This is a genomic window from Peribacillus asahii (assembly GCF_003570725.1).
Classification (GTDB): domain Bacteria; phylum Bacillota; class Bacilli; order Bacillales; family DSM-1321; genus Peribacillus; species Peribacillus asahii.
In genome coordinates this window covers 173014-221218 of record NZ_QWVS01000016.1, presented here as the reverse complement: position 1 = coordinate 221218, position 48205 = coordinate 173014, and the positions used below count along the sequence as shown (strand labels likewise).

The window sequence follows — 48205 nt, the reverse complement described above, 5'->3', positions numbered from 1 at the left end:
AATCCCACTGCTTCAGCTGTGGGAGCAGTCAATAGAACCAGAGTATGATGCGTGTTCACTTTAGGATTGATGTCTGATTGTTGTGGCGGTACCATTCCAGCAATGGCTCGCAAAATAGCTATATCAGAACTCAAAAAATACACATCTTTCACTTTACTAATAAAGCGAGCGGTTGGATGGTCTTCAAAGATTGGTTTGAGATGCCAAAATATTTCTTCCTTACCAATAGATTGACTTCCATCAAACCCAATACTCTCGCCGTCATCCATAAATAAATCTGCCATTCCGCGAGCACTGCGACTGTTCCACGCATCTAAAAGCTGTTTATAAATAGCTTTTACTTCAAATGCTTTGTCCATAATCATCCCCCTTAAAGTCTCTGCTAAATACTTACGACTACTATCATCATAACCAATCTCATGGCGATATTGTAAACAAAAGTTGATATTAAATTTATGTTCATTCAGTATCATGGCAATTGAATACTTTAAGGAGGTTTCATTGTGAAAAAACTGCTATATCCAATTACAGACTGGGTTTCAACAAAGCGTGGAATGTGGATCACGATTATTGTCTGGCTTCTCCTGATGATTGGCTTAAGTGCCGGTCCACAGCTCGGCGACTATAAAGTAACCAATTTCCAGGCGCTTCCCGATGAGGCGAAATCCATAATAGCTGAACAAAAAACGGAAGAATTATTCCCTAATAATCAAGGCACGCCCGGAATCCTTGTATTCCATAATGAAAATGGCGATGTCAATATCGAAGAAGCTAAACAGATATTAGACGGAATTCTTGCTGAAGATATTAAAGGAATTAAATCAATCGTCGATATCAACAAACTGCCCCCGCAAGCGCTAGAGGGCTTTATCTCTAAAGACGGAACAACAATGATTGTGCCGATGGAGCTGGAAAATGGACTTGGCAACAGCCAATATTCCAAAATAAATGACCAGGCTTCTAAAATTGGTAACAAGATTGCCAAGACGCTCGATAGCACTAATTTTTATATAACTGGCCCGGCAGGAATTGCGGGAGATACTGTCAAGCTGTTTGAACAAGCGGACTTTGTTCTACTGTTTGCCACGGTTATCATTATTTTAGTATTACTTATCGCGATCTACCGCTCACCATTACTTGCCTTCATACCGCTGCTAGCTACGGTTATCGTTTACCAAGTTGTAAATCAAAGTGTGGCTTTAATGGGTGCCGGCGGACTTGAGATCAATAACTCAACAACCTCAATCATGAGCATCTTATTGTTCGCAGCCGTGATTGATTACTCATTGTTTGTTTTCTCCCGCTACCGCGAGGAACTCAACCGTTATGAAAGCAAATACGAAGCGATGAAACATGCAATGCGCTCCACTGGAGAACCTGTATTGTTTGCAGGAGGAACTGTGCTGGCTGCGATGCTTATCTTATTCTTCGCCGATTTTCGTGAGTATCAAAACTTTGCTCCAATCTTCGGAACAGCCATGTTCTTTATCATGCTAGCCTCCATCACGTTGGTGCCTGCATTATTTACGCTGTTCGGTCGAAAAGCATTCTGGCCTAAAGTGCCGAAGTACGGACAAGAAAAAGAAGTCAAACATGGTCTCTGGGGACGGATTGCCAAGCTCGTTGTTAACAAGCCCGGCCTATCAGGTGGAATCGTTGCAATCTTCATGGCGATAACCGCTTTTAATGTTCTGAACCTTGATTATGAATTCGATACAGTGAAAAAATTCCCTGAAGACCTGCCATCGCGTGTAGGCTATGAAATTGTCGAAGCTCGATATGACAAAGGGGAGCTTGCACCATCTACCCTGCTTATCGTCAGCGATAAAGCTATGACAGAAGACGATACAGCAACGGTAATCGAAAAACTGCAAGACTTTGATGAAATTGCCTCTGTCCGCACGACAGCAAAATCTGAGGATTCAAAGGCAGCGAAAATGAGCGTAGCCTTAACAATGAATCCATACTCTACAGAAGCAATTGACTTCATACAGGAATTGCGTGAAAAAACACCAGAGATACTAGAAGAGCTTTCAATAGATGGCGAAGCTTATTACAGCGGAGTCACTGTAAAATTAGTAGACGAGCGCGATGTAAATAACGGCGATATCGTTAAGATTGTAATATTGGAAACCCTTCTAATTCTGGTGCTGTTATTCGCTCTTACCCGCTCATTTAAGATGCCGATTTATATGATGGCGACGATTTTGTTCTCCTATGTATCTGCCTTAGGTCTTGGAATTTTTCTCGTCGATATCTTGTTTGGCTATGATGCAATCAGTACCCGTGTGCCAGTCTATGCCTTCATCTTCCTTGTGGCATTGGGCATCGATTATAACATTATCCTTGTTTCACGCTTTATTGAGGAAAGGAAAAAACATAAGGTCAAAGAAGCTCTTGAAATCGCAATTCGCAACACCGGCGGGGTCATTTCATCAGCTGGTGTCATTTTGGCCGCTACATTTGCAGCTTTGACAACGATGCCGATTGCCGACCTGTTTGTTTTCGGATTTATGGTAGCTGTAGGCATCCTGCTTGATACATTCCTTGTTCGCGGAATGCTTCTCCCTTCATTGATATTGTTATTTGAAAAAGATAAGGAAAAATCTCATAATAGTCTATAGAAATACAGAGGGGTCTCCCCTCTGTATTTCTACTTGTAAGGAGGTCCGTCGATGAAAATACTCGTTGTAGATGATGATATCTACATTCAGCAGCTTGTATTCATTCATTTAAGTCGTGAAGGCTATCAAGTATACCGAGCTAATAATGCTGAAGAGGCATTAGTCTTTTTAGAAGAACAAACCGTCGATTTAGCCATTGTCGATGTGATGATGCCGGGGATGGATGGCTTTGAATTGACCAAGCTATTGTCAGATGACTTCCAGATACCGGTCATCCTGCTTACTGCCAAAGGACAGCTGGACGATAAAGAACGAGGCTTTTTATCTGGTTCGGAAGACTATATTGTAAAACCTTTCGAAGTGAAAGAATTGCTATTCCGTGTAGCCGTCGTTTTAAGACGCGTTGAGCGAGCAATGGATACGGTAATCAAAGCTGGAAATCTTATAATGGACCGCAAAAGCTTTGAAGTGGTGATCAATGAGGAAACTATTCTTTTCCCTCTAAAAGAGTTTGAATTGCTAAGCCTTCTCGCTGCACGTGTTAATAAAATTACACCTCGTGCTGCCTTGATTGAACAAGCATGGGGAATCGATTATGAAGGCGGCGAACAAACGCTTAATACACATATCAACCGCGTCCGGGAACGCTTAAAAAAATATGAAGCAACGGTGGAAATTCAAACTATACGCGGAATCGGCTATAAGCTTGAGGAAATGAAATGAAGACTCTTTATCGGAAATTCATCGTTGCAACACTTGTCATTTTAGTTATAAGCAGTGCCATCGGTTTTACATTAGCTAACTTCGTCTACACGACCTTTACAAAAGAAAAAATTGATCAGCAACATGTGGCGATTGCCCAGGAAATCGCATCAGGTCTTGAGAAAATGCATTCATCTAGTTCTTCTTTTAATTCCTATTTAGAATCCATGGGCAATCTTGGCTATCAAATTTATGTGGTAAATGAATCGGGTGAAGAAGCTTATTTCGGCCAGCCTTTTACGAAAAAAGTGCTTCCAAAAGAAGCAATGAAGGTGCTTGAAGAAAAAGAAATCTATCATGGAATGAATAATTTTTCCGATGAGCTTCTATTGATGGGGCATTTCTCAAACGACTTAAAAAATACAGTCGGCGTTCCAATCACCATGAATGGACAGCAATACGGCCTATTCCTGCGCCCAAATAACAAACTGCTTTTTTCAGATATGCATATGATTCTCGCAGGATTCCTTGTCGCAATTACCGCTGTCAGCATCATCGGGGTAATCTTGTTTGCCAAGCACCTCATCCGGCCGATTACAAAGTTAACGGAAGCAACCAAAGAGATTACCCGTGAGAACTTTAATTACCCTTTAAAAATCGAGCGCAAGGATGAGATTGGCCAGCTGGTAGAAAGCTTCAACACGATGCAAAGGCAATTACAGCATAATGATGAAGCCCGCAAAGCCTTCATCAGCAATGTATCTCATGACTTTCAGTCGCCGCTGATGAATATTCAAGGATATGCCGAACTGCTAAAGATACAAGAATTAACAGAAAGTGAATGCAGCGAATATGTACAAATTATCGACGATGAATCAAAGCGGCTTTCAAATCTTACGAAACAGCTCTTGCTCTTAACCTCTCTTGATCAGAAAGCCTATCCAATGAAGCTTTCGGAAGTCAAATTGGATGAACAAATCAAACAAACGATACGCCGATATCAATGGCGGCTGGAGGAAAAGGAAATCGAGGTCTCCTATAAACTTGCCCCCGTCCGTTTCAAAGCTGATCCTGAGCTTATGGTTAACGTATGGGATAATTTGCTGACAAATGCGATAAAATATAACCCTCATAGGGGCAGTATCTGGATTAGTCTAGCCCAAACTGAATCTGGCATTAAGCTTATTTTTAAAGATACAGGAATAGGGATAACTGAGGAGGCACTCCCTCAAATTTTCGATCGATTTTACCGTGTCGACTCGGCCCGAAAAAAAGATGGAACAGGGCTTGGCTTGGCCATCGTTAAGCAAATTATCACCTTACATGGAGGAGAAATCATGGTCGACAGTAAGGTGGGTGAAGGAACAACGTTTACGATTTCTCTCCCTCATATAAAAGGCTATGTATAACAAAGCCACATAAAAAACAAGAAGCCCATTCATCTCCCACTTTCCTTTAGCTTGCTATCGCATTGCTACTGCTTGAAGATGGGAGTCTCCTTGTCTAAAAAGATAAAATCCTAATTCTCCTTAATCATCCCCTCCTTGTAATAGAATGTCCTCATTAATGGTTAAGTTTCAACTCTAAACATAACAACATTAGACATCGATAAGCTTTTTATTATCTGAAGAGCCTAGATATAGTTTATACTTAATATGGAAATTACTTTTTTAAATACGGGAGGCTATTCGAAATGTTGAAAACGCATACATTATTCGCTTGCTTCAGCGGCCAAGATGGACGTATGCACCATGGATAACAGCAAACGTCCTTATTACGGTTGGTATATTGTTTTATCTGCCTCCGTCATTGTTTTGCTTACGATGGGAATGCGGATGGGAATTGGACCTTTTATGGAGCCAGTTATGGTTGATTTAGAATTGTCTCGAACGGATCTTTCCATCATCGTTGCTATTGGGATGATTGTTTATGGAATCGGGATGCCCCTAGCAGGAATGCTTTTGAAAACCTTTAGTACCCGTTTCGTAATGTTAACAGGATTAACCGTCGTATGTTTATCCATTGTGTGGACGGTTAATTCAACAGGGAGCGTCTCTTTTCTGCTTTCTTTCGGTATTTTCCTCTCACTCGGGCTTGCTTTTTTAAGCAATATATCGTTATCGCCTATCGTTAGTAAGTGGTTTGTTCGCCAAAGAGGGAAAGCACTGTTTTATTTAACGACAGGCGGAATGGCTGGCATCGCTGTTATGACACCCCTTGAAACGTGGTTAATCCACCTTGTCGGCTGGCAGCAAACTCTCCTTATATTCGCCGGAGTGTTCATTTGTATCGTTCTCCCTTCAGCTATCTTTATTATACGAGAAGATGTTCCTAAAGAGGCAGATGGTGCAGGAGCTGCAGGTAATAAAGGAAGGCAGGAGGCCCCCTCTGATATTACATGGAAAGATGCCGTGAAGACACGGGCTTATTGGCAGATTGTACTCGGATTATTCGCCTGTGGATTTGGAATGAATCTTTTAGGTTCCCACGGAGTTCCTATGTTGATGGATCATCATTATGAACCAATGGTTGCTTCATTTGGTGTTGGGATGATCGGAATTGTCGCAATATTCAGTTCCCTGTTTTTAGCACAGCTTGCTGACCGTTTCCCTCGAAAAAACATTTTGTTTTTAGTCTATTTTGTGCGTGGACTAGGGTTCCTAGGTTTAGTTTTAGCAACTACGAACTGGCAGCTCTTTTTTGTCGCCATTACTGGCGGATTAGTATGGGCGGGATCCATTGCCATGTCGACAGCCATTTTAAGTGATTTATATGGAGTTCGTTTACTTGGAATCTTAAATGGTTGGGCTTTTTTTATCGGACATCAAATTGGAGCAGCATTAGGTTCATTCCTTGGCGGTTGGGGATATGAAATGTTCGGTACTCATTTATTTTCATTTGGCATTGCTGGACTGCTTGGGATTATTGCCAGCTTCGCGTCCATTACACTTCCTCAACATCTATCATTCTCTAAGCAACTGGAGCTGGATAAACAGCGTGCTTTAACCAAATAACCAGTAAGCTGACAATCATTTGTATAGCGATTGTCAGCTTTTTTAATTGGAGATTAACTGTCGAGCTATTGTTAAGATTTCGCAGATCCCTTTTCCGTATCGGAATCCGGATTGGATCTTTCTACTATTTGAGCTAATTCCCCTGTATCCCCTTTTGCATTAATAATTTCAAATAGTTGATTTAAGCCCTCGCTAATTTGTTCATCATTATCTTTCATCACGCAACCTCCCTCTTATCATTACTATTATCATTTTCCAATTCATCAGTAATATTCTAAGATTGATCTAGACCAATCTTAGAGGTGCAAGTCATATATAGCATCGAGAAAAACTTCACATAGAAAATTAAGCTTTTTTGCTGTTAATTTTTAGGTAAAGTTGTATAATCAATCATTAACTACGTTTGAAAGGTTGTTTGTAATGAGCTATTCGAAAATCTACATAATGCTTATTGGAATCATGGTTTCTTGGGGGATAAATGTATCTGTTCTGAAGGTTTTAGTAGCGCATACTGATGCTGTGACTATGACTTCCTTAAGAATCTTTACAGCTTCCCTGGTTGTCTTTATTGTCCTTTACTTCCTTGGTAAAATTCGTCTCCCTAAAAAATCCGAACTCTTCTATGTTTTCGGAGGAGCTCTTTTAAGTGTCGTTTTACACCATTACTTCTTAGCGGAAGGATTAACGAAAACCTCAGCTACGAATACCGGATTGATTTTAGGTATGGGACCGCTGTTGACAGTTATTTTATCTATGTTATTTTTTCGTAAAAAGCCGTCGTTCATTCGTTTAGTTGGTTTTATTTGTGGTGGTGTAGGCGTTAGTTTCACAGTTCTAGCTGGAGGCAATGGGGTTGATTCTATTAATCTAGGAGATGTGGAGATTTTACTCTGTATTCTTTCACAAGCGTTAAGTTTTATTTTAATTAATAAAGCGGCCCAAACGATGGATCCACGCCTTTTGACAGGCTATATGATGCTGATTGGATCTTTTCTTCTTTTCGCCATTAGTTTATGGAAGGAACCAGAAGGCTTAGCATCACTCGCTTCTGCTCCGCCTGTTTTCTGGGCAGGATTCTTCTTCTCAGCTGTGATTGCCACCGGAATGGGACATCTGATTTATAATTATTCCATCGGCCAAGTTGGAGCGGCAGAAGCGTCTATATTTTTGAATTTAAATACCTTTTTTTCCTTAGTTGGGGCAGCTATTCTTCTTAATGAAACAATTGTACCAGCCCATTTCATCGGTCTAGTCCTCATTGTTACAGGAGTATTGCTTGGCTCAGGGACATTAGAAATGTGGATGCTTCAGAGGAAAAATAAAAATGTATCGGCCTAATAGAAAAGTCTCAAATTGTTAGATCCACCTAACAATTTGGGGCAGCAACATCGCCGCTAAGAGTCCAATTCACTTCTTCCAACGCTTTATCCCCGTTCTATTTGTTTAATGATTTTTGCAGGATTTCCACCTGCCACCACATTATCTGGCACATCTTTTGTTACGACTGCACCAGAAGCGATAACGACATTATTCCCTATTTTAACTCCAGGATTGATAACAGCTCTCCCGCCAATCCAGACATTGTAACCAATATGTACGGGCAGTCCGTATTCTGCACCTAATATTCTTTCAGTTGGATCTAGCGGATGCGTCGCTGTATATATGTGTACACCTGGTGCAATCATACAGTTATCTCCTATCCGAATTTCACAAACATCCAAAAAGACACAATCAAAATTAGCATAGAAGTTCTCTCCAACATGGATGTTGTAACCATAATCACAACGAAATGTTGGTTCTATGTATAGATTTTCCCCAGTCGAACCAAACAGTTCTTTTAATAGTTTCGTTCTTTTATTGTCATCCGTTTCGATTGTCTGATTGTATAATCTAGTTAATCTTCTAGCATTCAGTCTTTCTTGTAGTAATTGTGGATCGGCTGCATGATAAAGTTCACCATTCAACATTTTCTCTTTTTCGGTTTTCATTACTTTAGAACCTCCTTATCAATTTGAATTAACCAATCATTTCTAAAAAGTTCTTTCCAAGTATATATTCCTTTTCGTTATCAGGAATTTGAAGTGAATCAATCCAATCTTTCTTTGCCGAATAGTCATATTCATTAAATGTTTTCATTCCATATGGCCCGTCGCAGCCATAAAGAACTTTACGATACCCTAAAGATTCCACAGCTTTCTTTACAAGAGATGAATTAAGATAATCACTAGATGTATCGACAAATACATTGGGTTGGTCCTTAACGTATTTCCATAGTTTTTTCCAAAAGGGAAGACCGGCGTGAGCATAAATTAATTTAAGTTTAGGATAATGTTCAGGTAAATATTTATAAGAGTCTCGTTCTGAAGATAAATGAATAATCATGGGGATGCCTTTTGATTCACACATAGCCGCAAGTGGATCGAGCGCTTTAATACTATATTGATGCATGAACGGATGAACTTTCACTCCAATAAAATTAGGTTTATGAAGATATAATTCTACTTCTTCCATGGATACGGGAATCATGGGGTTTACTGTTACCCAGCCTAGAAATCGATTGGGAAATCGATCAATGGCAGCCGCAACTATATCATTATTCGGCTTAGTGAAAATCTTGTATGAATTTCCGTAAAGTTTCAAATAGCCATCCTTTACTAAACCATCATAAATTTTGAGTCCAATTTGAGGGGCATGCAGTATGAGAGAGCGGAATAAACGTTGTACATTATGCTGAAAAGCACTATTCACTTCAAACATGGTTTCGTTCATGGGGGCAATTAGAGCTGTTTTAGTTACATTATTTTTATCCATACCCTCTATCATTTGTTCTAGAGTCAACATCGTTTCATCTACATGAAAATGGCAATCCACAATCATTTTAATCCGCTCCTTCGAATTCCTTTATCGGCGTGATTTCGTGAATGCACCGTCTTCAGTTCTTCTTTTTTCACTTGGCGAGATCCCAATCGATTAGTCAGATACATGAACTAAAGGCCATATACGAACGTCTATCTTTTTTGAAAAATGCAAGATAGGCTGGTCACTTTCAACCTGAATCCCCTGCTCGGATAGCATCGTATTCTGACTAAATTCTGCCTCTGCATGCTGCAGTAACCAAGGCTGATGTAGAATATCGCAGCGAAGCGGTACCCCCTTTTTGTTTAGGGTATAAAGACAATAGCGCTCAGACATCCACTCATCGAAAGAGCCTTTAGCTGCGTGATAGGGCTCTGAGATTGGCCTATAGCTGCATACAAATTGCGCATCATCACCACTTCGCCTCTTGCTTTCATAGCCTATGCTAGCCCCGTTACGCTTCACTGTCATATCAGCATACACATATGGCAAGTGGTAGAACGTTTTGGCCCCCCACACCGCAAGCTGGTTGGCAGCATCTAGACTAAAGAAGTACACCCCGGGCTTGCCATCAACGGTTACATACGTCCGAACGTTGAGCTCGGGAAATCGATCCGTTCCAGGAATAGGCGGCAAGCCTCGCATTCGAATACCTGTCATATGAAACGGAACAACACCAATCCAGCCCATACCGTTAAAGGAATCCAACGGCAGCACATTAGGTACCAGCGTTTGTAAAACTTCAAGTTTAATCGGATAATGAGCAAACAAAAGATCATTCCAGGTCTGCTTCATAATCCACGGCAAATTAGGCAGCGGCCATAGACGATGACCGTCATCCCTTGAAACTTTTTTCAAGTCCATATGTTCTTCCATGCCTATCCTACCTCCATTTCCAAAATTACATTTTTTACCTATCAGTATACCATAGATGTGAGTATAGTTTTCTTCTCTCTTTTGTGCAATAATCTTTATGGATTATGGATATAATTACCAATACCAATAAAACTCAGTATTTTAAACAAAATAAAGCATAATGGCGTTAATATTTAAACTTTTCATTACTTAATTTCGATAACAATGTTACAGTTAGAAAGAAACTTTAAAAATGAGCAGGTGAAATCCATGATTGAAGTAAAAACCTCTGCACTAAGTGATGGAGAATTGAATAGAGGGGTATTCGCTACACGCGATATAAAAAAAGGCGAGCTTATACATGAAGCACCGGTCCTCCCTTACCCTAACGACCAGCATGAACATATCGAACAAACATTGCTCGCTGATTACGTTTTTGAGTATGGGATTAATCATACTGCGATTCTTCTTGGCTATGGAATGCTTTTTAATCATTCGTATGAACCGAATGCAACGTATGAAATTAATTTTGACAATCACACGTTTGACTACTATGCGTTCACAGATATAAAAGCAGGGGATGAGATTCTCATTAACTATAATGGTGATGTCGATAACAAAGATCCTCTATGGTTTAATGAAGAACAAGATTGAACATCAGGCGCCTTCTCTCGTAAAAAAGAGAAGGCGCCTGATTTGTTATTAAAGGACGCCTCTAAATAAGTAAATTTAAGAAATAACTAGTATTTAAAGGAAAACTATCCTTTATGTCGAAATTAAATAAATAAAGGGGATGGACCCAAATGAATAAAGTTGATTTATTAAAAGCTTTACGTAATTCCAGTCGAGGTAATTTTTTTGCAACAGAGATTCCAAAGGCTACAAAAGAAGATGAAAAAAAGATTGAAGAATTGCTTGCAGAATTAGCAAGCGAAGGAAAAATCAAGTTAAGAGAATGTATACAACGAGAATATTCCGTTTATTTACATGGAATAATTAAGTATGCATCCGAATAATCGGTTGCTTTTTACGACATGTGAGTTCCTTCATCTTTAACAAATAAGAAAGGCTGTTACAACAGCCTTTCATCCTAATACGACCTTACAAACAGTAGATTTTTTATAGTTTCCTCATAACAAAATCATGTTGTAAACGTTCCTCTAGTTTTTCTAAATTCCCGCCATTTCCTATAAAAATATTGAATTTATCAGCCATTAACTTTCCAGAGTTTTTGTTAATATGCTTAACTTTAAGCAAGGTATTCACCTTCACAATATCAGGAGTTACATCCCTACGGTGTAATTTACCCGGAACTTTCGCCCACAATTTTTCCCAATCATCCAATAAACCCACTTCTTCAAAATAATGTTTTTGCAGGCCGCATAACCAAGCGATACAAGAAGTGTTCCGCTTCTGACAACCTTCCCCATCCTTTAAGAATTCACATCCCCGACAGCAGGAATTTCCACTTCTAATACAGACGCTGCAAATTTCATTAGCCCCAATTTCTTCAAACACTTTTAACCCATACTGGATGAGATGCTCTTTTTTCATTTCAATACTCATTGTTTTCTCCCACTTTACTTGGTTGATAAAGAGATTTAATATTTAGTATCCGTCAACTTCCTCTTTATATTAGTTTGACACTAAATTTAACAATCCACTCTCTACTAACCTAAGTTGCTTACACAGATTGTCATTAATTATGTTTGTTATGAATTTCTTTCTCATACTTGAGCATATTAAAAACGATATTATTTGAAAGCGAGATGAAATAAGCAATGTCTAAACAACAAGGTGTGCAAAATAGCAATCAAACGAGAGAGCAAATCGAAAAACATGATAAAAGAAATGATGTTGAACTAGGTAGTGAATATCAAATTGGAAACACAAGTTCACAAAGTCAGAAAAAAAGCGGACGTCAAGCAAATAAAAAATAACCTCGTCTTCGAGGTTATTTTTTTAATATATCGAATAATACCTTCAACTTCTCTTATTTAACGATCAGCTTCATTATTATGGCTGTAGGTGTCCTATTTATGACAACTTTCTTCCGCTATATAACAAAGACAGTAAATGTAAAGAGAGTATTAGAGTAATTGGCGAAATTCCGTCATACAAAAGAGGAATCATGCCGATTTGTTGAAGAATCGTGCGGATTTTATAAAAAGTCATGCGAATTCGTCGGAAAATCATGCCAAACTCATAAAAAATCGTGCCAATTCACTTACTAGTATCCATAAAAAGAAGCTGCTCCATTTTGAAGCAGCTTCTGCTTTATTTTATTTAGACATTAAATCAACAAGTACCGCTTTTTGTGCATGAAGTCGGTTTCCAGCTTGGTGGAAGATAACAGAGTTTGGTCCATCAATCACTTCTGTTGTTACTTCTTCTTCGCGGTGTGCTGGTAAGCAGTGCATGAATAAGTAATCTGGTTTTGCATGTTTCACTAATTCTGCATTAATTTGATAATCTTTAAATGCTTCTAAGCGAATGCTGTTTTCTTTTTCTTGCCCCATAGAAGTCCAAACATCAGAGTAGATAATATCTGCACCTTGGATTGCTTCTTGTGCTGAGCTTGTCACAACGATTTGGCAGCCATTTGCTGCTGCTTCTTTTTGAGCAAGAGCGACGATTTTCTCATCTGGTTTATAGCCGTCTGGACAGCCGATTGAGAAGTCCATGCCCATTTTCGCACAAGCGACCATTAAGGAATGGGCCATATTGTTTCCGTCCCCAATATAGCTCATTTTTAAGCCTTTTAACTCACCTTTAAGTTCTACAATCGTTAACAGGTCAGCAAGCACTTGGCATGGATGAGCCAAATCTGTAAGACCATTAATAACAGGAATGGTAGCTGCCCCAGCTAGCTCTTCGATTTTCTCATGTTCAAATGTACGAATCATGATGCCATCTACATATTGTGAAAGAACTTTTGCTGTATCAGAAATCGTTTCACCACGGCCAATTTGAATGTCATTGCTGCTTAAGAATAAAGCGTGACCGCCTAATTGCAGCATTCCTACTTCGAAAGAAACCCGTGTACGAGTGGAAGATTTCTCAAAAATCATTCCAAGTGTTTTCCCTTTTAATGGAGCGTATTCTTCACCAGCTTGTAATTTCGCCTTAATGTCTTGTGCTAATTGTAATAGCCCAGAAATGGTTGACGAAGATACATCAGCAATCGCTAAAAAATCTTTGCCGTTAATAATTTTTTCTTCTTTGTTGACTTGTAGCGTGTTCATACGTGTGATACCCCTTCCTTTTTCAGCCATTCTTGAAGTGGTGTAACATCAAAGTCTAAATTCGTTAATGATTGAAGATACGCTTTGTATGTTTCTTCTTGAGTAAAAGCAAGCAAGCGATATTTCGCTGCCATTAATCGCATCTTTTTATCTTCTTCTGTTGATCCGTATGCTAATACGACCCCAGCATCTTTCTCTTTAATCCATGCTTCAAAGTCTGTATCGGTAATTGTAAGACCAGCTTTCACCGTCACATCAATTAGCTCTTGGCTTAATTGTGCCGATGCTGCTTGGAATACACCTGTTTTATGCTTTGCTTTTTGAGCGTGGAATACTTTCGCTAAAGATTCTGGCATTGAGCTTGCAATCGCAATTCCTTCACCAGTGGACTTCATTTCTGGTCCTACTTTTGAATCTAATCCGCTTAAAGCAAACGTTGAAAATACCGGATATTTCACAACAGAATACGGAATGTCTTCCATTAATCCTGTTTTCTCAAATACGTCTGAAAGCTTATACGTACCAAGCAATACTTTCGTTGCTACTTGAACTAATGAAACACCTGTCACTTTGCTGATGATTGGAATGGTCCGGCTTGCACGTGGATTTACTTCCAGTACATATACTTTCTCTCCATCAATCACAAATTGAATGTTCATTAACCCATTATAACTAAGCTCATTCACGATACGCTTCGCATAATCGACCATTTTTTCTTTCGTAGCTTGTGATAAAGTTTGAGCTGGTAAGAACGCCATACTGTCTCCTGAATGGACACCGGCTTTTTCTACATGCTCCGCAACGATTGGGACATAAATATCAGAGCCGTCTGCAATTAAATCAATTTCTGCTTCTTTCGCAGGAATATAAGAATCAATTAATACAGGATAAACAAGAGCCACACCATTCTCAATGCGATTCAATAAGCTTTCTTTTGAACGAATGATTTCCATTCCTTGACCACCGATTACGTAAGATGGTCTTAATAAAACTGGGAAACCAATTTCTAAGGCACTTTCGATTAATTCATCAATGTTATTGGCCATCGTACCAGGAACGTGAGGAATATCGAGCTTTTGAAGCAATTGATAGAAACGATCGCGGTCTTCTAATTGATCCAACGTATCAAACGATGTACCAAGCAGATTCACACCGTATTCTTCAAGCCCTTGAGCTAAATTAATTGCAGTTTGACCGCCGAATTGAACAATAACATCTTCAATACCTTCCGCTTCAATGACATTCATGACATATTCCAGCGTTAAAGGCTCAAAGTATAAACGATCTGCTGTAGCAAAGTCCGTACTTACTGTTTCAGGGTTGTTATTAATCATAATTGTTTCAACATCTTCACTTTGAAGCGCGTAAACCCCATGAACCGAGCAATAATCGAATTCAATTCCTTGCCCAATTCGAATTGGACCGCTGCCGATCATTAATACTTTTTTCTTATCCGTTTTCACTTGTTCGTTTTCACCGAAATAAGTGGAATAATGATAATTGGTATGTGATTCAAATTCCGCTGCACATGTATCAACTGTTTTATAAACCGCTGTTACACCAAGCTCTTTACGATACGCTCTTACTTCTTGTTCGGACTTATTCCATACAGAAGCAAGATAACGGTCAGAGAACCCTTTTTCTTTATATACTTGCATTTCAGCCTTCGTCACATCTTGCAGTGACTGCGCGCTAATTTGTTTTTCCGTTGCAATTAACGATGCAAAGGAGTGTAAGAAGAAATAATCAATCTTCGTTGCTTCATGAATTTCTTCCATTGTGACACCTTTTCTAAGCATCTCAAAAATAACAAAAATTCGTTCGTCTGATTTCTCAGCAAGTTTTTCCCATAGCTCAGGTACTGATACATCAGCAAGGGATTTCAGTTGTAAACCTAATGTTTTTAACTCTAGAGAATCAACTGCCTTTTGAACGCCGCCCTCAAAGTTACGATGCAATGCCATAACTTCTCCAGTTGCTTTCATTTGAGTACCTAGTTTACGCTCTGCTGTTACAAATTTATCAAACGGCCAGCGCGGGAATTTCACAGCAACATAATCAAGAGCTGGCTCAAAGCTTGAGTACGTACTCTTTGTAACTGGGTTGATTAGCTCATTTAAGTTATAACCTACCGCAAGTTTTGCTGCGATTCTAGCAATTGGATAGCCTGTCGCTTTAGAAGCAAGTGCTGACGAACGGCTAACTCGTGGATTCACTTCGATTAAATAATATTGTTTGCTGTTTGGATCAAGCGCAAACTGAATGTTACAGCCTCCGATAATCCCAAGAGCTGAAATAATTTTAATAGAAGCCGATCGCAACATTTGGAACTCATCATCCGAAAGAGTTTGCGAAGGTGCCACAACAATCGAATCTCCTGTATGAATGCCGACAGGGTCGATGTTTTCCATATTACAAATTGTAATACATGTATTGTTTCCATCACGCATTACTTCATATTCCACTTCTTTATATCCAGCAATGCTTTTTTCAATTAAACATTGCGTAATTGGGCTTTCTTGTAAACCGCCGCGAACAAGCTCTTTAAATGCATCCATATTGTCAGCAATTCCGCCGCCTGATCCGCCAAGTGTATAAGCAGGACGAACGATAATTGGGAAACCAATTTCTTCAGCAAAAGCAATTGCTTCTTCCATCGTGTGAACAATCGTGCTATCTGGCACAGGCTCATTGATTTCAAACATCAATTGACGGAATAATTCACGGTCTTCCCCTTTTTTGATAGAATCAATCGGCGTTCCAAGTAATCTCACATTATATTTTTCTAAAATGCCCGCTTCATCTAATTGATAAGCTAAATTCAAACCTGTTTGACCGCCGAGTGTCGCAAGCAGACCGTCCGGCTTTTCCTTTGCGATAATCTTCTCTAATGTGTCAACTGTCAGCGGTTCGAAATAAACAGCATCTGCATTAATTTCATCTGTCATAATTGTTGCTGGATTATTATTAACAAGGATAACTTTGTATCCTTCTTCTTTCAGGGCTAGACAAGCTTGAGTACCTGCATAATCAAATTCTGCAGCTTGCCCAATGACAATTGGCCCTGAACCGATGACTAAAATCGTTTGTATCGTGTTGTCTTTAGGCATATACTTTCTCTCTCCCGCTATATTCATTGATTAGTTGCAAAAATTCATTAAAATGTACAGAGCTTTCAGCCGGTCCTGGGTTTGCTTCTGGATGGAATTGAGTCGTAAAGATTGGAAGTTCTTTATGCATAACACCTTCTACCGTTCCGTCGTTTACATTTTTAAAACGAACTTCTAGCGACGTTCCTTCAAGGCTCGCTTCATCTACTTCATAGCTATGATTTTGTGAACTCATATACACTCGGTTCGTTTGTAAATCTACAACTGGTTGATTCGCACCGCGATGTCCGAATAGCATTTTCTTCGTATCTCCGCCAAAAGCTAAAGATGTTAATTGATGACCGAGACAAATCCCCAATGTTGGATAGCTCGAAATCACTTTCTTAATATTCCCTAGTAAGTGAGTTAACTGTTTCGGATCTCCAGGTCCATTCGATAATAAAATACCGTCTGGATTTAACTCTTTTACTTGTTCATATGTTGTATCAAACGGAACAACCGTCACACGGCAGTCTTGATTAAGCAATGAATCTAAAATCGATTTTTTATAGCCAAAATCCATCATGACCACATGCTTTTCGCCATTTCCATAGCTAACGATTTCTTTTGTTGATACTTCCGCTACATATACATCAAGATTTGTTGTACATGACTCAAATGTATACTCTGCTTCAGAGGTGACGGCTGCTTCCATCGATCCTTCTTTACGAATATTTCTAACGACCGCTCTTGTATCCACATGGCTTAGAAGTGGAATATTCCATTTATCTAAGTACTCTTTCAATGAATACTCCGCTTGATAATGAGAGTGATGCATATTGCCTTCATATACAATAACTCCTGCTACGTGCGGCTTTTTGCTTTCAAAATCATATTCATTAATCCCATAGTTTCCGACTAATGGGTACGTAAATACAATAATTTGGTCCTTATAAGAAGGATCCGTTAATACTTCTTGATAACCTGTCATACCTGTAAAAAAGACAATCTCACCTGTGATTGCTTTTGTATTAGATTTTGTTAGTAGCTCACCTTCAAAGGTGGAGCCATTCGCTAAATGAAGATAGTTTTTCATCTTTTCACCTCTATAGATGATGCATATTTATATACAGAATAGCATTTTTATTCATTTTTATCTATAAAAATTCATATAATTTCAAACATTTATTATACTGACAATACTTTGCCAATTTTCTCTACAGCTAGATCGATTTCTTCTTTGCTTACTGTTAAAGCTGGCAATAAGCGAAGAACATTAGGTCCCGCAGTCAACACAAGCAATCCACCTTGCTGCAATGCTTCTAGCGTAGACTGTGCTTCATGTGTTAACTCAATACCGATCAGCATTCCAAGTCCGCGTACTTCCACTACTTGCTTGCTGCCTTGCAGTCTCTTTGTTAACTCACTCATTAAATAATGTGCTTTCTCATTCGTTTCTTGTAAAAATTCTAGTGTGAAAATTTCATTTACTACAGCTTCTGCAGCAGCGATACAAACTGGATTTCCACCAAATGTAGAACCGTGACTACCTGGTCCAAAGTATTCCGCCAACTCTTCTTTTCCGATTACCGCTCCAATTGGAAGACCATTCCCTAATCCTTTTGCTGCTGTGATAATATCAGGCTTCACATCGAAATGTTGAAATGCAAACGGTTTCCCTGTTCGACCGATTCCTGTTTGAATTTCATCAATAATAAGAAGGGCTCCATGCTTTTCACATTGCTCTTTAATAGCATCTAAAAATGCTTGCTCTACAACGTGGATACCGCCTTCACCTTGAACGACTTCAAGCATAACAGCCGCTGTTTCATTGTCCACAGCCTTCGCTAATGCTTCGCAATCATTGTAAGGAACATAGTCAAATGTTGATAACATTTCACCAAAACCTACTCGAACCTTTTCCTGTCCCGTCGCAGCCATTGTAGCAAAGGTGCGTCCATGGAAAGACTGCAAGCAAGTGACTACTTTTGATTTGCCTGTTGCTTTACGAGCTAGTTTAATCGCTCCTTCATTTGCTTCTGCCCCGCTGTTTGAAAAGAATACACGTCCAAGTCCCGTTACATCTGTTAACACTTTTGCTGTACGTTCTTGTGCAGAGCTTTTAAACATATTGGAAACATGCCAGTATTTCTCCAATTGATTCGCTACAGCACTTTTTACTTTTTCATGACCATGGCCAAGGTTTAGAACGGCAATGCCGGATGTAAAGTCTAAATATTGTTTTCCTTCTGTACTAATTAACCAAGAACCTTTCGCTTGTTCTGGTTCAATCCCCCATCTTGCATAAGTTGGAAATAATGAGCTCACTTTTATACCCTCTCTTTTTGACTAAATTTCGTTCCAATGAATTGATTGTGTTCATAAAAAGCTTCTTTTCCGCTCACAATCATCACTTCTTTAATTCCTTTATTTAAAACCGATAATGCTGTATTTACTTTCGGAATCATCCCGCCATAAATACTGCCATCCTCGATTAAAGCATTCGTTTCATCTTCTGTTAACTCTTCAATAACTTGCCCGTCTTTCAGAACGCCTTTTACGTCTGTTACGAATAAACACATCTCAGCATTTAATGCCTTAGCTACTGCACCAGCAGCCATATCTGCATTGACATTTAGCTTTTGTCCGCTTGTTGTTGTTGAAATTGGTGTTACGACTGGGCAAAATCCTTTTTCAAATAGCATTTCCAGCAATTCTGGATTTACTTGTTCAATTTCTCCTACAGCGCCTAGAGCGGCTTGATCAATAAAACTGCCAGTTAGCATTCCTGCATCAGAACCGTTTAAACCGACCGCTTTAATTCCATGCTGTTCGAGTTTATGAACTAATATTCTATTAGACTTACCAGCTAGCATAAGCTCAACGATTTCTAATACTTCATCCGTTGTTTTTCGCAAGCCTTTTTCGAAAACTGGTTCAATCTCGCACTTTTCAAGCATCGAATTAATATCTGGTCCACCACCATGAACAAAGACAACTTGATACCCTTCACTTTGTAGTTTTTTTACACTTGTAAAAAAAGATTCCGATAACTCATCAATAATGCTTCCGCCGCATTTTATGACCAACACGCTCATTCTTCAGACACTCCTTATGATCGATAACTTCCATTAATTTTTACATATTCATATGTTAAGTCACAGCCCCATGCCGTTCCTGATTCTGTTCCTTCTTTTAAATATACATTAATCGTAAAACTGTCTTGCTCTAGATACACTTTTGCATCTTCTTCTGAAAATGCAACTGGTTCCCCGTCTTTTAGAACGACAATGTCGCCAAAAGCAATCGTTGCTTCACGTGGATTAAATGTCACACCGCTGCGTCCCATAGCCGCAATAATTCGACCCCAGTTTGCATCAGCACCATAAGCGGCCGTCTTCACTAGATTCGAACCAACAATCGTTTTCCCCATCATTTGTGCTTCCGGTTTCGTTTTCATTCCATGAACGTTTACTTCGATTAACTTCGTCGCACCTTCGCCGTCTTTAGCAATCTTCTTCGCTAATGTTTCCGCCGTTTGTTTTAACATTTCAATAAATACAGGCCATTCAGGATGTGTGCTCGATAATGGCTCATTTCCAGCCTCTCCATTAGCTAAAACAAGAACCATATCATTTGTTGAACAATCGCCATCCACTGTAATTTGATTGAATGTGTCGTTCGTTACTTCTCGTAATGCTGCATGTAAATCTGTTGATTCAATCACCGCGTCTGTTGTAATGAATCCTAGCATTGTAGCCATATTCGGATGAATCATTCCTGATCCTTTAGCCGCGCCGCCCATCGATACTTTTTTGCCATCAATGATTGCCTCATATCCACAATGCTTTGATACTAAGTCCGTTGTTAAAATAGCTGTTTCAAAACTCTCTGCTGATACACGCTCCGTTGTTGGATTCAACGCTTGAATGCCGTTCGCTATTTTTTCCATATCTAATAATTCACCAATAACTCCAGTTGAAGCAACTGCAAATAAATGCTCAGATACACCAAATTTTTCAGCTGCAAGCTTTCTCATTTCATAAGCATCCTTTAACCCTTGCTCTCCAGTACAAGCATTGGCGCAAGCACTGTTTACGATAATTCCATGAAGCTTTCCTTCTTGAGAAATACTATCTTTCGTTACCGCAATTGGAGCTGCTTGAACAATATTTTTTGTATACACAGCTGCGCTTGAAGCTGGTGTTTCTGTATAAATTACACCGACATCTTTCTTCTCATAACGTAAACCCGCATGAGCACCGTCCGCTTTAAACCCTTTAGGCGTTAAAATATTTCCTTCATTTACTTGTTTTACTACTTCAACTGGTTGTAATGTTTTCATTGTTTTCCTCCGAAATTATTACGGATATAATGGAGCACTCCATAATCCCGCTGTTTCTTTTAATCCCATTAAAATATTTGCATTTTGAATAGCCTGACCTGCAGCACCTTTTACTAAATTATCGATTACAGACACAATCGTCACTCTGCCGGTTCTCTCATCATAATCGACACCAATATCACAGAAATTAGAGCCGTATACTTGTTTCGTTGAAGGGAATTGACCTAACGGTTGAATTCGTACGAATGGATGATTTGCATACACCGTTTCAAATAGATCTCTCAGTTCTGCTTTCGTTGTTTGTCGATTTACTTTCACATACATCGTTGCCATAATTCCTCGCGTCATCGGCACAAGATGCGTATTAAACGTAATCGGCTTTGTATCCGCAAACCAACGTCCAAGCTGCTGCTCGACTTCCGGGATATGCTGATGTTGATTTACTTTATAAATTTTAAAATTCTCATTCATTTCACTGTAATGTGTCACCGCTGTTGGCGATTTTCCAGCACCGGATACGCCGGACTTAGCATCAACAATTACATCTTCCCCCGTCGCCCAGCCTTCAGTGAATAAAGGAGCTAAGCCTAAAAGTGTCGCTGTTGGATAACAACCTGGATTCGCAATAATATCTGCCTGCTCGATTTGTTCTTTATTCCATTCAGCCAAGCCATATACTGCTTTTTCAATTATATGCTGTGGTGCCGGTTCTTTCTTGTACCACTGTGCATATTCTCCTGGTGTTTGTAACCTCAAATCACCGGATAAATCGATGACTTTTATATTCAAATCACAAAATTCGGAAATTAATTTAGACGATACACCAGAAGGAGTTGCTAAAAATACAATATCTGATTTTTTAGCAATCGCTTCGGCGTCAATCTCTTCTAATTTATAATCCATATGCATTAAATGTGCATTCTCTTCATATATATTTCGGCCAAATTGGGAAGAAGTATGCAATGAAGCAATTTCCAAATGAGGGTGGTTCCCTAAAAACCGGATTAATTCTAGACCACCGTATCCAGTGGCGCCTACTATTGATACGTTCAAAAAGACCAACTCCTATACTCATAAATCCCTGTCATTCTTTGATTCTATTATTATATGACTGAATAAAAATAAAATCAAATGTATTTTTATAAAATTGTATAAATGATTTCGAATACACAAATTTAATGAAGAAATCGTAACAGATAGTTGACTATGTATCTTTTTTCCGCTTAAATCAATGGTAGGAATAGTAAAGCAGGCAGTATAAAGGTGGTTTCATATGCAATATTCTTCCTTGACCCAACAGTTACATGAACTGATTCTTGAAAATTATCCTGTAAAGTATATAGAAAAAGGACGCTATCTTTTTCAAGAAAGTACGCCCTCAAATGAATTATTTTATGTTTTAAATGGGAAAGTTCAAATTAGCAAAATCGTCCCTGATGGACGTGAACTAACATTGCGACTATGCTCGGGTAATGAATTGATTGGTGAAACAATCCTTTTCTCTGAATTACCTAAACATATGATGAATGCTAAAATGATTGAAAGCGGAGAAGTAATCGCCATTAATAAAGAACAGTTTGAACAACAAATTCGCCAAAATAGCAAACTCGCTATTGATTGTCTCTCCTGGTTATCCGCTCAACACCGCAAAACTCAAACGATGTTTCGAGACCTACTCTTACATGGCAAAAAAGGAGCTTTATACTCCACCTTAATTCGAATCATGAATAGCTACGGCGTTGAAACGGAGAATGGCACGATTATTACAATGGCCTTTACCAATCAAGAGCTTGCAAACTTTTGCGGCACATCCCGTGAAGTCATTAATCGGATGTTAGCGGATTTACGCAAACAGAATGTAATTTCAATGGACAAAGGATTTATTACGATTCACAATGTAGACTTTTTACGTACTGAGATTGACTGTGAAAACTGTCCAATTGATATTTGTAGAATTGATTAAAGTCGGTTTAAATAACCGGCTTTTTTCATGGATAAAGTGTATACGCAGTTTCGAGAAGAACTACACAATTTCCTCAAGCAACCATTCAACCTGCCCGCCAGTAAGCGAAGCGATGTATAAACTATTCAACCCAAGCTTCTTTTGTAACAATCCCATCCCCTTGGAATCCCTTATAGCAGCAAAACAAACAAGTGAATAGATGGAGGCAGGTTCATTCATCTCGACCGCATTCATACATATAAAAACTTAACCCCTGTTTCCACATTATCAAATCTAGAAACATTCCGCGATGACTTTTATCACAGCTTTTTTGAAATTTTTCTTAATTAATAAGCCTTAAGCCGGATATGTTGTTCAAATTTTTTCATATATCCCTCAACATTCCTTCTTTACCAACATAATTATTAATAGAGAGGATATGCTTCATACGGCTTTTGGCATAACCAATTAAAAAAGGCCAAATCATCATGATCTGACCTTTTCACCATTATTTAATGCCAAGTGCAATTTTTGCATATCGAGACATTTTATCTTTCGTCCATGCTGGCGTCCAGACAATGTTCACTTCTGTTTCTTTTACTTCTGGCAGATCTTCAAGTGCATATTTTACTTGATCCACAATAACTCCAGCAAGCGGACAGCCCATAGCTGTTAATGTCATTGTAATCGTTGTATAGCCTTCTTCATCCATATCAACATCATATACAAGCCCTAGATTCACAATATCTACCCCTAATTCCGGGTCGATTACGCGCTCTAACGCTCCCATAATACTATCTTTTACATCTTGATCCACGTTGTTCACTCCTTTTTCATATGGAAAAATTATCTCCACATGAGCATCATAACAGATTTACACTAAATTCTTAAACTTTTTGTATCGTTGGCTGCAAGTGCTTATCGAACCATTCCACTGTTTGTAACACTCCTGATCGTGACACTTTATGTCCAGCCTTTTCATCTAAATTAAACATCAAATAATCTGGCTCGCTTTCATAATTCGATTTAATATGCTGATAAAAATCATAAGCAAACTTATGAGGCACGACTCCATCTTTTGCTCCATGCCAAAACATAAGCGGTCTGTTTTGCAGCCTATCTGGATTTAAGCTTAAATCATAGGGCTTTAACAATTCCAATTGTTCTTGAACATCCGTTTCCTTTAAATCCAATTCTGGTAGTATCTTTTTCATTTGCTCTACTTGATATTCAGCAAACCTAACATAGGCGGGGTTCCCCATCAAACTCACAGCTGCAGAAATCCAGTCATATGCAGCAAGTGCCCCATTCGTGACAATGCCGCCCATTGAGGTTCCGACAACTCCGATTTTATCCGTTTGAACTAAATGTCTAGACACAAGTTCTTCCTTTAGTATGTTCAATTCATGGATCGTCTGAACAATCATTTTCCAAAAGCGGGACGATAATTCTTTTTCACTGTATCCCGATTCTCTTTCACCATGATGAATCACATCGGGTAAAATAACACGAAACCCCTTTTCCGCTAGCAAGTATGCATAATGTAGATTATGTTCCTTTGCACTCATAAAACCATGAATAAAGAAAATAAGCGGCTGCTTTTTTTCAAACAACTCTTCCTTATTCATATGTAATACTGGAATATCAGCAATTTTTTCATTTTTGATATTAATCAATTCCTAAATGCCTCCTAATATGTATTAATTTAGTTTCATCATACATCAATGCAAATTCAATGAAAAAGATTTGAATTTGCATTACAATAAACTTTACAAATATTTGCATAAACTTCATAGTAATTCGGTTATCGTACAGTATACTGAAAGTACAAAAAATACAAAACAGAAACGAAGGTGCTCATTGATGGCTGATAAACATTTAATTGTGTTAGATCTTGACGGAACGTTACTGAATAATGAAAAACAAATTTCATCTCGTACAAAGCAAGTTTTAACAAAGCTTAAAGAAGATGGTCATCAAATCATGATTGCTACTGGAAGACCATATCGTGCCAGCGAATTGTATTATCGTCAACTTGGACTAACGACACCAATCGTCAATTTTAATGGCGCTTTCGTGCATCATCCATTACAAACAAGCTGGGGAATGTACCATTCACCATTAGATATCAACGTGGCAAAAGATATCGTCGAAGCATGTGACGAATTCGACTATCATAATATTATCGCTGAAGTTCGCGATGACGTATATTTTCATTACCATGATGAAAAGCTCATTGACCTTTTAAAAATGGGTAATCCAAAAGTAACAACAGGTGATTTACGTAACTTCTTAGAACAGTCTCCCACAAGTATGCTCATTCACGCTGAAGAACACCAAGTTACCGAAATTCGTGAACATTTAACATCAGTTCATGCCGAAGTGATTGATCATCGCAGTTGGGCTGCTCCCTTTCATGTTATTGAAATCGTAAAAAGCGGGTTAAATAAGGCAGTCGGTATTCAAAAAGTTTCAAATTATTTCGATATACCGAAAGAGCGAATTATCGCTTTTGGCGATGAAGATAATGACTTAGAAATGATTGATTATGCAGGAACTGGTGTCGCAATGGGCAATGCCATCTCTGAACTCAAGTCATTAGCAAACATAACTACCTTAACAAATGAAGAAGACGGTATTGCCGTATTCCTGGAAGATAAATTTAATATTAAACTTGCCTAAATGCCCTTTATTTCCTTTATAAAATCCATCGAAACGGTCAAAATATATTTGACACCGTAGCTTTTGTGTCAAATGCTCACAATCGGAGGAGATAAGCATGGGTAAACGCAGTAAATCGAAACGATTTGTTCAGCAGGGTAAAGATTCGGTTGCCTTGCATGCTCAAAAGATTCCTTATCATTCTACGTTTGAAGAAGCCGAACAACGTCAAAAGTCAAACCAATTTTATGGAGGCTTATAATGGCAAATAGACTATTCCAAGAAGCACGGGAATTTGTTGAGAATGTTCTGCAGTCTGAGCATCATGAAAGTAATGAAAATGCGGTGGAAGTAGCCAAGAACGCTCTTTCTTCAGCCTTTGCTAATTCAACAGAAGCTGAAAAAGAACAGCTTCGAGAGCTACAACAAAGATTAGAAACTCACCTGAAATAAGCCTCCATTTTGGAGGCTTTTTCAGGTGAAGCCTAAGCTTATTCATTGTTTTTTTTGTGTTCCATGCTAAACTAATCAATACATAGCTTAAAAATTAGAAAGAAAGCAGGTGTAAGCGTGGCTATCACAATTTTGGCAGACAGTGCATGTGATTTGCCATTGTCTTTCTACACAGAAAACAATGTCTCATTTATCCCTCTCCTAGTAAATCTTGAAGGGAAAAATTACGAAGACCTACAAACCATTACTCCAAAAGAAGTTTATAATGCGATGCGCGAAGGAAAAGCTCCTAAAACATCCCAACCTTCTCCGGAATATGTAATAGAGTTATTCACACAATTTGCGAAAGAGAAACGACAAGGCATTTATATTGCTTTTTCTTCTCAGTTGTCTGGAACTTATCAAACAGCTGTTATGTGCCGCGATCAAGTGAAAGAGCAATATCCAGAACTAGACCTTGAAATCATTGATACGAAGTGTGCCTCCCTTGGCGCGGGACTGGTCGTAAAAAGCGCCGTCCAATTAGCAGCAAAAGGCGCTTCTAAAGAGGAGATTCTTGAAGACATTCAGTTCCATATTCGTCATATGGAACACCTCTTCACCGTTGACAATCTTGAATATTTAGCTCGCGGCGGACGAATTTCTAAAGCTTCAGCCTTCGTCGGCGGTTTATTAAACATTAAGCCCCTACTGCATGTTGAAGATGGCAAGTTAGTCCCGCTTGAAAAAGTACGCGGCAAAAAGAAATTAATGAAACGGATTCTAGAATTAATGCATGAACGCGGACAAAACCTATCTGAGCAATCGATCGCCATCAGTCATGGCGATGATGAAGAAGCGGCTTTAGAATATAAAGCGGCCATTCAAGCAGAGTTCGGTACAGAAGATGTTTTTATTAATACGGTTGGAGCAACAATCGGGGCTCACGCTGGTCCAGGTACAATCGCGATTTTCTTTTTAAATAAAACAAAATAAAACGAATACATACTCCCCTTCATTTGCGTCAACACTAAGAACTGACGATCAAAGAAAGGGAGTTTTATTATGTCTACAACAAAAGATAACAATAAAAAACCAAGAGATAATCAAGCACATAACGCTGCAAAGAATATACAGTATCAAGAAAATCTTGAAGCTGGTAAGCACTCCTATTCAAAACAAACTGACCATAAATAGGATTCGATTAGTTGTCTTCCCTCCTATCATTCCCTATAATAAAGGAAATAAATCTTGATGGAGGTAAGACATGGCAAAAGAAAGTTCATTTGATATTGTATCGAAAGTAGAGTTTCCAGAAGTAACAAATGCTGTCACAATGGCGATGAAAGAAATTGCAACCCGTTATGATTTCAAAGGAAGCAAAAGCAACATTACGTTAGAAAAAGAAGAGCTTGTACTCGTTTCCGACGATGAATATAAGCTGGATCAATTAAAGGATGTACTTCTTAGTAAACTTGTAAAACGTAACGTGCCCATTAAAAACTTAGAGTACGGAAAAATCGAAGGTGCTTCAGGCGGAACGGTACGCCAACGTGCAAAGCTTATTCAAGGGATTGACAAAGAGCAAGCGAAAAAAATTAATACAATCATTAAAAATAGCGGCTTAAAAGTAAAAAGCCAAATCCAAGATGATCAAATCCGCGTAACAGGAAAAAGCCGTGATGATTTACAAGCGATTATCAATGCTATTCGTAATGCAGATTTATCAATCGATGTACAATTTTTAAATTACCGCTAACACAAAAACTCGCCAATTTTGGCGAGTTTTTTAACATTCTTTAACTAATTTTAGCCTTACGAAAACCATCAAATACAGCAATTGCGGCAGATATAATAAATATACTGATTACTCCGCCAACCGCCCACGTTTCTAATTGTTTAAAATCTGCTATATAAGCAAGGAATTTTGGATGAAGCAAGTCGGGATTGCTGAATATGACAATAAATACAACTGTGCCTACAACCTGAACAACCATATTAACAATAGCTATACTCTTCGTCCATTGCCCTTTCATTAATTTATAAAGAGATAGTGCAATTTCACCGCCAATAATCACAACCACAATGGGCCAATAACGAAGTAATACTTCATGGTTTAAAGCGGGAACCACGAATTCAAGACCTGTTTCGCTGCCTCTATATACCCCTACAAGATGCTCAGCATAAAAATAAAGGGTTGCCCAAATTGACGTCCACATTAACCCTCCAAATACTTCAAACTTCGTAATCGCTTTTTTCTTAGGAATATACGAAATGTCTTTTAAATCATCTGGTGTCCATTTGCTCAAACTTGTTGTTAGCGGATTCTGGTCTTTTCCTTTATCCGTTCGTTCGAGAATGGCGAAAACAAGCGTTAACCAAAAGAATACTTGCATGCTTACCTCGATGATTCTCCATATTCCTTCCCCCATAATATGGAGTGCAACATTAATAACCGCTTCTTCTCCACCGTAATTCATAAAATATGTGGCAATCATTGAAATTAACGAAATAACCACTGCAATTGGTAAAATCATTTTTAATAATGTAACATATACATCAAAATAGCGCGGACCAATTAAGTGCATCGGTTGATCTCGATAACCACTGGCCAATGTTGCTGGATTACCCAATTTTTCAAGAACGGCTTTTACCTCTTCCTCGCTGTAATCATCGGACAACATATCCTCAATTGTTGATCGTAATTCAAGGGCAATATCTTCACGGCTTTTCTCAGGCAGCCTACGCGTGACTTCTTGTATATAAATATCAATTAAGCTCATCGTCTTCCCCCTTTGTTAATAGCCCATGCAGTTGTTTCGAATTCTTCATCCATTCCTCTTTTAACTGCAAAAAGATTTCTACACCATATTCACTTAACACATAGTACTTACGTGGTCTACTCTCAGATGTATCCCAACTGCTCGTCACTAACTCCTGTTTTTCTAAACGGCGAAGCAACGGATATAAGGTACTTTGATCAATATTAACACCTGATTCCTCCAATAACTGAACAAGTGAATATCCGTACTGGGGTGTTCGCAATTGACTTAAAACCGCCAATGTCAATGTTCCTCTTCTAAGCTCTGTCGTTAATGAATTCAGTAAAGTACTCATTCACCCACCTCAATTTTTAATTAATATATGTTATACACTATATGATTTATACTATTTATCATACAGTATTATTGTTACAACATCAACCCACATTTTACCAATTTATTCAAGTTAGGAAAAACAAAGCAAAACAACGAAGTATGCCATTCATACGTCGTTTACTATATCTACCTCCCTAATATTCCCATGTTTTATTAGTTCTCCACTTGCAAATAAGAAGAAGTAGATATAAAAAGCAGGAGGGATCTTAGTGAGTTCATCAAATAATAATCAAACGAAGCAAACCTTTCCGCCGCAGCATCAAACACACCAGCCCGGTGTAGAAACAAAGATGATACCTAACCCAAAATCCGTAAATGAAAACTATAAAGGCAACGGTAAATTAGCTGGTAAAACAGCGATTATTACCGGTGGCGATAGCGGGATTGGCAGGTCTGTAAGCATTTATTTTGCTAAAGAAGGCGCCAATGTGGCCATTGTCTATTTAGATGAAGTTGAGGATGCAAAAACAACGAAGCAGTTAGTAGAGAAAGAAGGCCAAAAATGCCTGCTCCTACAGGGGGATATCGGCAATGAATCTTTTTGCCAAAGCGTCGTTAAACAAACAATGGAAGCATTTGGGGGACTTGATATTTTAGTCAACAATGCAGCTGAACAGCATGTGCAAACGAACTTTCTAGATATTACAGCCGATCAGCTAGAAAAAACGTTCCGCACCAATATTTTTTCGATGTTCTATTTAACAAAAGCTGCTCTTCCTCATTTAAAACAAGGAAGCAGCATTATTAACACCGCTTCTATTACAGCCTATAAAGGCCATCCTAAATTAATCGATTATTCAGCTACAAAAGGAGCCATCGTTTCCTTTACACGAGCGCTCTCCAATTCGATTATTAAAGATGGTATTCGTGTGAATGCTGTAGCACCTGGCCCTATTTGGACACCGCTCATTCCCGCTTCTTTTAATGAACAAGATGTCTCCAAGTTTGGCAGCGATACGCCAATGGGGCGTGCTGGACAGCCAGAGGAACTTGCTCCTGCTTATGTATATTTAGCGAGCGAAGATTCCTCCTATATGAGCGGACAAGTGCTCCATATCAATGGCGGTACGGTTGTAAATGGATAATAAATACGATAAGGCTTCCTGCTCCAATAGGAGCAGGAAGCCTTTCGTTTTGTACTAAACTAACATGGCTGTTTGCACTCGTTGACACGAGTCGCGTTCGACAAAATGGTGCGGGATAATAACACTTTGTATTCGTTCTTCTGGCGATGCTAGCTTTTGAACTAAGCATCTTGTTGCTTGATATCCAATATCATACATATTTGTATCAATAGAGGTGAAAGAAGAAAGTGAAATTTCTGAAAATAAAGTATTGTTCAAGCTTACAACAGACATATGCTCTGGAGTAAAGCATCCTAAAGACCTTAAACTATTCATAATACTCAGCGCCATTAAATCATCGTGGACGATTAAAGCGGTAGGTACTTCTGATAAAGCTAAAAGGCTTTGCACCGCTTCTTGCATCTCTCCTCGTAATGCCTCTTCATAAAAAATATAGTCGTTTCTAGGTACGATTCCATGTTCCTTCAAAGCACCTTCATACCCTAATAAACGCTCATGCGTCATAACAAGTTTCGAATGGCCCCCAATGAATCCAACCTTCTTATGTCCTAACTCTAATAAATAATTCGTTGCTTCCTTCGCTGCTAAATAATTATCGTTATCGACATATGTGATTTCTTCAGCAAATTCATACGGTTTTCCAATTAAAACAAAAGGAAAATTGCGCGATTGCAAATAGGTAATCGTGTGATCATTCATACGTGAATACATCAGAACAATCCCGTCTACCATACCCCCTTGCACCATTTCAACGACTCCCTCAAAAATTTCCTCATCGGAATTCCCCGTATTCATGAGCAATGAATATTTTCTTTCCCGAGCACATTCACTTAAACCACGTAATATCGTAGCGAATGTCGGACTATTAAAAAACGTTTCTGATGAACTGGGCAGTACTAAGCCCAAAATCTGTGTTGATTGATTGGCTAAACTGCGTGCAATAAAGTTTGGATGATACCCTAACTTTTCCATCGCTTCACGAACACGTACCTTTGTCTTTTCACTAATTCTAGGATTATTTGCAATAACTCGTGAAACCGTCGAAGGAGCAACGTTTGCCAATTGTGCCACGTCTTTTATCGTAACGGCCATTACTCTTTTCCTCTCCCCTCTGTAGACATTAAGCCCTTGATGTATTAAAAAAGATGCAAAGGATAATCCAAAGCCTCTTCATTTTTTTAGATATATCTTTTATCATACACTTATTATACAATCCCTTCCTCTATATTTGTGTCTAAATTCAAAATTTTTAAGCAATTAACGCGTTAAAACGTTAATTTTCCCCAAAATTCTGTTAAATAACGGAAAATTCACAACCTTCATATGACAGGTTTTTACAAAAACAATATATACAAAATTAATAACCCTTTTTTCGTACTAGAAACAGTTTGTTCGTATATATCAAATAAAGTGATAGACAGCAAGTATGAACTTTGGAATTATTTGTGATTTTGCCCCTAAAACACCTCACATATTATATACACACGCAAGAGGAGTAATACTTGAGGGGAGCTTTCAGCATAGCTAAAAAAGGTGTGTGAAACCGAAGTTTCACACACCTTAGCCAAAAATCGTATAATCAGCCATACTGTTGAATACATCCAAATGAAAACAGCTTTTCCTCCGACTTATTTATCTTCCCTTAATAAATACTCATTTCCATCTTGATCTTTAAATGAGAACATTGTTCCAAACGGCATTCTTAACATGTCTCCTACTTCTACTCCATTTTGTTTCATCTTCTCATAAGCGGATTCAATATCCGTTGTGCTAAAAAGAATTGATGGATGGGCAACTTTAGCAGGTTGCTGTTGTTCCATTGCAGATTTAGAATACAAAACTAACGTAGTAAATTCGTCTTCACTAGGTCCAACTTCTATCCAGGACATGTTTGGTCCCATCGGTTGTTCAAATTTCAATACAAAGCCTACTTTATTTAACCAAAAGTCCTTTGCCTGTTCTTGATCTTGTACATAAACAGTAATTTTACCAATTTTATTAATCATCATAAATCTCCTTAGATCGTTTAATCATCTCACATCATTCTATCAACAAAAAAAACAAAAACAATTTCGTTCATTGACCTATATTAACTTAGTTAATAAAAGATAGACAAGGACTTCATAAGGTCTTAGTTCTGTTTACTAAAGTTACAAACAACTAGAGCCGCTTGACCTGCACTTCTTCGAATATAAGCATAAATCTGTTGATCATCCTCTAACACTAATTCATAGGCACTATAAATCAGAATAATCGAGAGGTCTGCCATTAATCTATTGAATTTCTTTTCGAGCGTTTCATAACTAAAGCAATAAATAGCGCGAATAAAGCAAGTACCGCAAATAATACAGCAAAGTAAGGAATGTTAATAACCGACTTATGAACAAGCTTGTACACTTCTGCTTGCTCTCGGTCAATGACGATAGAATACGTGCCATCTTGACTGCGAACGAGGTCGCCGTTCAATAACCCTCTCAATTCCTTATTATCCTCCAGCTGTGATTGATTCAATACAATCTTTTGTGTCTTTGACGTATTATTAATAACCACAACATTCGTTTCTTCAGCCAGCGTCCGCTTGTACACAACAACACCGTCTTTTTCATATAAAACTTCTAATTTTCCTCGTGATAAAGCAGGATGTTCGGCACGAATTTTGGCAAGATCCGTTATATAGTCCACTAAATCTTGTTCGGTTTTAAAATTCATCAGTTGATGATTTTCAGGGGCTTCATTACCGTTTAACGCAATTTCCGATCCATAAAAAATAACAGGCACACTAGGTGTCGTGTACAAATAAGCTAGAGCCATTTTCCAACGCGTCCCTGGATGCTGGTTATGATTAGCCGCATCAAAGGTAAAGCGTGGTGATTGACTCGTATCCATAAAGTTCACAAGCTGTGTATCAGCCTGAAGTAAGTCCTCGTTTTTTCTCTTAACGGAAAAAAGGTTTGTTAAGCTTTCATCTGGAGCAGCAAAGGCCTGGCGTAATGCTTCATTTTCGGTGTAATCCATAAAAGCATCTATCCCAGTCTCTTCATAGCTGGAAATCGTTTTTGAAGTCCCCTCTAAAACATCACCAATCAGATAGAAATCAGCTTTTTCTGATTTAACAACCTGTACAAAGTCCTTCCAAAAATCTTGGTTTACATACTCAGCTTGATGAAGACGATAGCCATCAATATTCGTTTCTTCAATCCACCATTTAGCTGCATCTAATAAATAAGCCTTCGCCTCAGGATTTTCGTGATTTAAATCTGGCAGACTATCAATCCAGCTTTTTTCCAGTTGTTCATCAGCGCTGTCCTTTTCATGAAACCAATCCTCTTTCGTGGGATCCTGTAACCATGGATGATTCGGACCGACAGAATTAGCTACAAAGTCTACCATCACTTTTATATCTCGACTATGAGCCTCCTGTACTAATGTTTTCAATTCATCTAGTGTACCAAAGTGTGGATCTGTCTTGTAAAAATCCTCCACCCAATATCCATGATACCCCTCTTTATCATTCATAAAAACAGGGGAAAGTAAAATCGTTGTGAACCCCATCTCTTTTAAATAATCTAGTTTTTTTGTCACACCGGCAAAATCACCGCCATTAAACATATTCGGATTGGTAACATCCGCATCCCCATTATTTTCTGGATTTCCATCAAAAAATCTGTCAATCATGATAGAATAAATGATTTCATCTTCCAACGTTCGTTCTTCTTTTTCAGCTGCTCCTACTGGAATGGCGTAAAAAAGAAGAAACGGAAGTAAAACGAGTGATAACACTCTGCGCATATTCCGCTCCTCCTCCCTAAACATCCTTACGCCTTTAAGATTAGCTTCTTATTCTTCCAAGGTCAAACTTAAATACCAAAATATTCTAATTAATTAGTAAACCAGTCATTTGGCATGATTACACAGACTTCCCGCTCGATTATCTCCGAATTTGGCATGATTTTATACTGAATTCGCCCGATTATTCCCGAATTGCGCATGATTTTATAACGAACTCTTTCGATTCCCCTATTTAATCTACAATCTCAATCTTATAATCGTTAAACCATACATGCATTTGTGCTAAATGAGCGAGCAATTGCGGACCGGACATCAATTGCCCAAACCAAGGCACTCTAAACGCCTCTCCCTTTGATTCGACAAGCTCATTCAACCTCTGTTTATCAAAAAATTCATAGAGCATCGAATTCGAATCCTCTAAAATCTCTTTTAACCAGCTTTGTACACGCTCTGTGTAAACTGGATTATGCGTCTTCGGATAAGGACTTTTCTTGCGATAAAGCACTTCCGTTGGCAGCAATCCTTCAAGGGCTTTACGTAAAATCCCTTTTTCACGATTGCCCGTCATTTTCATTTCCCACGGAATATTCCATACATATTCGACAAGACGATGATCCGCAAAAGGAACCCGCACTTCAAGACTCGCGCCCATACTCATTCGGTCCTTTCGATCTAACAGCGTCGTCATAAACCAAAGAATATTTAAATAAAACAGTTCTCTTCGTTTCGCTGCTATACCTGTTTCACCAGGAAGCTTTGGCATTTCACGGATCGTCGTTAAATAGGCTTCCTCCGCATATTCCTCCAACTTCAACTTGTCACGCCATCCCTGTTTCAATAAAGACACTCGTTCTTCCGTTGAACGCATCCATGGAAAACCAGAACGATTCAAGTCATCTTCCCGATGGAACCATGGATATCCGCCAAAAATTTCATCCGCACATTCTCCAGACAAGCCGACGACAAAATCTTTCTTAATCTCTTTACAAAACCAGAGTAAAGAGGAATCTACATCCGCCATTCCCGGTAAATCGCGAACATGAACGGCTTCCGTTAAGTAGTTTGTCAACAGCTCTTGTGTAATGACGGACGAATGATGCCTCGTCTGGAATGCAGTCGACATTTTTTCAATCCATGGACCGTCCGCATTTGGTTGAAAATCATTTGCTTTAAAAAACTTCGCGTTATCTTCATAATCAATGGAATACGTATGAAGCGGTCCTTTCCCTTCACGGCGATAGGCATTCGCTGCAATCGCGGTAATCGCACTTGAATCAACACCGCCCGATAAGAATGTACAAAGCGGCACATCTGACACCAACTGACGAGTTACGGCATCTTCAACAAGGAAACGAACTTTATCTACCGTTTCTTCTAAGCTATCCGTATGCTCTTCACTTTTCACATTCCAATAACGCCAAATCTTTAGTCCGTTACGTGTCAATGTCATCGCATGACCCGGACGCAGCTCTTGAATATGATGAAACACTCCTGAACCCGGCTTACGTGAAGGCCCTACTCCAAATACTTCCGCTAATCCCTCATAGCTGATTTCTGCTTTAACATCCGGATGAGCAAGCAGCGCTTTTAACTCCGACCCGAATAAAAGTCCCCCATTTCTTTCCGCATAAAACAGCGGCTTTACACCTAAACGGTCGCGTCCAATAAATAGCTTTTGCTCCGCACTATCCCAAATTGCAAACGCAAAAATCCCATTAAACAGTTCCACACATTTTTCTTTCCATTCTATATAAGAAGTTAGCAAAACTTCTGTATCAGAATGACCTTTAAAGGAATATCCTTTTAATAATAGCTCTTTACGCAAATCTTCTGTATTATACAACTCACCGTTATAACAAAGTGTATAAACTCCACTTTCATGAGCCTTCGTCATCGGTTGTTTTCCTCCGACAGGGTCTACAACGGTTAAACGACGATGGCCAAATACAACATGGGTATCGCTCCACACATTTTCATCATCTGGTCCGCGTTTCGCTAACGTACTTGTCATTTTGGCTACAGTATCCGTTTCTGCGCGTAAATCTTTTTGAAAATGTACCCATCCAGTTATCCCACACATAATTCTTCATCCTTTCTAACTCGAACAATACTCTTTAGGAGATTAGGAAGTTGTGAGCAAAGTCGTAAGTGTATAACATAGCCTATGCAAAAATAAAAAGATGGTTATTTGTCCAGTTACGATTATATTTTCAACGAATTTTGTCAAAAAAGTAGGTGAGGCATCCCAAATTGGAGGTAATTGTAAATGAGGCAGCAGCAACGAGTAAAATTAATTAAACAGCAAACGAGAGCATTTACAGAAGGAAAAGTAGAATATATTAATTTTCAATGGATTTTCTTTGATGACGAAACAGATGAGGCCTCCTCCATTGAAGACTATATGCACAATGAAGTAGAGGTATACCGGTCAGGTCGTTGGAGACAAGGCATCATCTTAGAAGAAGGAGCCATTCAGCTTACTAATCATGAAATCGTCTTCCTCAAACAAAATGAAACCATTCATATCCGGAAGAAGTTAATCTACTCGTTTGAAGAATTATTAGAGAAACTAACCGATGATTCCTTTTTTCAATTTGTGACAACATTGAATTCTCTCGGTTTCTCCACATATGATTGCATTTACAGCTATAATCAGCTTACCTTTTTAGAAAATACAAGTACCCAGTCAGGTGTGAATTTTTTCACTTTCGATAACAATTCAGAAATCTGTTCCGTTCAGCATCATTTCTCTTATGGAGAAAATAAAAATGACCGATTTGAATTTACGATTAACACAGGAAAAAGAATCATCATTGAAAAGGTAAACTCTAAATAAAGAAGCGGACGCTCTTAGCGTCCGCTTCTTTATTACTTATTAAAAAATAGTGATTCCTAACGGTAAAGAGAAACCTAAATATAGTACAAAGAGTAAACTTAATATAAATAATGTCCACATAACTCCTGTACTTTTTCTTTTAGCCGTACGTACTAATACCATTTCCATAAACGCAATGACTAATAAGCCGACAATCATCTTCGTTGCATATACGCCGAAATCAGAGATCAGCATACCGCCTGAAAGGAAAATAAGAATGAAAAACAAGCGGGTAATCATATGCATCATTTTCGCTTTAGGATTTCCACCTTTTAACATCGAATACGTTACGAAAAAGAGGATAAGACCAATCACCCAAGTTGTGATGTGTAAATGCGTTGTATCCATCATAAGTTTAAAGCCCCCTAGTACAAATTCTCCTACATCATATCACAGACAAGAGTTAAAAAACAAAATTAAGCATTCTGTCCTTATTTCCCCTTTGCATGAAGAAATAAGCATGTACCTATCCCTTTTCGATCTGCCTTTTCATTGCGGATCGTTTGCTATACGTAAACCATCTCCATACATATTCCATCGGCCCAAAGCGATAGTGTTTCAGCCAAATATAGCTTGCTAACCATTGCACTCCATAAATAACAAAGATGAGAATAAAGCTTGTTGTATACGAAACTTGCCCATATAAACCGAAGCCATAGGAGTAAAACAATAAGGTGCACACAATCGATTGAAACAAATAATTGCTCATGGACATTTTCCCAATATAGGAGAGTGGATGTAATAATCGACGTACGCTGTCCTTTTGCACAAGCAAGGTAATACCTGTTATATAAGCAAAAGTAAGCAGCGGACCACCTAGTTCATCTTGAATGAGAGTCGTTCCAGTATGATAGACCGTTATATACGGAAGCCATTTAATAGCTAAACCGACAATGAAGCAGACAATCGCGATAACGATAAGTTTTCGTTTATGAAGAGACGGCTCATGCAGCCAACGCAGCTTAGCAAAACCCGCTCCAAGTAAAAAGAAAGGCAAAATGAAAAAGAGATACATGACGAGTCCTACTATATTATTCACATAATACCAATCCTGCACTCTTTGCTTCGTAACCTCAATAAATGAACCATGTTGATAAACGTCCTGCGACTGTTCTACTAACTCATAATCGGCTGTCACTTCTGTTGCTAATTCCTCTGAAAAAAACAAGCTCGTAAACACCATAATCAAGCTTAGAATCATAACCGGAATCATATACAGCAGCGAGCCGACAATTAATAATGTCTTGCCTTTTAATTTATAAAACAATAAAAATACAAATCCTAGTACCGCATATGTAATCAAAATATCGCCATGCCAAATAAAAAAAGCATGAATACAGCCAATAAAGAGCAAGAAAAGCATTCTACGACTAAAAAGAACGGGAAATGATATCCCCTTTTCCACACTTCGTTCATAAAGAATAATAGCCCCAAACCCAAACAAAAAAGCAAACAATGGATAAAAACTAGTTTGGGCAAAAATATCACTAAACATATACAGCAAGCGGTCAGACCCTGTCGTCCAAACATCATAGCCATCGATATATAAAATGGGCATATGAAAAGACGACATATTGACTAAAAAGATTCCTAGAATAGCTATGCCTCTTAAAATATCAACATGAACAAGACGCTTTTTCTCATCAATCGGATTTATCGCTTCCTTCACGCTCTCCCCCCCTTTATTAGTATGGTAGGACAGATCTATTTGCATAAGTATCCTACTCACATTAATCGTTCACATACATACTATAGCATCAAATAGTCTTCTGCCTAGTGATCTAACATTTAATAAATAAATCAAAAAATCAAAGGATGGATGATATGCCTGCAATCGTCGGAGTCATTCAAGTCATTAGTGTGTCTGGTAGCGGCGTTGTTCATATTGGCGATGTTTTTAAAATTTCTCCTTATTCTACTGCAAAAACCTATGCAGGTGCAGGTTCATTTAACACCGGACAATCGATTTCTCTTTATAACCAACATAGTGCAACGAATATAAACGATCCTGATCTACTTGATGAACCTATTGCATTTAACGTCTAAACTGAAGGCTATGATATAGCAATCCATTTATTCACGAGATTGTTTAACATAGCCTATCGGAAAGGAGCTTACAATGATTTTTCATATCCAACAAACAATTCAAATTAATATGATTAAAATCGGAGGGATAAGCAACTCTTCGGTCTTTCAAATTGGAAGTGCCGGCATCATTAAACCATACTCCGCATTAGCAAATACAGGCGGCTTTACGGAAGAAGCACCACAGTTAGAAACGGGTGGGATTAGTTTAGTCCCGCTGTGACAACGATTATCTTTAGATTTCTTCTAGGTATTCACCTACTTCAAACTTTTGCATATAGTATCAGTGAATGAAAATCTTCGGCGAAAGTTTGAGGTGATTAACTCTTGAACAATGATTTGTACACCTATTCTAAACAAATGCAGTGTTACCTAGAAGCTCAAGAAAAACGGATTCAGCAGCTTGAACAAGAGATCAAACGCCTAACCGAAGAAGTATCTGTTCTAAAAGAGAGGCCACCAGTTCATATAGATCGAATTGAATATAAATTCGATCAACTAAAAGTTGAATCTCTTGATGGCACATTAAATATAGGGCTGAACCCTAGTGACTTAAATAATATCGATGAATTCGCGGTGAATCATCAACCTGTCTCACCGACATCCTTTCCATTTCCGAACAGGGAGCAAATTGTCAAAAAAATGACGGCCGAATTGATGTCAAATTTAGATGGGATGATTCAAGAAACAGAAGCTCAAGCTGGTATCACACTAGATGCTTCGTACCATGATTTCATCAAACACGATGTGGAACGCCAGCTCGAACAACGAATTCATATGTACTTTGATCAGGCCCCGCCAACCGAACGCTCGCCGCATCAATTTGAGCAATTAAAAGAAAAAGTGTTTGAACAGGTGAAGTCAGATATTCAAGTAGCCCTTATGAATTTTATTACACATTCAAAAGGACAGACAGGAGGAAATCATACTAATGGAGTTTAATGTAGTGAATCATCAGTTATGTGTAGATAATATTAACATCAATGGGGTAGCAAGTGCTTCTCTTTTTCTTATTGGGGACGTCCAAACGGTTCAGCTCGCTTCAGCCTTTGATACCCCGCCTGAATCTCTTATTATCCAGCCATTATCTCTAGTTCCGAAAGTATAATCGAGATGTTTCAAAGAACTTCTAAAGCCAAATCAGTGGAATCTAATTCTATTGTTTTTAGTTCCACTCTACAAATTGGTGACTGCTCTTATATCGATGGGACAGTCCACGCACTTGCTGTTCAACGAAGAAGCGAGATTCTCTATGAACGGGACGATGAATTTAGTGATTACGAAATTTTTTCGCGCCCCTTGGCTCTCCCGATCATAACCGAACCTATTCAAATGCGATTTAATCATCTTTGTCCATTTATTGAAACAGGTCATATTTATATAAATGCTATTTCCACCAGCTCCGTCGCTGGTCTTGGAAACGTAGGACATATACGAATGAAATCAAAAATTCATCATACTCGACAACTAACCGACAACGGAAAGTCCACCCAGCCGGATTCAACAAAGAAAGAAGAATAAAAACTAAAAAAGGATGTTTATTATGCCTGCAATTACAGGACCTATTCAAATTTCTAATATGGGCTCAGGAACTCTTCAATTTGGAGACGCCGCAGTGATTTCTCCAAAACAAGCTACAAAAACAATTAACGGCTCCGGTGCCGCTAATACCGGAGCCATCATTGCCACAGTTAGCGCGATTAACGGAACCAACGTTCTCGATGTTAACGGTGTTGACCAACCAATTGCCGGAAATAATTAAAAGATTCCTAACTAAACGGCATTACTGATATATAAACACGCTTGGTTATTTATCAACCAAGCGTGTTTACAATGCTTTAATGAGTTTCTTTCAGTTGTGTTTTCTGATCTGTTTCCATCTTTGCTAGACGTTTCATAAAAGTCTCTCTCCAACTATCAGAAAGCGCCTCAACCGCTAAAATCTGTTGTATCGCTTCTCTATTGCTTTTATCATGATGCATAATATTATTAGCAAACTGAATCGATATTTGATTAGAATCTTTCTCGATTAATTGAACTTTGGAATCTGCTTGAACCAACCCTTCTTTTAATACTCTAAAATAATACCCTGTGTAACCAGTGTTTTGAACTTGTAAAGCTAAATCAGGCACCCCATGTTTCTTCGCTACTTTAAAGCAAGGTTCTCTCGGTTGACTCACCTGAACGACTGCCTCTCCTACTTGATAGATATCTCCTATATGTATATCCGGTTCTAACATCCCTTGCAGCGTAAGATTTTCTCCAAACGCACTGCTCCCCAGATCTTTACTTATTGTCTCTTCCCAATAAACATAATGCTCATACGGATAAACACAAACAGCTTTATCCGCTCCGCCGTGATTTACCAAATCAGCCTGTCCATCTCCTTCAAAATTGAGCTTTCCAAGAAAAACAGGTTCAAGGCTTGGCTTTTTAAATATGCCTGTTGTTAATGCTTTCCCGTTATATTCTACCGTTATTGGTTTCCCAATATTGAGTGCAACAACTTTCATCGATATCCAACTCCCTTCTTATTTAACTCTTAACACAAGTACAAAGCAATTGAAGCACTCTCCTTCAATTGCTTTGTTTCCCTTCTGCTTCACAAGCTATAAGCCGTTCGTTAATAGAAGTTTCTTTTTATTGTATCAGAACGGTCTCTAACTATAAAACACTCATCTTTCCATCTCTAATAAATGTGCACCATCAAAGAAAAATAAATAACACTTTGTTACTTTTTTATGCAAAATTCCTTCGACTGCCCTTTTATATAATTGAAGCTGTGTTCGATAGCGTTCGGCAAGAATGTCTTTAGCTCCTTCAAATCCATTTGAAAAACGGCCGGTAATCGCATCCGTTTTATAATCTAACAGCACAAGCCCTTGTTCATCTTCAAATAAACAATCAATGACACCTTGGACGAGTACCTCTTCTTCTCCTTCATCCCAATCAGGATACGCAATATGAGCAGGTAGCGACATCATAAAAGGCACTTCTCGACGTACAATAGCTGCCTTTTTCAACCGCTGACCAATTTCCGTTTGAAAGAACTGAATAATAATATGTGAATCTACCGCCACTCGCTGTTCTTCCGTTAACAACTCACGCTGAATTAGATTCGTCAATAATTGTTCAATATAGTCGACGGTTATATCAGCTGTTACATCGAGATGCTGCATGACTAAATGAACAATTGTTCCTTTTTCAGCTGGCGTTAATGACTTCTCTTGCATAAAAGCCGACCGCTTTGTAATCGGTCGACTAAACGACTCAATCAGCTCTGTCGCACTATGATCATCAGCTAATTCAAATCTGCGTTTCAATTCCGAAACAGATTGCTTAGAGCGATGAGTGGCTGCATTTATTTGCGGATAGCTCCAATGTAGATTGTCCTCAATCAAACTCGTATATTCCGAAGTACTATCTACTTTCTTAGATTGCTTCACTTGTTCTAGCCATGAATCTTCCGCTAGCTCCTCCTCATCCATTCCCATCAGTTCTTCACTTCGAACAATGGAAATCATCCATTGGGACGCATGGGAAGTAATGTTTTCATTCAAACGGTTAGGAACATGGTCCTCCATTAATCTTTGACCATCCTGATGGCGGATGAGAGCTGGTCCAATCCAATCGAGATAGCTTTTCGCCCCTGCGCGAGTATAATCCTTTAAAAGCCAGTCAGCATGGGAGGCATTGCTCCACCAACTGTTCAAGCTCTTCTCTGCATTATTGACACTTGCAATTAAATACAGCTTCTCCTTTGCCCTTGTTAAAGCCACATACAAGACGCGCATTTCCTCGGCAATCAGCTCTAATTGTTTTTTCTTTTTGAAAGCAAGCTGCGGTAACGATGGATACGTAATTCGAAGCTCTGGATTTACATATTTCGCCGCAAACCCGAACTCCTTATCCAATAAGTAGGATTTGCGTAAGTCCATCATATTAAATTGCTTCGAAAGACCTGCAATAAACACAACAGGGAACTCTAAACCTTTTGAAGAATGAATCGTCATCAATCGAACGACATCCTCTTGTTCTCCAAGTGCTCTGGCAGCTCCTAAATCATCACCGCGTTCTTGCATTCTTTCAATAAAACGTAAAAAGCGGAATAAACCGCGGAATGAACTGGACTCATATTGTCTAGCGCGATCATAAAAGGCTCTCAAATTGGCTTGACGCTGCTTTCCGCCTGGCATGCCTCCAACAAAATCATAAAATCTCGTTTCGCGATACAAAAGCCAAATTAAATCTGACAATGATTCTTGCTTGGCAAGCTTTCTCCACTTCACAAGTTTCCGATAAAAGGCAGCCACTTGTTCATATAAGCCTGTTTGTTCATTCACATCGCCCTGACGATAAAAAGCAGCTAGTGCTTCATAATAACTTCCTGAATGGAACGTGCGGATTTTGGCCATTTGCTCTTCATCTAATCCAACAATCGGTGAACGCAATACAGAAGCAAGCGGAATATCTTGCTGCGGATTATCAATTACTTTTAATAATGAAAGCATAATCGCTACTTCTGTGGCCTCGAAATACCCGGTCGATAAATTCGCATAAACCGGAATTCCCTGCTTCTTAAATTCCTCCATAATTTGCGGAGCCCATGGCATAGAGCGCAGCAGAATGACAATATCTCGATATTGTATCGCACGATACTGCTTTGTTTTCGGATCATAGATTGGTTGTTTTTCATTGATAGCTTGTTTAATCAACTTTGCCATCATACGTGCTTCTAATTGCGCCTTTTCTAATTCTTCCGATTCGAATTCAGCTGTTGACTCAGAAGAATCTGCTAAACTCTCTTCCTCATTTGGCGCGCCATCTACGATATATAACTCAATAGGAAACGATTGATCCTCAGGATACGGCGCTCCTTTTTTCAATTGCGCATCTTCATCATACTCAATCTCTCCGACCTTGATTCCCATCAACTGTTGAAATAAAAAGTTTGTCCCATCTAATACTTCCATACGGCTGCGGAAATTCTGATTTAAATCAATTCGAAGTCCTGACTCTTGCCCATCATGAGTAAAGCGATTGTATTTGCCGAGAAATAGATTTGGCTCGGCCAACCGGAAACGATAAATCGACTGCTTTACATCGCCCACCATGAACATATTTCCGCTGTGCTCACCGTCCGCTGTCACTAACGATAAAATCGATTCTTGAACAAGATTGACATCTTGGTACTCATCGACAAGCACTTCTTTAAATTGCTTACGATAAGCTAACGCAACGTCTGATGGTTTTCTTTCACCATGTTCAAGCTCTTTCGTTAAGATCTCTAAACAAAAATGCTCTAAATCGGAGAAGTCCACCAGATTTTTTTCCGTTTTCGCTGCAAAAAAACGAGTATCAAACTGCTTAACCAGTAATACTAATGTTTCTACATAGCTCTTCAGTTCTCGTATATCACGAAGATAACTTTCCGGTTTTCGAACAAACAATTCTTCTTGTAATGTTTTCACGATTTTTTTCGCTTTATCACGATGCTTCGTCGCTTCATCGACAATTTCTTTTATAAAGTCCGCTCCTGAACAGCGCTTAGCCGTTGTAAAAGAAATGTTTTGAATCGCCTCATGCAAGGTATACCACGATGTTTCATTCGCCTGAGATAACACTGCAATCATTTCTAAATCCGCTCGATAATTTTCCACACGCGGTGCCGGACCTCCTGGCACCTTTGTTAAATCTAACGCTTTTTCCACTAAATCTTTTGCTTTATCCAATTGTAACGAAATATCAAATCGTAACGCCTGAATAAATGGTAAATCCTCAATTCTAGCATCATCTGAAAGATCATACATCTCAGCCGCTTCATCCAGCCATTGACTTGGATTCGGATGCGAACGGGAGAAATCATGTAAAGAGCGGACAATTTGCTGCAAATCCGCATCGCTTCGATCGCTCGTAAACGCATCGACTAATCGGAAAAATTCCTCATTATCACTGCGGCCATAGTGCTCTTCAAATAGCTCTTCCATCACTTCATCTCGAAGCAATTCTATCTCTGTAGAATCAGCAATCCGGAATCCTGGGTCAATATCAATTTCGTAATAATACTGACGAATCACTTCTAAACAAAAGGAATGTAGTGTAGAAATAGACGCTCGATTGATTAAGCTTAGCTGTTTACGAAGGTGCTGCGAACTAGGATTTTGAGCAATGGCTTGTTCAAGTGCTTCACTAATACGATGACGCATTTCAGCAGCGGACGCATTCGTAAATGTCACGACTAGTAATTCATCCACATCTACTGGATCGTCTTCAGAAAGGATTTTTTGGATAATCCGATTGACTAGTACAGCTGTTTTCCCAGATCCAGCCGCAGCCGCGACTAATATGTCTTGATCTTTCGCCCAGATCGCCTTCCATTGGTCATCTGTCCACGTCACATCCACTGGCTTCTCAGGAATGATTGTTTTACTCACACCTCTACCCCCTCTCTCAGCAATGCTAAGACATCTTTTTGCTTCTTATCTGTTAACGTTCGGTATTCGTTGTCTTCTAATGATGAATCAAACTGGCAAACCGTTTTAAATGAACAATATTTACATGGTGTACGGTCTTTCAATTTATAAGGAGCGATTCCGACATCTCCGTTCACCATTTTATTACCCGCATTTTCATAAATGTGACGAACATGCTTTTGCAGGAGAGAAAATTCATCACGACTTGCAATTTTAGACGTAGCGGACACCGTTCCATCCTTTTTAAGGCTAGCTGGAATGATATGAGATTTACTAGATGCCCCTGCTTCAAGAGATTGGTCCATTAGTTGAATCACATTGGTATCTCCTAAAATAAGCCCCTTCATTTTAAAGCTTTTAAATATTTCTTCTTCTATTTGATCAAGACTTAACATTCCTTTAGATTTAATGACTGGATTATGCATATGGAAATACAGAACCCCAGCAGGAAGCGCTTCTGTTCCAATTAGCGAACGAGAATGCGTAACCACAATATCAAGGTAAGTTAACATTTGTAACGCTAAGCCGTAATACACTTCTGTTAAGCTTAAATCTTTCTCACTAGACTTATAATCCAATACACGTAAGAAAATGCCGTTACTCTCTTCGGCTTTATCCACGCGGTCAATTCGGCCGATCAATTCCATCTTCGTCCCATTTTGCAATGAAAATGAAAGGGGCGGCAACGTTTCATTTTTCCCGAATCCTAACTCTAAACCAATTGGAGCAAAGCCGCTTAATTTCGCTTGTTCACTTAACACAATGGAAGCCCGGCCAATAACCTGCTCTAATTTTCTTTTTAAATAATGATGGCGGTTAGAGCTAAGCAAAATTTGATTTTGTAATTTAGGAGCGAGCGTCTCCACAGCTTTTCTCGCTAGCGTTAAGCATTGATCTTTCGTCAATGCTGCCCATGAAATAGCATGTTCATATAGATAATCAGAAATGATCTTCAACGCTCCGTGGAACATTTCCCCAATATCAGGTGCATCCAGTCTAAAAACTTGCCGCTCACGCAGCTTTAATCCATGTGCCGCAAAATGAGAAAATGGGCAGCTATTAAACATCTCCATTCGAGAAACACTCGTCATAATACTTTCGCCATATAATTGTTTCGTTGTTTCTGACGATAGCTTCTTAGCTTGATTTTCATAGAAGAGACTCGATAGCACACGCGATGTCTCGAATTTCATATCTTCATCATCCATCAATGCATTATAAACATCCCACCATAACGGATGCATTGGGTAGTTCCGTTTCTTAAGCTGTAATTGTGACGTTAAATGAGATAAAGCGACTTCCATATTCACAATAAAATCAGCTTGCTCAGTTGGAGATCCATCAAAAGAATCGTTGCTGTACAAATTAGTATGAATATGAGGAATAACATCAGAAATACGCTTTATATAAGAAGACGGTAATAATGCTTTCCCTTCCTCATCCGCTAACGGATAAGATACGTAAAGCAAATGAGAAGGAGTACTAAAGGCCTTATACGCAATAAACTCCTCATCTAATAACCGAATCTTTGAGCTTGGCGCCACTTCCAGACCGTTTGCAAGCAACATCTCTCTATCCTGATCGGAAAAAATTCCTTCAGCAGCCGCCTTTCCTGGTAACACTCCATCGTTTAATCCAATAATAAAGGCTGCTTTTACATCATCTAAACGAGATAAATCTAAGTTGGCGATAATTACTTGATCCATCGCCTGCGGAACTAATGAAAAATTCAATGAATCAAGCCCTGCTTCAATAATGAGGGCAAATGCTTTTAATGACATCCGTTCTTCACTTAACAGCTCGACAAACTGATCGAGTAAATCAATGACCGCATTCCATGCTTGCTCATGTTCTCGTGCTGCGACTAAATCGCCTGCTTCTTCAGCTGCTTGTCTTAATTTTTCTAATTGCTCTGCGGCACGGATATCTTCTAAATATAAATAAAGCGCCTCGGATAATTCTCTTGCAGTTTCCGCTCGATTTATCCGACTTGATAACGTTAGGATTGGTGCAGTAAACCATTGCTTCAGCTCATTTAGTTCTTCTTCTATTTGCCTTTCTTTATCCGTCTGGGATCGTTCCTCAAGCTCTAAACCACGAAAACGACGATAGGTCCATCTCTCTTTTGATGTCCATTTCTCCCCTTTAATCCCCCGGGATAACACATAATTCTCCAGACGATCGACCTGTTCACGCATCAAGTCGCTATTCTTCTCTGCTGGAAAAAGCAATTCCGTCTTAATCGCCTGAAATACCGGTTCATAACGCCAATTGCTTGTCAAAATGTCTAATGTCGAACGAATAAGTTCAATAAGAGGATGATGTAACATCTTGCGTTTAGAATCTATAAAAAGCGGAATCTCATAGTCTCGAAAAACAGTTTGAATAATATCTCGATAAGCCTCGCCATTTCGCATTAAAACGGCAATATCTCTAAAGCGGTACTCCTCATCCCGAACGAGCTTCACAATTGTTCTCGCAATCCCCTCCACTTCGGCACGTCGATTGACCGCCTGCGACACGATTACGTTTGCTGGACTCTCATATGGACGAACAGGCCGCACTGCAAAATGCTGCTCCAAATGCTTTAATGCAGGATTTTCACTAAAGCGACCAACTTCTGTGAAGACCTTATCTTCTTCAATCGGCACGCCTAATCGAAGCGCTGTTTGATAAATTTCATAATACGTTGTCCCGGTTTGTCTAAACAGCTCTAGAGGATCCGGCGGCAGCGATGGATAAGGTCGATCTAGCGTTAAAGCGACCGTAACAGAGCAACCTCTTTTCATCATTTCTTCAAGAATAAGCAGCTCTTGTTGAGTCAAACTATAAAAGCCATCGACATAAATTTGTGCATTCGCGATATAAGCAGAATCTGCTAGTTTTTCAATCAATAGCGTAAAGTAATCCTCGGATTGAAGGTATTTGCCCATCAATTTCTCTTCAAACGATTGATAAATTACTTCTAAATCATG

Annotated in this window: 50 protein-coding genes (1 of these 50 cut by a window edge); 23 read left to right on the top strand and 27 right to left on the bottom strand. The window is 38.9% G+C overall.

The window, feature by feature from the left end; genetic code table 11:
- Positions 1–359: SgcJ/EcaC family oxidoreductase (locus D1953_RS10715; protein ID WP_119117173.1), on the bottom strand; the 359-nt coding region annotated here is incomplete at its 3' end.
- A gap of 144 nt (positions 360–503) precedes the next feature.
- Between D1953_RS10715 and D1953_RS10710 the strand changes: the two genes are divergently transcribed.
- The 4 genes from D1953_RS10710 to D1953_RS10695 all read left to right on the top strand — a co-directional run bounded on the left by D1953_RS10710 (position 504) and on the right by D1953_RS10695 (position 6340).
- A complete protein-coding gene (locus tag D1953_RS10710; protein ID WP_119117172.1) occupies positions 504–2624 on the top strand; it encodes an MMPL family transporter in 2121 nt (706 codons plus the stop codon).
- Between the two features lie 51 nt (positions 2625–2675).
- Positions 2676–3347, top strand: coding sequence for a response regulator transcription factor (locus D1953_RS10705; RefSeq protein WP_119117171.1), 672 nt, complete (start codon positions 2676–2678; stop codon positions 3345–3347).
- Complete coding sequence (locus tag D1953_RS10700) at positions 3344–4735, top strand: sensor histidine kinase (RefSeq protein WP_119117170.1); 1392 nt, start codon at positions 3344–3346, stop codon at positions 4733–4735. The genes D1953_RS10705 and D1953_RS10700 overlap by 4 nt, the downstream gene beginning before the upstream one ends.
- A gap of 342 nt (positions 4736–5077) precedes the next feature.
- Positions 5078–6340, top strand: a complete 1263-nt coding sequence (locus tag D1953_RS10695) for an MFS transporter (protein WP_119117169.1) — start codon at positions 5078–5080, stop codon at positions 6338–6340.
- 71 nt (positions 6341–6411) lie between these two features.
- On the opposite strand, the gene D1953_RS21245 is transcribed toward D1953_RS10695, so the two are convergent.
- Positions 6412–6558, bottom strand: coding sequence for a hypothetical protein (locus tag D1953_RS21245; protein WP_182480571.1), 147 nt, complete (start codon positions 6556–6558; stop codon positions 6412–6414).
- A 202-nt stretch (positions 6559–6760) separates the two neighbouring features.
- On the opposite strand from D1953_RS21245, the gene D1953_RS10690 reads away from it, so the two are divergent.
- The gene (locus D1953_RS10690; RefSeq protein ID WP_119117168.1) at positions 6761–7678 is read left to right on the top strand and encodes a DMT family transporter; all 918 of its coding nucleotides are present in this window, start codon (positions 6761–6763) and stop codon (positions 7676–7678) included.
- 86 nt (positions 7679–7764) lie between these two features.
- Here the strand turns inward: D1953_RS10690 and D1953_RS10685 are convergent, their stop codons facing one another.
- The 3 genes from D1953_RS10685 to D1953_RS10675 form a co-directional block, all read right to left on the bottom strand.
- A complete protein-coding gene (locus tag D1953_RS10685) occupies positions 7765–8328 on the bottom strand; it encodes a sugar O-acetyltransferase (RefSeq protein ID WP_119117167.1) in 564 nt (187 codons plus the stop codon).
- Between the two features lie 28 nt (positions 8329–8356).
- Positions 8357–9217 (bottom strand): amidohydrolase family protein, encoded by an 861-nt coding sequence (locus D1953_RS10680; protein ID WP_119117166.1) that lies wholly within the window; start codon positions 9215–9217, stop codon positions 8357–8359.
- Positions 9218–9310: 93 nt separating this feature from the next.
- Positions 9311–10072 carry a YqjF family protein gene (locus tag D1953_RS10675; protein WP_119117165.1) on the bottom strand — a complete coding sequence of 254 codons (762 nt, stop codon included), beginning with the start codon at positions 10070–10072 and terminating at the stop codon, positions 9311–9313.
- Between the two features lie 249 nt (positions 10073–10321).
- Here D1953_RS10675 and D1953_RS10670 point away from each other — a divergent pair, with 249 nt between their 5' ends.
- A complete protein-coding gene (locus D1953_RS10670) occupies positions 10322–10705 on the top strand; it encodes an SET domain-containing protein (RefSeq protein WP_119117164.1) in 384 nt (127 codons plus the stop codon).
- A gap of 149 nt (positions 10706–10854) precedes the next feature.
- Positions 10855–11067: a hypothetical protein gene (locus tag D1953_RS10665; protein ID WP_119117163.1), complete on the top strand. Its 213-nt coding sequence runs from the start codon at positions 10855–10857 to the stop codon at positions 11065–11067.
- 103 nt (positions 11068–11170) lie between these two features.
- Here the strand turns inward: D1953_RS10665 and D1953_RS10660 are convergent, their stop codons facing one another.
- Positions 11171–11617 (bottom strand): DNA mismatch repair protein, encoded by a 447-nt coding sequence (locus D1953_RS10660; RefSeq protein WP_119117162.1) that lies wholly within the window; start codon positions 11615–11617, stop codon positions 11171–11173.
- A gap of 215 nt (positions 11618–11832) precedes the next feature.
- Between D1953_RS10660 and D1953_RS21240 the strand changes: the two genes are divergently transcribed.
- Positions 11833–11991: a hypothetical protein gene (locus D1953_RS21240; protein WP_164853129.1), complete on the top strand. Its 159-nt coding sequence runs from the start codon at positions 11833–11835 to the stop codon at positions 11989–11991.
- A 342-nt stretch (positions 11992–12333) separates the two neighbouring features.
- Here D1953_RS21240 and argF read toward each other — a convergent pair whose 3' ends face one another.
- The 7 genes from argF to argC all read right to left on the bottom strand — a co-directional run bounded on the left by argF (position 12334) and on the right by argC (position 21783).
- Positions 12334–13296: an ornithine carbamoyltransferase gene (gene argF, locus D1953_RS10650; protein WP_119117160.1), complete on the bottom strand. Its 963-nt coding sequence runs from the start codon at positions 13294–13296 to the stop codon at positions 12334–12336.
- On the bottom strand, positions 13293–16406 hold the full coding sequence (locus tag D1953_RS10645; RefSeq protein ID WP_119117159.1) for a carbamoyl-phosphate synthase (glutamine-hydrolyzing) large subunit: 3114 nt from the start codon (positions 16404–16406) through the stop codon (positions 13293–13295). The genes argF and D1953_RS10645 overlap by 4 nt, the downstream gene beginning before the upstream one ends.
- Entirely contained in the window at positions 16399–17481 is a 1083-nt protein-coding gene (locus D1953_RS10640) for a carbamoyl phosphate synthase small subunit (protein ID WP_119117158.1), read from the bottom strand. Before D1953_RS10640 ends, D1953_RS10645 begins: the two co-directional genes overlap by 8 nt.
- A 92-nt stretch (positions 17482–17573) precedes the next feature.
- Positions 17574–18713, bottom strand: coding sequence for an acetylornithine transaminase (locus tag D1953_RS10635; protein WP_119117157.1), 1140 nt, complete (start codon positions 18711–18713; stop codon positions 17574–17576).
- A 2-nt stretch (positions 18714–18715) separates the two neighbouring features.
- Complete coding sequence (argB, locus tag D1953_RS10630; protein WP_119117156.1) at positions 18716–19483, bottom strand: acetylglutamate kinase; 768 nt, start codon at positions 19481–19483, stop codon at positions 18716–18718.
- Between the two features lie 14 nt (positions 19484–19497).
- Positions 19498–20730: a bifunctional ornithine acetyltransferase/N-acetylglutamate synthase gene (argJ, locus tag D1953_RS10625; protein WP_119117155.1), complete on the bottom strand. Its 1233-nt coding sequence runs from the start codon at positions 20728–20730 to the stop codon at positions 19498–19500.
- 18 nt (positions 20731–20748) lie between these two features.
- Complete coding sequence (gene argC, locus D1953_RS10620; protein WP_119117154.1) at positions 20749–21783, bottom strand: N-acetyl-gamma-glutamyl-phosphate reductase; 1035 nt, start codon at positions 21781–21783, stop codon at positions 20749–20751.
- 220 nt (positions 21784–22003) lie between these two features.
- Between argC and D1953_RS10615 the strand changes: the two genes are divergently transcribed.
- Positions 22004–22693 (top strand): Crp/Fnr family transcriptional regulator, encoded by a 690-nt coding sequence (locus tag D1953_RS10615; protein WP_119117153.1) that lies wholly within the window; start codon positions 22004–22006, stop codon positions 22691–22693.
- A gap of 60 nt (positions 22694–22753) precedes the next feature.
- Here the strand turns inward: D1953_RS10615 and D1953_RS21235 are convergent, their stop codons facing one another.
- From D1953_RS21235 to D1953_RS10605, 3 genes are all read right to left on the bottom strand, one after another.
- Positions 22754–22927: a hypothetical protein gene (locus tag D1953_RS21235; RefSeq protein ID WP_182480570.1), complete on the bottom strand. Its 174-nt coding sequence runs from the start codon at positions 22925–22927 to the stop codon at positions 22754–22756.
- Between the two features lie 253 nt (positions 22928–23180).
- Positions 23181–23462 (bottom strand): metal-sulfur cluster assembly factor, encoded by a 282-nt coding sequence (locus D1953_RS10610; RefSeq protein ID WP_373995333.1) that lies wholly within the window; start codon positions 23460–23462, stop codon positions 23181–23183.
- A 97-nt stretch (positions 23463–23559) separates the two neighbouring features.
- Entirely contained in the window at positions 23560–24348 is a 789-nt protein-coding gene (locus D1953_RS10605; RefSeq protein ID WP_119117151.1) for an alpha/beta fold hydrolase, read from the bottom strand.
- 187 nt (positions 24349–24535) lie between these two features.
- On the opposite strand from D1953_RS10605, the gene D1953_RS10600 reads away from it, so the two are divergent.
- The 6 genes from D1953_RS10600 (at position 24536) to D1953_RS10580 (ending at position 27524) form a co-directional block, all read left to right on the top strand.
- Positions 24536–25354, top strand: coding sequence for a Cof-type HAD-IIB family hydrolase (locus D1953_RS10600; RefSeq protein WP_119117150.1), 819 nt, complete (start codon positions 24536–24538; stop codon positions 25352–25354).
- 97 nt (positions 25355–25451) lie between these two features.
- Complete coding sequence (locus D1953_RS21230; protein ID WP_164853128.1) at positions 25452–25595, top strand: hypothetical protein; 144 nt, start codon at positions 25452–25454, stop codon at positions 25593–25595.
- Positions 25595–25786 carry a DUF3813 domain-containing protein gene (locus D1953_RS10595; protein ID WP_119117149.1) on the top strand — a complete coding sequence of 64 codons (192 nt, stop codon included), beginning with the start codon at positions 25595–25597 and terminating at the stop codon, positions 25784–25786. The genes D1953_RS21230 and D1953_RS10595 overlap by 1 nt, the downstream gene beginning before the upstream one ends.
- A 117-nt stretch (positions 25787–25903) precedes the next feature.
- Positions 25904–26761, top strand: a complete 858-nt coding sequence (locus tag D1953_RS10590; protein ID WP_119117148.1) for a DegV family protein — start codon at positions 25904–25906, stop codon at positions 26759–26761.
- 69 nt (positions 26762–26830) lie between these two features.
- Entirely contained in the window at positions 26831–26962 is a 132-nt protein-coding gene (locus D1953_RS10585; protein WP_119117147.1) for a DUF3941 domain-containing protein, read from the top strand.
- A gap of 70 nt (positions 26963–27032) precedes the next feature.
- Positions 27033–27524 carry a YajQ family cyclic di-GMP-binding protein gene (locus D1953_RS10580; RefSeq protein WP_119117146.1) on the top strand — a complete coding sequence of 164 codons (492 nt, stop codon included), beginning with the start codon at positions 27033–27035 and terminating at the stop codon, positions 27522–27524.
- Positions 27525–27564: 40 nt separating this feature from the next.
- On the opposite strand, the gene D1953_RS10575 is transcribed toward D1953_RS10580, so the two are convergent.
- Together D1953_RS10575 and D1953_RS10570 are read right to left on the bottom strand one after the other, a co-directional pair.
- Entirely contained in the window at positions 27565–28548 is a 984-nt protein-coding gene (locus D1953_RS10575) for an HAAS signaling domain-containing protein (RefSeq protein ID WP_119117145.1), read from the bottom strand.
- On the bottom strand, positions 28535–28882 hold the full coding sequence (locus D1953_RS10570) for a PadR family transcriptional regulator (RefSeq protein ID WP_119117144.1): 348 nt from the start codon (positions 28880–28882) through the stop codon (positions 28535–28537). The genes D1953_RS10575 and D1953_RS10570 overlap by 14 nt, the downstream gene beginning before the upstream one ends.
- A 250-nt stretch (positions 28883–29132) precedes the next feature.
- Between D1953_RS10570 and D1953_RS10565 the strand changes: the two genes are divergently transcribed.
- Entirely contained in the window at positions 29133–30008 is an 876-nt protein-coding gene (locus tag D1953_RS10565) for an SDR family oxidoreductase (protein WP_119117143.1), read from the top strand.
- A gap of 54 nt (positions 30009–30062) precedes the next feature.
- Here D1953_RS10565 and D1953_RS10560 read toward each other — a convergent pair whose 3' ends face one another.
- The 4 genes from D1953_RS10560 to asnB all read right to left on the bottom strand — a co-directional run bounded on the left by D1953_RS10560 (position 30063) and on the right by asnB (position 35877).
- Positions 30063–31100, bottom strand: coding sequence for a LacI family DNA-binding transcriptional regulator (locus D1953_RS10560; protein ID WP_119117142.1), 1038 nt, complete (start codon positions 31098–31100; stop codon positions 30063–30065).
- A gap of 536 nt (positions 31101–31636) precedes the next feature.
- On the bottom strand, positions 31637–32014 hold the full coding sequence (locus tag D1953_RS10555) for a VOC family protein (RefSeq protein WP_119117141.1): 378 nt from the start codon (positions 32012–32014) through the stop codon (positions 31637–31639).
- Positions 32015–32276: 262 nt separating this feature from the next.
- Entirely contained in the window at positions 32277–33797 is a 1521-nt protein-coding gene (locus D1953_RS10550) for an alpha-amylase family glycosyl hydrolase (RefSeq protein ID WP_119117140.1), read from the bottom strand.
- Positions 33798–34029: 232 nt separating this feature from the next.
- On the bottom strand, positions 34030–35877 hold the full coding sequence (gene asnB, locus D1953_RS10545) for an asparagine synthase (glutamine-hydrolyzing) (protein WP_119117139.1): 1848 nt from the start codon (positions 35875–35877) through the stop codon (positions 34030–34032).
- 186 nt (positions 35878–36063) lie between these two features.
- Between asnB and D1953_RS10540 the strand changes: the two genes are divergently transcribed.
- A complete protein-coding gene (locus D1953_RS10540; protein WP_119117138.1) occupies positions 36064–36633 on the top strand; it encodes a DUF2777 domain-containing protein in 570 nt (189 codons plus the stop codon).
- A 39-nt stretch (positions 36634–36672) separates the two neighbouring features.
- Here the strand turns inward: D1953_RS10540 and D1953_RS10535 are convergent, their stop codons facing one another.
- Together D1953_RS10535 and D1953_RS10530 are read right to left on the bottom strand one after the other, a co-directional pair.
- Entirely contained in the window at positions 36673–37023 is a 351-nt protein-coding gene (locus tag D1953_RS10535; protein WP_119117137.1) for a YisL family protein, read from the bottom strand.
- 115 nt (positions 37024–37138) lie between these two features.
- Entirely contained in the window at positions 37139–38341 is a 1203-nt protein-coding gene (locus D1953_RS10530) for a DUF418 domain-containing protein (protein ID WP_119117136.1), read from the bottom strand.
- A gap of 155 nt (positions 38342–38496) precedes the next feature.
- Here D1953_RS10530 and D1953_RS10525 point away from each other — a divergent pair, with 155 nt between their 5' ends.
- The 6 genes from D1953_RS10525 (at position 38497) to D1953_RS10500 (ending at position 40519) form a co-directional block, all read left to right on the top strand.
- A complete protein-coding gene (locus D1953_RS10525) occupies positions 38497–38718 on the top strand; it encodes a spore germination protein (protein ID WP_119117135.1) in 222 nt (73 codons plus the stop codon).
- Between the two features lie 73 nt (positions 38719–38791).
- The gene (locus D1953_RS10520; RefSeq protein ID WP_119117134.1) at positions 38792–38980 is read left to right on the top strand and encodes a spore germination protein GerPB; all 189 of its coding nucleotides are present in this window, start codon (positions 38792–38794) and stop codon (positions 38978–38980) included.
- Between the two features lie 104 nt (positions 38981–39084).
- The gene (gerPC, locus tag D1953_RS10515) at positions 39085–39699 is read left to right on the top strand and encodes a spore germination protein GerPC (protein ID WP_119117133.1); all 615 of its coding nucleotides are present in this window, start codon (positions 39085–39087) and stop codon (positions 39697–39699) included.
- On the top strand, positions 39689–39865 hold the full coding sequence (locus D1953_RS10510) for a spore gernimation protein GerPD (RefSeq protein WP_119117132.1): 177 nt from the start codon (positions 39689–39691) through the stop codon (positions 39863–39865). Before gerPC ends, D1953_RS10510 begins: the two co-directional genes overlap by 11 nt.
- A gap of 5 nt (positions 39866–39870) precedes the next feature.
- Positions 39871–40278 carry a spore germination protein GerPE gene (locus tag D1953_RS10505; protein ID WP_119117131.1) on the top strand — a complete coding sequence of 136 codons (408 nt, stop codon included), beginning with the start codon at positions 39871–39873 and terminating at the stop codon, positions 40276–40278.
- Positions 40279–40300: 22 nt separating this feature from the next.
- Positions 40301–40519, top strand: a complete 219-nt coding sequence (locus D1953_RS10500) for a spore germination protein (protein ID WP_119117130.1) — start codon at positions 40301–40303, stop codon at positions 40517–40519.
- 76 nt (positions 40520–40595) lie between these two features.
- On the opposite strand, the gene D1953_RS10495 is transcribed toward D1953_RS10500, so the two are convergent.
- The 3 genes from D1953_RS10495 to addB form a co-directional block, all read right to left on the bottom strand.
- Positions 40596–41270 (bottom strand): MOSC domain-containing protein, encoded by a 675-nt coding sequence (locus tag D1953_RS10495; RefSeq protein WP_119117129.1) that lies wholly within the window; start codon positions 41268–41270, stop codon positions 40596–40598.
- 162 nt (positions 41271–41432) lie between these two features.
- Positions 41433–45191: a helicase-exonuclease AddAB subunit AddA gene (gene addA / locus D1953_RS10490; protein WP_119117128.1), complete on the bottom strand. Its 3759-nt coding sequence runs from the start codon at positions 45189–45191 to the stop codon at positions 41433–41435.
- Positions 45188–48205, bottom strand: partial view of a helicase-exonuclease AddAB subunit AddB gene (addB, locus tag D1953_RS10485; protein ID WP_119117127.1) — the 3' portion only. Its footprint extends 474 nt past the window's final position; only the last 3018 of its 3492 coding nucleotides appear in the window; the start codon falls outside the window, past its right edge — the gene reads right to left on this strand; its stop codon occupies positions 45188–45190. Before addB ends, addA begins: the two co-directional genes overlap by 4 nt.

Coding starts and splice junctions, on each gene's coding strand:
- D1953_RS10705 (WP_119117171.1), top strand. CDS start 2,676: ATGAAAATACTCGTTGTAGATGATGATATCTACATTCAGCAGCTTGTA.
- D1953_RS10700 (WP_119117170.1), top strand. CDS start 3,344: ATGAAGACTCTTTATCGGAAATTCATCGTTGCAACACTTGTCATTTTA.
- D1953_RS10695 (WP_119117169.1), top strand. CDS start 5,078: ATGGATAACAGCAAACGTCCTTATTACGGTTGGTATATTGTTTTATCT.
- D1953_RS21245 (WP_182480571.1), bottom strand. CDS start 6,558: ATGAAAGATAATGATGAACAAATTAGCGAGGGCTTAAATCAACTATTT.
- D1953_RS10690 (WP_119117168.1), top strand. CDS start 6,761: ATGAGCTATTCGAAAATCTACATAATGCTTATTGGAATCATGGTTTCT.
- D1953_RS10685 (WP_119117167.1), bottom strand. CDS start 8,328: ATGAAAACCGAAAAAGAGAAAATGTTGAATGGTGAACTTTATCATGCA.
- D1953_RS10680 (WP_119117166.1), bottom strand. CDS start 9,217: ATGATTGTGGATTGCCATTTTCATGTAGATGAAACGATGTTGACTCTA.
- D1953_RS10675 (WP_119117165.1), bottom strand. CDS start 10,072: ATGGAAGAACATATGGACTTGAAAAAAGTTTCAAGGGATGACGGTCAT.
- D1953_RS10670 (WP_119117164.1), top strand. CDS start 10,322: ATGATTGAAGTAAAAACCTCTGCACTAAGTGATGGAGAATTGAATAGA.
- D1953_RS10665 (WP_119117163.1), top strand. CDS start 10,855: ATGAATAAAGTTGATTTATTAAAAGCTTTACGTAATTCCAGTCGAGGT.
- D1953_RS10660 (WP_119117162.1), bottom strand. CDS start 11,617: ATGAGTATTGAAATGAAAAAAGAGCATCTCATCCAGTATGGGTTAAAA.
- D1953_RS21240 (WP_164853129.1), top strand. CDS start 11,833: ATGTCTAAACAACAAGGTGTGCAAAATAGCAATCAAACGAGAGAGCAA.
- argF (WP_119117160.1), bottom strand. CDS start 13,296: ATGAACACGCTACAAGTCAACAAAGAAGAAAAAATTATTAACGGCAAA.
- D1953_RS10645 (WP_119117159.1), bottom strand. CDS start 16,406: ATGCCTAAAGACAACACGATACAAACGATTTTAGTCATCGGTTCAGGG.
- D1953_RS10640 (WP_119117158.1), bottom strand. CDS start 17,481: ATGAAAAACTATCTTCATTTAGCGAATGGCTCCACCTTTGAAGGTGAG.
- argB (WP_119117156.1), bottom strand. CDS start 19,483: ATGAGCGTGTTGGTCATAAAATGCGGCGGAAGCATTATTGATGAGTTA.
- argJ (WP_119117155.1), bottom strand. CDS start 20,730: ATGAAAACATTACAACCAGTTGAAGTAGTAAAACAAGTAAATGAAGGA.
- D1953_RS10615 (WP_119117153.1), top strand. CDS start 22,004: ATGCAATATTCTTCCTTGACCCAACAGTTACATGAACTGATTCTTGAA.
- D1953_RS21235 (WP_182480570.1), bottom strand. CDS start 22,927: ATGAATGCGGTCGAGATGAATGAACCTGCCTCCATCTATTCACTTGTT.
- D1953_RS10610 (WP_373995333.1), bottom strand. CDS start 23,462: ATGGGAGCGTTAGAGCGCGTAATCGACCCGGAATTAGGGGTAGATATT.
- D1953_RS10600 (WP_119117150.1), top strand. CDS start 24,536: ATGGCTGATAAACATTTAATTGTGTTAGATCTTGACGGAACGTTACTG.
- D1953_RS21230 (WP_164853128.1), top strand. CDS start 25,452: ATGGGTAAACGCAGTAAATCGAAACGATTTGTTCAGCAGGGTAAAGAT.
- D1953_RS10595 (WP_119117149.1), top strand. CDS start 25,595: ATGGCAAATAGACTATTCCAAGAAGCACGGGAATTTGTTGAGAATGTT.
- D1953_RS10585 (WP_119117147.1), top strand. CDS start 26,831: ATGTCTACAACAAAAGATAACAATAAAAAACCAAGAGATAATCAAGCA.
- D1953_RS10580 (WP_119117146.1), top strand. CDS start 27,033: ATGGCAAAAGAAAGTTCATTTGATATTGTATCGAAAGTAGAGTTTCCA.
- D1953_RS10575 (WP_119117145.1), bottom strand. CDS start 28,548: ATGAGCTTAATTGATATTTATATACAAGAAGTCACGCGTAGGCTGCCT.
- D1953_RS10570 (WP_119117144.1), bottom strand. CDS start 28,882: ATGAGTACTTTACTGAATTCATTAACGACAGAGCTTAGAAGAGGAACA.
- D1953_RS10560 (WP_119117142.1), bottom strand. CDS start 31,100: ATGGCCGTTACGATAAAAGACGTGGCACAATTGGCAAACGTTGCTCCT.
- D1953_RS10555 (WP_119117141.1), bottom strand. CDS start 32,014: ATGATTAATAAAATTGGTAAAATTACTGTTTATGTACAAGATCAAGAA.
- D1953_RS10550 (WP_119117140.1), bottom strand. CDS start 33,797: ATGCGCAGAGTGTTATCACTCGTTTTACTTCCGTTTCTTCTTTTTTAC.
- asnB (WP_119117139.1), bottom strand. CDS start 35,877: ATGTGTGGGATAACTGGATGGGTACATTTTCAAAAAGATTTACGCGCA.
- D1953_RS10540 (WP_119117138.1), top strand. CDS start 36,064: ATGAGGCAGCAGCAACGAGTAAAATTAATTAAACAGCAAACGAGAGCA.
- D1953_RS10535 (WP_119117137.1), bottom strand. CDS start 37,023: ATGATGGATACAACGCATTTACACATCACAACTTGGGTGATTGGTCTT.
- D1953_RS10525 (WP_119117135.1), top strand. CDS start 38,497: ATGCCTGCAATCGTCGGAGTCATTCAAGTCATTAGTGTGTCTGGTAGC.
- D1953_RS10520 (WP_119117134.1), top strand. CDS start 38,792: ATGATTTTTCATATCCAACAAACAATTCAAATTAATATGATTAAAATC.
- D1953_RS10510 (WP_119117132.1), top strand. CDS start 39,689: ATGGAGTTTAATGTAGTGAATCATCAGTTATGTGTAGATAATATTAAC.
- D1953_RS10505 (WP_119117131.1), top strand. CDS start 39,871: ATGTTTCAAAGAACTTCTAAAGCCAAATCAGTGGAATCTAATTCTATT.
- D1953_RS10500 (WP_119117130.1), top strand. CDS start 40,301: ATGCCTGCAATTACAGGACCTATTCAAATTTCTAATATGGGCTCAGGA.
- D1953_RS10495 (WP_119117129.1), bottom strand. CDS start 41,270: ATGAAAGTTGTTGCACTCAATATTGGGAAACCAATAACGGTAGAATAT.